General features: G+C 64.9%; 51 protein-coding genes and 1 tRNA gene (2 of these 52 cut by a window edge). 25 read left to right on the top strand and 27 right to left on the bottom strand.

What is annotated here, in order from left to right:
• Positions 1-193: 193 nt before the first annotated feature.
• The gene (locus FJV43_RS36495) at positions 194-1,069 is read right to left on the bottom strand and encodes a DMT family transporter (RefSeq protein WP_239623700.1); all 876 of its coding nucleotides are present in this window, start codon (positions 1,067-1,069) and stop codon (positions 194-196) included.
• Between the two features lie 150 nt (positions 1,070-1,219).
• On the opposite strand from FJV43_RS36495, the gene FJV43_RS36490 reads away from it, so the two are divergent.
• Entirely contained in the window at positions 1,220-1,618 is a 399-nt protein-coding gene (locus FJV43_RS36490; protein ID WP_239623699.1) for a RidA family protein, read from the top strand.
• Positions 1,619-1,668: 50 nt separating this feature from the next.
• On the opposite strand, the gene FJV43_RS36485 is transcribed toward FJV43_RS36490, so the two are convergent.
• From FJV43_RS36485 to FJV43_RS36475, 3 genes are all read right to left on the bottom strand, one after another.
• Complete coding sequence (locus FJV43_RS36485; RefSeq protein ID WP_239623698.1) at positions 1,669-2,214, bottom strand: hypothetical protein; 546 nt, start codon at positions 2,212-2,214, stop codon at positions 1,669-1,671.
• Positions 2,159-2,509, bottom strand: a complete 351-nt coding sequence (locus FJV43_RS36480; protein ID WP_239623697.1) for a hypothetical protein — start codon at positions 2,507-2,509, stop codon at positions 2,159-2,161. The genes FJV43_RS36485 and FJV43_RS36480 overlap by 56 nt, the downstream gene beginning before the upstream one ends.
• A 172-nt stretch (positions 2,510-2,681) precedes the next feature.
• Entirely contained in the window at positions 2,682-3,269 is a 588-nt protein-coding gene (locus tag FJV43_RS36475) for a formyltransferase family protein (protein WP_239623696.1), read from the bottom strand.
• Positions 3,270-3,747: 478 nt separating this feature from the next.
• Between FJV43_RS36475 and FJV43_RS36470 the strand changes: the two genes are divergently transcribed.
• Positions 3,748-3,966, top strand: coding sequence for a hypothetical protein (locus tag FJV43_RS36470; protein ID WP_028180534.1), 219 nt, complete (start codon positions 3,748-3,750; stop codon positions 3,964-3,966).
• 65 nt (positions 3,967-4,031) lie between these two features.
• Here FJV43_RS36470 and FJV43_RS36465 read toward each other — a convergent pair whose 3' ends face one another.
• On the bottom strand, positions 4,032-4,334 hold the full coding sequence (locus FJV43_RS36465; RefSeq protein WP_028136298.1) for a hypothetical protein: 303 nt from the start codon (positions 4,332-4,334) through the stop codon (positions 4,032-4,034).
• A gap of 106 nt (positions 4,335-4,440) precedes the next feature.
• Positions 4,441-4,668 (bottom strand): hypothetical protein, encoded by a 228-nt coding sequence (locus FJV43_RS36460; RefSeq protein ID WP_239623695.1) that lies wholly within the window; start codon positions 4,666-4,668, stop codon positions 4,441-4,443.
• A 276-nt stretch (positions 4,669-4,944) separates the two neighbouring features.
• On the opposite strand from FJV43_RS36460, the gene FJV43_RS36455 reads away from it, so the two are divergent.
• Positions 4,945-6,030, top strand: a complete 1,086-nt coding sequence (locus FJV43_RS36455) for an AI-2E family transporter (RefSeq protein WP_239623694.1) — start codon at positions 4,945-4,947, stop codon at positions 6,028-6,030.
• Between the two features lie 160 nt (positions 6,031-6,190).
• Positions 6,191-6,583, top strand: coding sequence for an NUDIX hydrolase (locus FJV43_RS36450; protein WP_028182320.1), 393 nt, complete (start codon positions 6,191-6,193; stop codon positions 6,581-6,583).
• An 82-nt stretch (positions 6,584-6,665) separates the two neighbouring features.
• Here FJV43_RS36450 and FJV43_RS36445 read toward each other — a convergent pair whose 3' ends face one another.
• Entirely contained in the window at positions 6,666-6,902 is a 237-nt protein-coding gene (locus tag FJV43_RS36445) for a hypothetical protein (protein WP_061881737.1), read from the bottom strand.
• Between the two features lie 729 nt (positions 6,903-7,631).
• Here FJV43_RS36445 and FJV43_RS36440 point away from each other — a divergent pair.
• Both FJV43_RS36440 and FJV43_RS36435 read left to right on the top strand, forming a co-directional pair.
• A complete protein-coding gene (locus tag FJV43_RS36440; protein WP_239629777.1) occupies positions 7,632-10,739 on the top strand; it encodes a DEAD/DEAH box helicase in 3,108 nt (1,035 codons plus the stop codon).
• Between the two features lie 369 nt (positions 10,740-11,108).
• Positions 11,109-11,771: a hypothetical protein gene (locus FJV43_RS36435; protein WP_239623693.1), complete on the top strand. Its 663-nt coding sequence runs from the start codon at positions 11,109-11,111 to the stop codon at positions 11,769-11,771.
• A gap of 328 nt (positions 11,772-12,099) precedes the next feature.
• Here the strand turns inward: FJV43_RS36435 and FJV43_RS36430 are convergent, their stop codons facing one another.
• The 8 genes from FJV43_RS36430 to FJV43_RS36395 all read right to left on the bottom strand — a co-directional run bounded on the left by FJV43_RS36430 (position 12,100) and on the right by FJV43_RS36395 (position 22,162).
• Positions 12,100-12,342 carry a hypothetical protein gene (locus FJV43_RS36430; RefSeq protein WP_239623692.1) on the bottom strand — a complete coding sequence of 81 codons (243 nt, stop codon included), beginning with the start codon at positions 12,340-12,342 and terminating at the stop codon, positions 12,100-12,102.
• Positions 12,343-12,801: 459 nt separating this feature from the next.
• Positions 12,802-12,972 (bottom strand): hypothetical protein, encoded by a 171-nt coding sequence (locus tag FJV43_RS36425; protein ID WP_239623691.1) that lies wholly within the window; start codon positions 12,970-12,972, stop codon positions 12,802-12,804.
• Positions 12,973-13,762: 790 nt separating this feature from the next.
• A complete protein-coding gene (locus tag FJV43_RS36420; protein ID WP_239623690.1) occupies positions 13,763-14,845 on the bottom strand; it encodes an acyltransferase in 1,083 nt (360 codons plus the stop codon).
• 752 nt (positions 14,846-15,597) lie between these two features.
• Complete coding sequence (locus FJV43_RS36415; RefSeq protein WP_239620704.1) at positions 15,598-16,566, bottom strand: IS110 family transposase; 969 nt, start codon at positions 16,564-16,566, stop codon at positions 15,598-15,600.
• A gap of 366 nt (positions 16,567-16,932) precedes the next feature.
• Positions 16,933-17,997 (bottom strand): acyltransferase, encoded by a 1,065-nt coding sequence (locus FJV43_RS36410; protein WP_239623689.1) that lies wholly within the window; start codon positions 17,995-17,997, stop codon positions 16,933-16,935.
• A 324-nt stretch (positions 17,998-18,321) separates the two neighbouring features.
• A tRNA-Lys gene (locus FJV43_RS36405) sits at positions 18,322-18,397 on the bottom strand.
• Positions 18,398-18,692: 295 nt separating this feature from the next.
• On the bottom strand, positions 18,693-21,359 hold the full coding sequence (locus FJV43_RS36400) for a glycosyltransferase (RefSeq protein WP_239623688.1): 2,667 nt from the start codon (positions 21,357-21,359) through the stop codon (positions 18,693-18,695).
• Positions 21,360-21,571: 212 nt separating this feature from the next.
• Positions 21,572-22,162: a beta-1-3, beta-1-6-glucan biosynthesis protein gene (locus tag FJV43_RS36395; protein WP_239623687.1), complete on the bottom strand. Its 591-nt coding sequence runs from the start codon at positions 22,160-22,162 to the stop codon at positions 21,572-21,574.
• Between the two features lie 312 nt (positions 22,163-22,474).
• On the opposite strand from FJV43_RS36395, the gene FJV43_RS36390 reads away from it, so the two are divergent.
• Positions 22,475-24,052: a beta-(1-6) glucans synthase gene (locus FJV43_RS36390; protein ID WP_239623686.1), complete on the top strand. Its 1,578-nt coding sequence runs from the start codon at positions 22,475-22,477 to the stop codon at positions 24,050-24,052.
• Here the strand turns inward: FJV43_RS36390 and FJV43_RS36385 are convergent.
• The 3 genes from FJV43_RS36385 to FJV43_RS36375 all read right to left on the bottom strand — a co-directional run bounded on the left by FJV43_RS36385 (position 24,012) and on the right by FJV43_RS36375 (position 26,445).
• Entirely contained in the window at positions 24,012-24,392 is a 381-nt protein-coding gene (locus FJV43_RS36385; protein WP_124158252.1) for a hypothetical protein, read from the bottom strand. The two genes, FJV43_RS36390 and FJV43_RS36385, sit on opposite strands and share 41 nt — an antisense overlap.
• 95 nt (positions 24,393-24,487) lie before the next feature.
• Positions 24,488-24,928: an MgtC/SapB family protein gene (locus FJV43_RS36380; protein WP_028178747.1), complete on the bottom strand. Its 441-nt coding sequence runs from the start codon at positions 24,926-24,928 to the stop codon at positions 24,488-24,490.
• A 134-nt stretch (positions 24,929-25,062) separates the two neighbouring features.
• Positions 25,063-26,445: a hypothetical protein gene (locus FJV43_RS36375; RefSeq protein WP_239623685.1), complete on the bottom strand. Its 1,383-nt coding sequence runs from the start codon at positions 26,443-26,445 to the stop codon at positions 25,063-25,065.
• Between the two features lie 176 nt (positions 26,446-26,621).
• On the opposite strand from FJV43_RS36375, the gene glmU reads away from it, so the two are divergent.
• The gene (glmU, locus tag FJV43_RS36370) at positions 26,622-27,977 is read left to right on the top strand and encodes a bifunctional UDP-N-acetylglucosamine diphosphorylase/glucosamine-1-phosphate N-acetyltransferase GlmU (protein ID WP_239623684.1); all 1,356 of its coding nucleotides are present in this window, start codon (positions 26,622-26,624) and stop codon (positions 27,975-27,977) included.
• A 6-nt stretch (positions 27,978-27,983) separates the two neighbouring features.
• Here glmU and FJV43_RS36365 read toward each other — a convergent pair whose 3' ends face one another.
• Positions 27,984-28,202: a hypothetical protein gene (locus FJV43_RS36365; RefSeq protein WP_061881722.1), complete on the bottom strand. Its 219-nt coding sequence runs from the start codon at positions 28,200-28,202 to the stop codon at positions 27,984-27,986.
• Positions 28,203-28,422: 220 nt separating this feature from the next.
• Between FJV43_RS36365 and glmS the strand changes: the two genes are divergently transcribed.
• The 4 genes from glmS (at position 28,423) to panE (ending at position 33,216) form a co-directional block, all read left to right on the top strand.
• On the top strand, positions 28,423-30,249 hold the full coding sequence (gene glmS, locus FJV43_RS36360; RefSeq protein WP_239623683.1) for a glutamine--fructose-6-phosphate transaminase (isomerizing): 1,827 nt from the start codon (positions 28,423-28,425) through the stop codon (positions 30,247-30,249).
• 89 nt (positions 30,250-30,338) lie between these two features.
• Complete coding sequence (locus tag FJV43_RS36355; RefSeq protein ID WP_239623682.1) at positions 30,339-31,109, top strand: DUF502 domain-containing protein; 771 nt, start codon at positions 30,339-30,341, stop codon at positions 31,107-31,109.
• Between the two features lie 114 nt (positions 31,110-31,223).
• On the top strand, positions 31,224-32,084 hold the full coding sequence (locus FJV43_RS36350) for an NAD(P)-dependent oxidoreductase (protein WP_239629775.1): 861 nt from the start codon (positions 31,224-31,226) through the stop codon (positions 32,082-32,084).
• A 202-nt stretch (positions 32,085-32,286) separates the two neighbouring features.
• Positions 32,287-33,216 (top strand): 2-dehydropantoate 2-reductase, encoded by a 930-nt coding sequence (gene panE / locus FJV43_RS36345; protein ID WP_239623681.1) that lies wholly within the window; start codon positions 32,287-32,289, stop codon positions 33,214-33,216.
• Here panE and recG read toward each other — a convergent pair.
• Complete coding sequence (recG, locus tag FJV43_RS36340; RefSeq protein WP_239623680.1) at positions 33,213-35,321, bottom strand: ATP-dependent DNA helicase RecG; 2,109 nt, start codon at positions 35,319-35,321, stop codon at positions 33,213-33,215. The genes panE and recG overlap by 4 nt on opposite strands.
• 215 nt (positions 35,322-35,536) lie before the next feature.
• On the opposite strand from recG, the gene FJV43_RS36335 reads away from it, so the two are divergent.
• From FJV43_RS36335 to FJV43_RS36315, 5 genes are all read left to right on the top strand, one after another.
• Positions 35,537-35,827 (top strand): succinate dehydrogenase assembly factor 2, encoded by a 291-nt coding sequence (locus tag FJV43_RS36335; protein ID WP_239623679.1) that lies wholly within the window; start codon positions 35,537-35,539, stop codon positions 35,825-35,827.
• Positions 35,824-39,342, top strand: a complete 3,519-nt coding sequence (gene mfd, locus FJV43_RS36330) for a transcription-repair coupling factor (protein ID WP_239623678.1) — start codon at positions 35,824-35,826, stop codon at positions 39,340-39,342. The genes FJV43_RS36335 and mfd overlap by 4 nt, the downstream gene beginning before the upstream one ends.
• Before the next feature lie 238 nt (positions 39,343-39,580).
• Positions 39,581-39,790: a cold-shock protein gene (locus FJV43_RS36325; RefSeq protein WP_028178759.1), complete on the top strand. Its 210-nt coding sequence runs from the start codon at positions 39,581-39,583 to the stop codon at positions 39,788-39,790.
• Positions 39,791-39,935: 145 nt separating this feature from the next.
• Complete coding sequence (locus tag FJV43_RS36320) at positions 39,936-41,102, top strand: acyl-CoA desaturase (protein WP_239623677.1); 1,167 nt, start codon at positions 39,936-39,938, stop codon at positions 41,100-41,102.
• Positions 41,103-41,332: 230 nt separating this feature from the next.
• Positions 41,333-41,575 (top strand): hypothetical protein, encoded by a 243-nt coding sequence (locus FJV43_RS36315; protein WP_239623676.1) that lies wholly within the window; start codon positions 41,333-41,335, stop codon positions 41,573-41,575.
• A gap of 12 nt (positions 41,576-41,587) precedes the next feature.
• On the opposite strand, the gene FJV43_RS36310 is transcribed toward FJV43_RS36315, so the two are convergent.
• From FJV43_RS36310 to FJV43_RS36300, 3 genes are all read right to left on the bottom strand, one after another.
• The gene (locus tag FJV43_RS36310) at positions 41,588-42,811 is read right to left on the bottom strand and encodes a GGDEF domain-containing protein (protein WP_239623675.1); all 1,224 of its coding nucleotides are present in this window, start codon (positions 42,809-42,811) and stop codon (positions 41,588-41,590) included.
• A gap of 85 nt (positions 42,812-42,896) precedes the next feature.
• A complete protein-coding gene (locus FJV43_RS36305; RefSeq protein WP_239623674.1) occupies positions 42,897-44,399 on the bottom strand; it encodes a class I adenylate-forming enzyme family protein in 1,503 nt (500 codons plus the stop codon).
• Positions 44,400-44,403: 4 nt separating this feature from the next.
• The gene (locus FJV43_RS36300) at positions 44,404-46,248 is read right to left on the bottom strand and encodes an extracellular solute-binding protein (RefSeq protein WP_239629773.1); all 1,845 of its coding nucleotides are present in this window, start codon (positions 46,246-46,248) and stop codon (positions 44,404-44,406) included.
• 259 nt (positions 46,249-46,507) lie between these two features.
• Here FJV43_RS36300 and FJV43_RS36295 point away from each other — a divergent pair, with 259 nt between their 5' ends.
• Complete coding sequence (locus tag FJV43_RS36295; RefSeq protein ID WP_239623673.1) at positions 46,508-47,326, top strand: invasion associated locus B family protein; 819 nt, start codon at positions 46,508-46,510, stop codon at positions 47,324-47,326.
• A 72-nt stretch (positions 47,327-47,398) separates the two neighbouring features.
• On the opposite strand, the gene hspQ is transcribed toward FJV43_RS36295, so the two are convergent.
• Positions 47,399-47,731, bottom strand: coding sequence for a heat shock protein HspQ (hspQ, locus tag FJV43_RS36290; RefSeq protein WP_061881708.1), 333 nt, complete (start codon positions 47,729-47,731; stop codon positions 47,399-47,401).
• Between the two features lie 106 nt (positions 47,732-47,837).
• Between hspQ and FJV43_RS36285 the strand changes: the two genes are divergently transcribed.
• A complete protein-coding gene (locus tag FJV43_RS36285; protein WP_239623672.1) occupies positions 47,838-48,791 on the top strand; it encodes an AEC family transporter in 954 nt (317 codons plus the stop codon).
• Positions 48,792-48,797: 6 nt separating this feature from the next.
• Here the strand turns inward: FJV43_RS36285 and FJV43_RS36280 are convergent, their stop codons facing one another.
• Positions 48,798-49,982 carry a UbiH/UbiF family hydroxylase gene (locus FJV43_RS36280; RefSeq protein WP_239623671.1) on the bottom strand — a complete coding sequence of 395 codons (1,185 nt, stop codon included), beginning with the start codon at positions 49,980-49,982 and terminating at the stop codon, positions 48,798-48,800.
• An 87-nt stretch (positions 49,983-50,069) separates the two neighbouring features.
• Here FJV43_RS36280 and pcsA point away from each other — a divergent pair, with 87 nt between their 5' ends.
• The 3 genes from pcsA (at position 50,070) to FJV43_RS36265 (ending at position 52,618) form a co-directional block, all read left to right on the top strand.
• Positions 50,070-50,837, top strand: coding sequence for a phosphatidylcholine synthase (gene pcsA / locus FJV43_RS36275; protein ID WP_239623670.1), 768 nt, complete (start codon positions 50,070-50,072; stop codon positions 50,835-50,837).
• Positions 50,834-51,568: a TerC family protein gene (locus FJV43_RS36270; protein ID WP_239623669.1), complete on the top strand. Its 735-nt coding sequence runs from the start codon at positions 50,834-50,836 to the stop codon at positions 51,566-51,568. The genes pcsA and FJV43_RS36270 overlap by 4 nt, the downstream gene beginning before the upstream one ends.
• A 75-nt stretch (positions 51,569-51,643) precedes the next feature.
• Entirely contained in the window at positions 51,644-52,618 is a 975-nt protein-coding gene (locus FJV43_RS36265) for a quinone oxidoreductase (RefSeq protein WP_028178771.1), read from the top strand.
• A gap of 165 nt (positions 52,619-52,783) precedes the next feature.
• On the opposite strand, the gene FJV43_RS36260 is transcribed toward FJV43_RS36265, so the two are convergent.
• Together FJV43_RS36260 and FJV43_RS36255 are read right to left on the bottom strand one after the other, a co-directional pair.
• Positions 52,784-53,974, bottom strand: a complete 1,191-nt coding sequence (locus FJV43_RS36260) for an acetylornithine transaminase (RefSeq protein ID WP_239623668.1) — start codon at positions 53,972-53,974, stop codon at positions 52,784-52,786.
• A 268-nt stretch (positions 53,975-54,242) separates the two neighbouring features.
• Positions 54,243-54,881 (bottom strand): hypothetical protein, encoded by a 639-nt coding sequence (locus FJV43_RS36255; protein WP_239623667.1) that lies wholly within the window; start codon positions 54,879-54,881, stop codon positions 54,243-54,245.
• 334 nt (positions 54,882-55,215) lie between these two features.
• Between FJV43_RS36255 and FJV43_RS36250 the strand changes: the two genes are divergently transcribed.
• The gene (locus FJV43_RS36250) at positions 55,216-56,157 is read left to right on the top strand and encodes a hypothetical protein (RefSeq protein ID WP_239623666.1); all 942 of its coding nucleotides are present in this window, start codon (positions 55,216-55,218) and stop codon (positions 56,155-56,157) included.
• Positions 56,158-56,591: 434 nt separating this feature from the next.
• Positions 56,592-56,994 carry the 5' portion of a MerR family transcriptional regulator gene (locus tag FJV43_RS36245; RefSeq protein ID WP_239623665.1) on the top strand. 29 nt of this gene lie beyond the right edge of the window, so only the first 403 of its 432 coding nucleotides appear in the window; it begins with the start codon at positions 56,592-56,594; its stop codon lies off the right edge, out of view.
• A protein-coding gene (locus FJV43_RS36240; RefSeq protein WP_239629771.1) for a carboxymuconolactone decarboxylase family protein crosses the window boundary here: on the top strand, positions 56,956-56,994 show its 5' end (the start). The gene runs 381 nt beyond the window's last position; 39 of the gene's 420 nt are visible here — the first part of the coding sequence; its start codon is at positions 56,956-56,958; the stop codon falls past the right edge of the window. Before FJV43_RS36245 ends, FJV43_RS36240 begins: the two co-directional genes overlap by 68 nt.

Here is a 56,994-nt window from a genome sequence, read left to right as displayed (position 1 = left end):
CCCCAGAATCGAATTGCAGGCAGCAACAAATTGGCAACGAACCTACACGAAGTGCCAGACGTCGCGCCACCAAAACGGCCGGTTCGTTGCGTCAACCCGCTGCTGTGTGGCCGAATGTGCACGATGGAGTGCCCCTCCAACGTGATCCAGATCACACGGCCACTTCGTTTTGTCGCGCGAGGCGGCGCGAGGTTCACTGCGCGCGCGCGGCAACGGGCGAAGCGGGCTTCAAATTCAGCAGATTACCGCCCAGGATCAGCACCGCGCCGAGGACGGTCCAGGCGTCGAGCCGCTCGGAATACAGGAGCCAGCCGGCGGTCGCGGTCAGGGGGACCCGCAGGAAGTCCATAGGAACCACGATCGTCGCGTCGGCGTAGCGCATCGCGCTGGCGAGGCAATAGTGTGAAAATGTGCCGCAGACGGCGATCACGCCGACCCAGGCCCAGACATAGACCGATGGCCAGGTCCAGACGAACAGTGCCGGAACGAAGCCTGCGGCCGATTGCACCACCAGCATCCAGAACAGGATCGAGAGCGCGCTTTCGGTGCGGGTCAACGATTTGACCAGCGCCATCGACACGCCAAATCCCATGGCGGCCCCGAGCGCGATGAGCTGGCCTGGATTGATCTCCCCGGTCGCGGGTCTGACGATGACGATCACCCCGACGAGTCCGAGCACGATGGCGGCGATCTTCCATGGCGTCATCCGCTCGGACAGGAAGCTTGCCGCGAGGATCGCCGTCCAGATCGGCATTGTGAACTCGATCGCCACCACTTGGCCGATCGGAATTAGCGTCAGCGCGAAGAACCAGCCGAGCTGGGCGACATAGTGCACCAGGTTGCGCCCGACATGCTCCGGCAGGCGCGATGTCTTGAGCACCTTCAAGCCGCCGGCGCGGTAGATGATCGGCGAGAGCAACACGAAGCCGACCAGCGACCTCACTTCCATGATCTGAAAAACATTGAGTTCGCGCGTCGTCTCGCGCCCGGCGACCGCCATGACCAGCATCAGCGACAGCCAGCCGGCCATCCATAGTGCAGCCATCGTTCTGGATGGTGTCGCGCTCATTGGGGCAGGATGCCGGAGGAAGGAAACCCGAAGGGACGGCCGGTATCGGCGACATCACCGGCGTTTGCAACGGCCAAATCTGCGGATGCAGCGATGCAGGGTGCGTGCTAGGCATCTCTGGACAACGAGAAGATCGGGAGAGCGTCGCTCATGCATATCTTGCAGCCGGCCGAGTGGAAAAAACCGCGCGGCTTTTCCCATGGCGTAGTGGTCGAGGGGCCGGGGCGCTGGGTGGTTCTGGCCGGCCAGACCGGCGGCGACGAGGCCGGTAATTACGCGCCCGAATTGGCAGCGCAAATCGCCACTGCGCTGAAACGGATCATCAAGCTCCTGGGCGAGGCCGGCGCCGGCCCCGAGCACATCGTCCGCCTGACCTGGTACCTGACCAGCCGCAACGAGTATGAAGCGGCCGGTGCTGGCATCGGTGCGGCCTGGAAGGAAACGCTCGGACGAAATTTCCCGCCCTCGACGCTGCTCTATATCGGTGGCCTCGTGGACGACCGGGCCAAGGTCGAGATCGAGGTCACGGCGTTCGTGCCGGCCGCGTAAAAAAAAGGCCCGGCGAAGTCGCCGGGCCGATTGTCAATATGTCGTCCGCCTTAGCGCGACATCGAGATGTTGGCGCCGCGGAACTGGCTGTCCGCGCGCATCGTGACGGTCTGCTTGTTGCCGTGCGTCCTCAGCGCGATGTTGGCGTTGAAGCCGGCGGCAGAGGCGACCACTTCGAAGTTTCCGCCGCCACCGCGGCCCTGGAGCGAGCCGGAGATGTTGCGGCTGGCCTCGCTCCAGCTTCCCGTAATGGCATTTCCCGCCGACTGAACGTTGGCGGAGAGGATGAACTTGTAGGCGTCGCTGGCGCAGGTCAGCGTCATTTCCATTGTGGGGCCGACGGGGGCGTATTTGGCCCGGCAACGGATGCGTTCCGTCGATCCGTCCTCGAGGCTGACCGTGCCGGCGCCGTTCCAGCTTCCCGCCATCGGAGCGAATGGACCGGATTGCGCCTTGCTTTCGGAATTGGCGGCTGCGGCCGCAAACAAGACGGCGGCCGCGATCAACAGCCGCCGATTCCGGGCACGAACCTGCGTTGGTTTATAGGCGCGATGCTTCCCAGCGCCCGCTGCAAGGTATGCCTGCTGATGCTCCATTCCACTTCCCCGATCCGGCGTTGCCGTTGAGTTGACCGTTGGCATATGCACCATTGATCGAAACTTTCACAAGTCCCTCGCGGCCGATGGTGCCGGAAACGTTAGCGCCGGGCGCGGTGATCTTGCCATCGGCAACCGTCAGCATGGAACTCGCGGTCGGCTCGCACGAGCCGCTCTTGGTCACGATCGTGACCTGCCAATTGCCGTCATAGGGGCTCTGGGCGAAAGCGGGGGCGGCGAGGGTGCCGGCGAAAACTGAAGCGGCACAGAACACCGCAATGCGATCAAAACGCATAAATTCCATCCTTGAATTTGTCTGATATGCTGACGCTTATTCGGACGAAATGTGACGGAAATTTGTTGCGACGCCAAATCGAAAATTGTTCCTGTTGGTACAATGGTTTATTTGAGATTCTGACTCCGATTTTCGAAGCAGAATCAACGCGGGCTCACATTAAGGGTAAACGTCAGGAGAGACTCGGCGCGGAGGTCGCGAACTGTTCGTCCTGGGCTTTGGCAGGCAGCGCCTTGTGGACCTTGGCGTAGTCGATCACATCGGCCAGCAGCTTGAGCCCGAGCGGCGCCAGCGCGCGCTCCCAAAGCTCCCGTGCGGTCTCGCCCTTCTTGACGAAGCACCAGTCCTGGGCGGCGATGGCGCCAGCGTCCATACGGTCGGCGAGATGATAGATCGTGCCGCCGGCGATCGGATCGCCTTCCTTGATGGTCCATTCCACGGCGGCCTTGCCGCGATGGCGCGGCAGCAGCGAGGGGTGATATCCGATCCCGCCGAGCTTGGCGGCGGCGAGCGCGTCCTTGCCGATCCGGGCGTGGCTGTGGGCCGTGATGATCAGATCGGTGTCGGGGGCAATCTCGGAAGCCACCACGAGCTTCGGATTGGCCTGGACCACGACCTCGATTCCGGCGGCTCTCGCGGTCGCGGCGAGGCGATCCTCGGCATCGGCTACCACGACCCGGACGACCGAGACGCTATGCTCTCGGAGCATGTTCAGGGTGGTCACGCCGAAATGGCGGGAGCCGACGAGGGTAATGCGCATGGGGGTCCGATCCGTTTCGCAACTGCGTCATCCCCCGATAACACGTCCGGACGCCCTGTCACCACCCGCGCAGCGTTTGCGTGGGTTATCAACAATGCGCCGGGCGCCAGCCGCCGGTGAACCTATTTCTGCGTCACGGACGATCGTTGCTGCGCCGCCACGGTCGGACGATAAGCGACCGCCAAGGGGTTCCTGTGTCTCGTTTTTAACAGAGATGCCGCCGATTGGCTGGTAACGTGCGCCGACCGGGGCTGGCGACATTTCAACCCGCATCCATTTTCGAACCCGGCTTTGGCCGCTGGCGTGATCGCCGGCGGCCTTTTATCGTGCCACCCATCACGAATTCGTCCGACGGTAACACGATCTCAACCAGCTTGGCGTATCGACGAAGCCGTCGCGGATTTGTATTGCGTACCGCGACACCGAAAACGTCCGCCAGCGTGGGCGCGCCGCCGGGCCTTTTCACGGGACAGATTTCATGCCGAGCGCAATCGAGCAGATCGTCGACGCCTATGTGCGTCTGAAGAACCGCCGCGGACTCGACGAGCTGATGATGCACAGGCAGCGGCTCGCGGTCGATCTGAAGAGCAGGTCTGGCTATGATTTCAGCCTGCCGATCGGCCAGATCGACGAGGAGATCGCGATCATCGAGGCGGGGCTCAGCCGGCTCAAGGCGGAGAACTCTACGGCGACCTAGAGGTCTGCTGCGCGCGCCCGGCATGTCTGCGCGCTGGCCGATGGCGGGTCTAGAATGTCTGTCGCTCAGTCGCGACGGCCGCCGTCGATGACCGTGAACAACGGCCGCGCCGGGGTCGGCTCGACCAGCAGCTCCTCCACCAGCGCGGTTGCCGCATCGACATATTTGCGCGTCGGCTTGTCGAGCGGGCGCCTGGCCTCGTCATCGAGCGCGACCTTCGCGGCCTCGACCAGCTTGCGCATGCGTGCCGCATGGTCGTCGCCGGCCGTCAGCGTCGCGCGTGCCAGCGAGCGCAGCACGAACAGCTCGCCTTCGAGGCGGAGCAGACGGTCGTTGAGCCTGGTCAGGACGGCGTTGAGGTCGGCCATGATTGGGGTTTGGCGCGGAGGATCCTTGCTGATCTAGCGCCGACCGGTGAACGGAGTGCAAACGGCGGCGGTGCAATTGGGCGGATCCTGCGACGCTGCGGACGGCTTACCACCCGACGCCCGCCCAGCGCCTCCCGAACACCGGCGGTCTCGTCTTCACGGCCTGCCAGCCGAAAAAATGATGCTTGCCGGACCAGGCGTGCACGACGCCGCTACAGATGCCGCACTTGAAACTGCCGGTATGGGCCTCGCTGTGCTCCTCCCTGGTCGCGGTGTAGTTCATGCCGCAACCCGCACAGGTGAACTCTTCGATCGTCCAGATGCTATTGGCCATTGCACAGAATGCGTTTCGGTGACCTCGATCCACCATAGCCGCCAGCGTTTGCAGCGGCGTAAACCGGCGCGGGGAAATCCGGTTAACGGGCGTTAGCCAAGCCGGGCTGGGGCGCACGCCGGGATGGTGCGTCATCGTCGCGCAATGCCGGATGGCCCGATGGGGGCCTGATCGAGGCGCGGTCGGTTCCGGTCGTCTTGACGCCGGATGCGTTGCTGGCAATAACGGCCAGGCCGTGCAAGCGCCGGAAGTTGCGTTCATGCCGCAAGGAAAGCCGTGCCCGTGAAAAGTCTCCGTCAGCTCCTGACGGGAGAGGACGTCATCCAGCTCGTGATCCGGCTTGGCCTGCTCGCCCTGCTGATCATCTGGACCTTCCTGATCATCCGCCCGTTCGTGCCGATCCTGGCCTGGAGCGGCGTGCTCGCGGTCGCGTTCTATCCGGCGTTCAGCTGGGTCGCCAAGATCCTGGGCGGCCGGCCCAAGACTGCAGCAGCGATCCTGACCCTGATCACGCTCGGCATCGTCATTGGTCCGGCGACCTGGCTCGGCATCAGCGCGGTGGACGGCGTGCGCGAGCTGGCGAACCAGCTCGGCACCGGCGACCTTGCGCTCCAGTCGGCGCCGGAGCAGCTCAAATCGTGGCCGCTCGTCGGGCCCTGGCTCTACGAGCTCTGGGACCAGGCCTACAACAACGTCCGGGCGGTGGTGCGCGAGGTGGCGCCGTATCTCCAGCCGCTGGCAGGCCCGCTGCTCTCGCTCGCCGGAGACGCCGGTGTCGGCACCCTCCAGTTTCTGGTCTCGGTGTTCGTGGCCGGATTCCTGTTTCCGCACGGGCCGAGGCTGGTCGCGGCCGGCCGCGGCTTCCTGTTTCGCATCGTGCCCGAGCAGACCGAGCATTTCCTGGGTCTTGCGGGTGCGACCATTCGCGCCGTGGCGCAGGGCGTGATCGGCGTCGCGATCGTGCAGGCGCTGCTCGCCGGCATCGGCTTCAAGCTCGCCGAGGTGCCCAGTGCGGGCCTTCTCGCCTTCATCGTGCTGCTGCTCTCGATCGTGCAGATCGGTGCCTTCCTCGTGCTGCTGCCGGTGATCATCTGGATCTGGACCGCCAAGGACGTCACCACCGCTTTGCTGCTCACCGTGTTTCTCGTCCTCGTCGGCTTCATCGACACCATGCTGAAGCCGCTCGTCATGGGGCGGGGCCTGACCACTCCGACCATCGTGATCTTCGTCGGCGTGATCGGCGGCACGCTGGCCCACGGCATCGTCGGACTGTTCATCGGGCCGATCATTTTGTCCGTGGCCTGGGAGATCATGATGGCCTGGATCAGGACCGAGGATCAGGCGGAGGCGGGCGAGGGCTGATCTCGCGCCCCCGAGGTGCGGTCTTCCGGCCGTGCCGCGCCAGGACCCGATGGCTCGTGGCCTGTGATCAAAGTGGCCTGTGATCAAAGCGCGCCGCGAACTTGTCTGTTCGACTAGACAAGTTACGATCGGGTCGATTCTGTTTTTGATGACGGCAGCAATGGCGAAATCTTCCAAGCTGGTTGCCGCCAGGCGCGGCAAGGTATTGCTGGTCAGGCGCCGGTCGGATGGCCTCTGGATGTTTCCGGGCGGCCGCAAGCGTCCGCGCGAGTCGGAGAAGGACTGCCTGCGGCGGGAGATCAAGGAGGAGCTTCCAAAGCTGAAGCTCGGCAGGATCACCCTCTGGAAAGAAGTGAAGACGAGGAACAAGCGCTCCGGCCGCAAGATGAATGACGCGATCTTCATCGCCAAGTCCGCCAAGGGCAGGCTGGCGATCGGCGACAAGAAGGAGATCGACCGCGCCGCCTGGCAGAAGCCCCGCGGCATCCGCCTGACGCCGACCTCGCGCTACATCCGCGACCGCCTGTTTCCGCGAAAGCGGCGGCGGAGCTGAACTTGGTCCTCTCGCACCGCCCGGCAAATGACCGCGGACCATGCGCGCATTGCGCCAAGGCGCCGGTTGGAACGGTCAGCCGTTATTGCTTGGCCGCCATCGCTTCCAGGCAATGGTTGAGAAAGGCGGTGCGATCCCTGGGCAGCACCTTCTCGAGATCGGCCTTCAGCGCGCATTCACGCTGGCGCAATTGCTCGGCCCGGCGCTTCTCGGCTGCCTCGCGGTATTCGGGAGCAACCTTGTTGGGATCGACCAGCGTCTGTGCGTGGGCGGCCGTCGCAAGCAGTGCGATGGCGCCGATGAAAATGAATGACCTCAAATGAGCCTCCGTAAAAAGCGGGCATCCTAACGCGCGGCGCGTGCGCACTCAAACCGGGAGATAAGGTACTCCGTTCCGGCAGGATTGGAGCGCCCCAGCAGGTTGGTCGTCGATCATTGGAACGACTCTGCGTGGCGTGCGTCGAATCCAGGCTCACGGCCCATCCCCAAGCCCCAAAGCCCCCGGGCCGCGAGAAAACCTTACCCATAAAGGTTGGCGACCTCAGAGCCTATCGCGCTGAGGTCGTTTGCTCGGGGCAGAGCGTGTGAACCAGTTCACAAGCGCACGGCGAAACCGCTGCTATGAAGACGTCATTGCTTAACCTGTTCATGTTGACCGAAACGCCCCAGTGTGGCTCCAAGCGCTGGGGCTTTTTCGTGGCTGCATACGCGCACAACGTCTTCGATCGTCGCAATGCTCGCATCGAGCGATGCTGATCTCGAGCCGCATGAGTTCCGCGCTGCAGGCCTAGCAAAACAGCCAGATTGTCGGGATCGCGGCGCCGCCTTTGAACGTTGCCACGAGGGGTGCGTTCGCGGGGCAAATCCCATATGCATGGCGGCGAGTTGCCGATTCGAGACGAGGGCGGCTCGCATTCTGTTGGCTACAATGCAAGACCAGAAACGGGTTCACGTGAGGCTTTCGAAAAAGACGAGGGTGGCCAAGAAGGCGCCGAAGAAGAGCAAAGGATCGCAGCGCGCCACGATCTCGTCTTCGTCGCCCCTCGGCATGATGGCTCTTCACCTGCTTGCACAATGGAAGCAGTCCGGACGCAGCGGGATCGTCTTCCTCGCCGAGAGCGAGAACAGGGCGGAGCGGCTGGGCAGCGTCATTCACGCGCTCGACCCGTCCTGCGAGGTGCTGGTGTTTCCGCGATTGAACACCTTGCCGTTCGACCAGCTCGAGCCGTCGCACGAGCTCGCAGGGCGCAGAGCCTCGGTGCTGAGCCGCCTCGCAAAATCCAGGAAGCCGTTGTTTCTCGTGTCGACCGCGGAAGCGGTGATGGAGCGCCTGCCGCCGCCGGCGAGCCTGTCGCGCCTGAGCCTGAGCCTGAAAGTGGGCGGCCCGTTCTCCGAGCGGGACCTCGAGACCCGGCTCCAGGCCCTCGGATACGATCTCGACGACGAGCCGGACTATCCGGGCGGCGCGCTGTTCCACGGGCAGACCTTCGAGATATTTCCCGCAGGCGCGCTGGGGCCGTTCCGGATCGAGCATTCGGAGCGTGCGATCAGGCGGATCGTGGCCTTCGACCCGAACGAGCACAGGATCATCTTCGAGACCAAAGAGCTGCTCGTCGATCCCATGTCGGAGCGGCTCGGCCTTGCCGGCAAACGCGGCAAGCGCGCGAGCCTGTTCGACTATTGCGGGGTCGCCAAATGGATCGCGGACGCCGGCGTCCCGTTGCATGCCGACGCCTGGCTGGACACGATCGAGGAGGCCGCAGGCCGATCAGAGCGGGAGCGTGAATATCTCGCACGGCGCGACTGGAAGCAGCTCTCCAAGAGCATGAAGGTGCTGCCGCGGACGGCGCCCTTCCAGCACATCCCGGAGTTTTCGAAGCTGACGTCCTCCAGGAAGGCGCTGCGCGCCTTCGTCGAGGAGACGCGCCGGGCCGGATCGCGACTGATCCTCGTCGCCGCGCACGAGGACGATCTGCGCGTGATGGAGCGGATGAGCGGCGTCAAGGCGGAGCGCTGCGACGACTGGGACGAGGCGGCGCGCGGGCGGGGCGGCGAGGCGACGTTGCTGGCCGATCTCGATGCCGGCTTCGTCGTGCCGGGGAAGAAGCCCCTGGTCGTGGTGACGGCGTCCGACGTGCTCGGCAGCCGCGCGCATCATCCGCAGCCGATGGCGCGCGCCTGGAGTGCGGCCTTCGACCATGCCGATGTGCCCGAGCAGGGCACGGTGGTCGTCCACCTCCAGCGCGGCCTTGCCGTGCTCGACGGCTTGCAGACCGTCAACACCGGCGGCGGCGCCATGCGTGAGATGATCCGCCTGAAGTTCGCAGGCGACAATGCGGTTCTGGTGCCGCCGGCAGATCTCGCCTTGATGTGGCCTTACGCCACCGAGCTCGGGAAGCTAGCGCTCGACAAGGCGGATGGCAGCACATGGTGGGCCCGCCGCGGCGAGGCCGAGCGCGAGATCCAGGCCGCGGGCAAGGTGCTGGCCAAGCACATCAGCCAGCGCCGGCGGCGGCGCGCAGAGAAGCTGGTGCCGCCGGGATCGGCCTACGAGAAGTTCGTCGCGCGCTTCCCTTACTTCACGACGATCGACCAGGCCCAGGCGATCAGCGACGTGCTGGACGATCTTGCATCCGGTCATCCCATGGACCGGGTGGTCTGCGGCGACGTCGGCTTTGGCAAGACCGAGGTGGCGCTGCGCGCGGCGGCCGCGGTGGTGCTGTCGGGCAAGCAGGTGGCGATCGCGGTGCCGACGACGGTGCTGGCAAGGCAGCACGTCGCGACGTTCCAGAAGCGCTTTGCGCCGTTCGGCATCGAGGTGGGCAACCTGTCGCGGGCAACGTCCGGCGCGCAGCTGCGGGAGACCAGGGAGGGCCTGCGCAGCGGCCGGATCAAGGTCGTGATCGGCACGCAGGCGCTCACCGGCAAGGACGTCAAATTCGACGATCTCGGCCTCGTCATCATCGACGAGGAGCAGCATTTCGGCGCGGCCGAGAAGGCCAAGCTGGCCGGCCTCGCCAAGAACGTCCACGTGCTGATGATGAGCGCGACGCCGATCCCGCGGACGCTCGCCGCCGGGCTTGCCGGCTTCCGCGACCTCAGCGTGATCGCCTCGCCGCCGGTGCACCGGCTGCCGGTCGCAACCCGGATTGCGCCGCTGTCGGATGCCGCCATCGCCAACGCGCTGCTGCGCGAGCAGCGCCGCCACGGGCAGAGTTTCCTGATCTGTCCGCGCATCCATGATCTCGATCCGATGCTGGCGCGGGTGCAGGCGGTGGCGCCGGACCTGCGCATCGTCTGTCTGCACGGCAAGCTGCCTGCCGACGAGATCGACGACCGGATGATGAGCTTCGTCGAGGGCGGTGCCGACGTCCTGCTCGCGACCAACATCGTCGAGAGCGGCCTCGACATTCCCCGCGCCAACACCATCGTGGTGTGCTGGCCGGAAAAGTTCGGCCTTGCCCAGCTGCACCAGCTGCGCGGACGCGTCGGCCGCAGCGGCATTCGCGCCTTCGCCCATCTCTTGACCGAGACGGAGTCGGGACAATCCGAGAAGCGGCTGGCCGTGCTCGAGGAGTTCAGCCGGCCGGGCGCCGGCTTTGCCATCAGCGAGCGCGACCTCGATCTCAGGGGCGCGGGCGATTTGTTCTCGGAGCAGCAGTCCGGCCATGTCCAGGTGTTCGGACCCGTGCTCTACAGCCACCTCCTGAAGATGGCCTCGGAGAAGGCCGACGAGGAGCGCGCCGCGGTGTGGGTGCCCGACCTGAACCTGCCGGTCGGGGACATGCTGCCCGAGACCTATGTGCAGTCCGAGCCCGTGCGGCTCGAGCTCTATGCGCGCGCCGCAAGATGCAATGGCGAGGACGACCTCGAAGACCTCGAGGAGGAAACCTCCCGCCGCTTCGGACCCTTGCCGAAGGTGGCGCGCGATTTCTTCGCCGCAGCCAGGCTCAGGATCGAGTGCAAGCGCAGAGGCATCATCCGCCTCGATGTCGGTCCCGAGGCGGTGGCTGCGACGTTCCTGCCGGGGCGCTTGCGCAAATCGAGAGGCAAGTCGCTGCAACGCGATGGCGATCGGGTGGTCCATCACAGTGCGATGCGCGATGCGCCGTTCGAGCGGGTGGAGGCGCTATTCGAGGTGCTCGACGAGGGGTGAGCTCTAAAAAAGCGAAAACAACCCCATGCACAGTAGCCAAGTGCTTCTGCCACAACGCCTTCTGCATCAGGCGCAAAAGGCCCGATTGACCTGTCAGGCAAAACAGCGGCATGATGCCAACTTCGGAAAATCCGTCAGGGGGAAGCCGCCGCTGCGGGCGCATGTCCGATGCTCGAGAGCGAGTGCGCAGCGCAAAGCCCCGTAATCGGCCGGGGGCGGCGAGCCCGTCGGCCGGTCAGGCCGCTAACGTGGAATTAATCCGAAAAGCCCACAATTTTAGGCAGTTGGAGATGGGTGCTGCGTACAGGAGCCGTCACGAGGACGTTCCGGCGACGGCGTCCTGTTGCTCGCTCATTGGGGTCAACGCAGATGACCACGTCCCTGGAAACGCCAAGCTTCGCCGAAGAACTCGACGCGGTGGCCCTCGCAGCCGCCGCGGCCGCGCACGATCCCGCGGCCCCGGAAGCTCCAGTGCCGCTCACGCGGCCCGGCCGAAAAACGGTGCTGCTGCTGGCGGTGTGTGCCCTGGCCATCAACGGCGCGGCGGCGATCTATACGTCGCCGTCCGGCTTGCCGTCGCTGAATGTCGGCAGCCTGGCTGAGCTGCTTCCGCGCCAGGAAGCGCCCGCGCCGAAACCGGATCCGGTCGTCGCTGCCTTGAAGGACATTCAATCCGCCCAGCAGCAACACACGGCTTCGCTGCAGGCGAACAACCACGCCCTGCAGCAGAATGCGGCTCTGCTGCAGCAGGATTCACTGGTGCTGCTGTCCCTGCGGCAGAGCATCACGGACGAACGGGTCGATGTGAAGAAGATATCTTCGCAGCTGTCCACGCTGATCGCGAAGGTCGACTCGCTGCAAAACGTGATGATGTCGGACGTCACGTCCTCGATCCGGCGCGCGAATGCTCGCTATGGACTGTCCGCAGCGATGCGCAAACGGCTGGTCCGGCCGTCGAAGTCCTTGGGCCCGGTTTCGGTGGGAGGAGCTCCGCTGAGCGTGCCGGCGACGGTTTCTGCGCCGGAAAGCTGAAGATCGGAAGATCGTTCATATCCGCGCCTGGCCTGGTTTAGGGCGTTCTGGGATGAGGCTTGATTGCTGCAACGACGGAGGTGCACTCCCTCTCCCGCTTGCAGCTATACGTTGGCGAACGGGGACACGTACCAGATACCGGCGGGTCATAATGTCTTCTGGCGTGTCCCGCCGCCCTCTTACAGGGTGTACACGCTCCTGCGTTGCGATCCGCCGTTTCAGGAACTCAGCCGGGTCCAACTGGGCGATGGCCGCTGCAACAAGTATGAGGAACGCCAGTAACTGGTGCTGGATGTGCGCCGTTGATGGCTGCTCTCACCGCGAGGCCTCACTTCAAGGCGAGATCGATCTTGTGCCCCAGATGCCCGGTGTCGTGATCGCGACGCAGCTGGCTCAGCGATGTCTCGTTCAGCTGGGCCAGGACCTCGCTGAGCTGCGCCGCATCGGGATAGCCGGCCGCAAAACCCTTTCCGTAGATCTTGCGCAATGTGCCGACCAGCGTGTTGCCGTGCTTCTTGCTGATCTGGCCATCCTTGTCCCGATGGCGGCCATCCAGGCCCGGTTCCTTCATGTGTTTCTCCCGTGCGGCGTCTGAAGCGCCTGGAGAGAGCGTGCGCCCAAACGAGGCGACTGGCAATGGCAGCGCGCGCGTGTCACCGATTGCCGGCGCCGCCGCAAGAGCCCGCGCTTCTCTCGCCTGCTTGTGAAGGCGAGGTCGATTGTGGCGAGCCGACAGGTGCAACACATGACGGAACGATTGCTCGATAGGAGCTGATGCGATGCGCTCTCTTTTTGCCGTGGGTCTCATGGGTCTGTCGCTCGTCCTGTGCACCGCCGCAGACGCAGCAACAGTGCATCACCGGCGCGCACGCCCACTTACGGTGGAGCGGCCGCGCACGAACGCGACCCCGCCGGCGCGCTTCGCGGTCCCCGGCTGGAGTGACGAAGCAACGCGGCGCTGGCTCGACAATGCCTCGTCGAACGTCGGCCGGGGCGGATAGCGGCGACAGGCGCGGGCGATCGCTCGGAACTAGGCGGCCTGCTCTTCAAACGAGGTGTAGACGCGGCCGCCGGGATCAACGACCCGAACGTCCCAGCATCCGTCCTGAACAAGCTCCTTGGCCTTCTTGAGGGCGGCGGTGAGTGACGGCCGCTTGAGCTTGACGACGCCCGCCGTGTCGAAACCGTTGATTTCAAACATGCTGTCCCTCCGGTTTTGGTGAAGCGTACACGTTTCCGGCGGGGTGTCTTCCGATTTTTGGGGTGGGAGGGCCCTCATAGCTGTCCCGGCGTGCTTTCAGGAATCTGTGTCTTGCTGATGCGATGTCCGCATCCCAACGAGGCGCGGAGTTCAACTGGTGGGGGCGAGCGCCAACGCGTTCACCGATGGTGGGCATCAGCGCAGCTTCGAGGCGCAGAGCCGTCGCTGTGCGGCTTCGATCGCATCGGGGATGAGGGATTTTCCTTTTGGGAGACGGGAGATCGGACGGGCCACCCTCATCTCGCCCGGCACTCCCGGCGCTCTGATCCGCAATTGGATCGGCAGCCGGGAGCATTTGGGGGCTGGAACCCGAGCCGTGCCACATTCGCATCCGGGCGGCAATGCGTAGAACATCGCACTCCGGTAGTTATACGGAATCCATTTTCGGAACGGGGTGTTCTATAGAAAGAACACCGGCGCGATTTAAGTACTTGGTTCTATTTCTGCCGGGAATGCCGCAGTGGGGGCTGGAACCACGCTGCGGCTTTTCCCATTGCGCTGTCGATTCATGTGGTCGGTCGCTGCGAGGTACTTCGGGGGCTTACCGTCCCAATCCGGCCAAACATCAGCGCCGCGCCGACCGCACGCTTTTGGCGATCATCCAGGCCTCGGCCATTCCGGTTCAACGGAACTCGTGAGTACTGTCCCCACGCGACGTCAGGCTTGCGCCGATTTCCCGTCCGCGTCATCGAGCCCTGATAGTTGTTGGCGCAAATCATCTACATGGCTTCTACGCTGCCGTTCGCCATAGCCCGGCAGATTGTTCGATGAATCGGATAATGCCCTTCCTCTGGCTCAGAACCTTCGACTCGACGAAAACCCAGGACATCCAAGCCAGCAAGCACACCACCGGCAGCGTCATCATGAAGTTGAACAGGGGTAAACGAAGCTCGGGAAGAAAGAAGCTGACTGTCTGTTGGATTGGATATCCGTACAGGAAAATTCCGTACGAATAGTCCGCCCCCTTCACGAGCGGCACGCGCGGAGGATTGAGCAGCCCGACATAAACGGTGACGTAGGCCGCTGGGATGACCGAGAGAAAGAGCGTCTGTGGAAAGAGGCAGAGGCCAATATACGCGATGAGCGACGCCAAGAACGCAGCCCGGCTGAAAGGCACAACCTCCCGCATTCTGTAGAGAGCAACGCCGACGAGAAATGCGACCACAAGTCCGCGGCCGGGGATTGCTCCTTCCATGGTGGGCGGCGATCTGAATACGGCATTCACCGTCAAGACAAACGCTGCGGCAACTGCGACCAATAGCAGAACCGAAGGTCGCCGCGTGACTCCCAACGCCGCAAGAATCGTGACCGCGACGTAGCATTCCAGCTCAAACGGAACCGTCCAGAGTTGCAGATTGACCCACGGCGCGGGCTGATCGGTAAACACTCCGGGGAGGAAATATTGGATGTAGCCGAACAGGTTGAGAAAATAGCGCTGAAAAAGATGGTCCTGGAAATATGCCGACAGATCAAACCTCGTGACGAGAGGTCCGATGATCAACGCTGAAACCAGCACCTCGACAGCGAGCGCTGGCGCGATCCGGATGACACGTAGGACGACAAATGCGCCGATGGAATTGCGTTCAAGGCTCCCGGCAACCAGGAAGCCGCTCAGCGCAAAGAAGGCTGGGATGATGAAGAAGGGCAGCGGCCGAAACCACTGTGTCCAAAGTGGCGCTTCGGCTTGCGGGCCGTAGCAGACCGCTATGGTGTGCCATGCAACAATTGATACCGCAAGGCTCAGTCGGAGATAATCGAATCCGGAGGGCCGGTCTTCGGCTCTCTTAAGCGCGGAACCTAACGTCTTGGTCATCAAATGGCCTGCCCGAAAGAGGCCAGTTTACATGGCGGGGGGACGTTAAGGATACAGCCATTGCGGCGACAAGGTTACCGGCGTGGTCAGGACAAGAGCGCAGTCCGCGCGTAGGATGGGTTGAGCTGTTGCGAAACCCATCGCCGGCAATTCGGTCGGCCACTCCGCGGTCCTTCGATGATTGCTCCGATAATCGATTGCGGATCGCAGCGGCGCTGATCGCAACGAGCGATGGGTTTCGCAAGAGCTCAACCCATCCTACGGGCTTGATAGAACTTGACGGATCGCAAATCGCAGGTGAACAAGCCACATACCTTATTGGTAGTCGATCTCCGGCCCAGCCCAGGCACGGGATCGGCGAGGCCCGGTGGCGCACACGCCACGACACCAATACCCAGCCACCGGGTCGCCCATAACCCTCGCAGTGACAATCAGCACGTAGGATTGGTTGGGCTCTTGCGTACCCATCGCCGGCAACGACATTACGAACGGCGACAGTGCACTTAATTGACGTCGATATCGCTCTGCATCAAGTGCACTGTCAGTGCGTAGCAACCATTAAATAGCGGCCGTGTTTTGCGCCGTCCGGATCGCCTGCGTCTGCCATGATGACGCCGTGCTCGCGTCCGTCAAGGCGTGGCCTGGCGGCAGATCGGGTGATGTTGGGGCGAGCGACGGCCATCCTTGACGGACGCTACGCGCGACGTCATGAGGAGCCGTAGGTCGGGACGAAGAAGCGCGTCTCGGTCGAACTAAGAAGCAGGGAATGATCCTACCGGAGGTTCGCCGCACCACGGCGTGCCGCGAGCCACCACTGTGTTGGCGAAGATGAGCATCTTTCTGGCACAGGCAACGAGCGCCTGCTTGTGTTCCTTTCCAGCCGCAGTCAGCCGTTGATAGAGCTTGATGAGCTGCGGGTTCCATCGAAACGATGCGGCCAGTGAAGCCGTATAAAGGGCGCGGCGCAGCCGCTTTCGTCCGCCCTCGATATGCCGAACGCCTGACCGGTCGCCGCTGTCGTCGTCATAGGGCGCAAGGCCGGCGAGAGCGACAGCTTGCTCCCGCGTGATCTGGCCGATCTCAGGCAGACGCACCAGGATGGCCACGGCGGTCGGCAGCCCGATGCCGTCAACGCTGTTGATCAGGGCAAGTCTCTTGGCAAGGTCGGGATGCTTGCGGATCGAGGCGACCAGAGCCTTGAGTGCGACCCTCACGCGCTGCTCCAGGCGAGCGATATCCTCTTGCCAGAGCTTGTTGATCGCCGCATTGCGGCAGCTTTCGATCCTGTTTTTGAGGCGTGCAATATCCTCACCGATCTGATCGATCATGGTCAGCTGCTCGGCGAACGGCAGCAACCGGGGATCGGGAGCGGTATGGATCTTCCGCACCGCGGCGGTGCAGGTTGCGATAAGAGCGGCATCGATCTTATCGTTCTTGGCCCGTTGCAAGTGGAATGTGGCATAGGCTCGGACCTGAGCCGGCTGAAACACCACAACCACAAACCCCTTGCGTCGCAGTTCGGCGACGACAGCCTGTTCGTAACCGCCGCTCGCCTCGATGCCGACGCGTTTGATGCGATGCTGTCGCAGCCACGTCAGCAAAGCCTCATGGCCTTCCGCCGTGTTCGTCACCTGCAACTGCTCGCGGCTGCCCTCGATCGCCACATCGAGCTTCCGTTTGCCGGTATCGATCCCGGCACAGATCGTGGTATGCTTGGCCATCTTCGTCGATCCCTCCCTTGTTATGCGAACCTAAAGTTCGTTCAACCATTCGGGTCCCGATGAAGTGCCGATCGCGATCTTGCTACGTCTGACAGCCCTCAAGGCTTCGGTGGGTACCGATCCGATCGAACGGCGACCCAGCTCGGGCGGCCACCCGGGCTGGGCCATTCCTCACGGAACGGCTCAATATAACCAATCGGGCTAATACAAGGATGGGTTGAGCCCTTGCGAAACCCATCGCCGGCAATTCGGTCGGCGACTCCGCGGTCCTTCGAGGATTGCTCCGATAATCGATCGCGGATCGCAGCGGCGCTGATCGCAACGGGTGATGGGTTTCGCAAGAGCTCAACCCATCCTACGGGCTAATCAAGAAGCTGGATGTGCGGCATGCCGCGACTGAAGGCAAAACTTCCCGGTGAGAAAGCGGGCAATTACCTTGTGCCTGTTCTCACCGATGGAGGCGAGGCCAATGGCGACCACATTGGAGAGCGTCACCGCGAGGAGGAACACAAGCGCCCCACGATTTGGGAACAGCAGCCAAATGCCAACCATGATTGTGTGATGAATCAGGTATAGCGAAAAAGAATAGTCGGCGAAAAAACAGATCGCTCGCTGCACCTTCTCCGAAGTGATCCGGTGGCTCCGTTGCGTCGCTTCGACGATGCCGAACACGACCGCTGTCAATAATGGATACCCAACGAAGCTGTATTCTCCGCCGGCGGGTGTGATTGCGATAAAAACAACGGTACTCACGAGAGCCAAGATGGCTGTCGCAGGGAGGCGATAAGGCAATCTTGCCAGGACATAGATTGCGGAGCCGGCAAGCCAGAGCGAGAACAGGCCACGGCCGACGCCGTCGCTTTGGAAGGCGCCGAACAGGAAGTGAAGCGGGGTTTGACCGAAGAACAATGCCACGGGTGCCAGGAGTGGGATTGTTCTCAGATTCCGACACATGAAGAACACGGACCCGGCGAACATATAGATATGCCACTCGATCGCCAGTGTCCAAAGCGGGCTGGCTGACCCGAATGCCGACCATTGCAGCGTGTCGGGATACACGCCGCGGTAGCCCTCCAGCATGAACAGATTGGCGATGAAGGTCTTCAATGTGTAGTAGCGCGCAATCGTCGGCTCGGCGGTCAGATAAAGCACGAAACCGTCAACGACGACGACGAACAGCAAGGCCGGGATGAGCCCCGAATAGATCCTGGCGAAGCGGTCAATGAAGAATTGCAGAAATCCATAACTCGGTTTTGCCGACCGTGAAACGAGTGTGTGAGTAATCAGAAATCCCGAGAGCAGGAAGAACAGGAGAACGCCGGTGTTTTGAATGTACGGGAGACGATTCGGCCAATCGCCAATGAAGAAGACATACGCGTGTCCCACACAGACCATCTGAGCGGCAACGGCGCGCAGCAAGTCGAGTGTCACGGATGTATCGTTCTTTGATCTGTCTAGGCTGAAAGTCATCCCCATGGGGCCCACATAGCACAACGCGCGCGAATGCGCCCCCGGAAGGGGATGGATTTTGTGGGTTCGCCATCGGCCGACAAGTTCGCGTCGTGTCTCAAGTCTCTTGCGGCGCTTCTCTGTACTCACCGGCCGCAAATGCAGACGAGGCCTCCAGCACCGCCGAGAAGCGGCGGAATGACATAGCGCGTGAAAATGTCGAGCCAGGTAGTTTCAGTCATTGCCCCTGCGCGCCCCGCGCACAAAACTAAAATCCGGCACTTCTTCCTAAGCTATTGATTTGGTTGGTGAGCGCGCTGGGGCTCGAACCCAGGACCCCGTGATTAAAAGTCACGTGCTCTACCGGCTGAGCTACGCGCTCCCATGGCCGCTGATGGCTTCGACAGAGATCGCCATCGTGCTCGGACATTCGAGAAGCATGTCTTGCCGCTGCGCTCTTAAGCCTGCGTCGCGGGGAAAAACCGGCTGTTTCCGGATCATGCTCTCGGCCCGCGCTGTGTAGGGGGAGTGGCTGCGGAGGTCAATAGTGCGGGTGGCTGCCGAAGATCGCGACAGGAGCCGGGATTCGCCCGTGCTATCCGCCGCTTAGGTCGGGAATCTCAACCTGATTGGCGGGAGGCCATCCACGCCGAACAGCGTGGGTGGCCTCCCGCCCGTCAGTTCGTCTCCCGCCGCACCTCGCTCGGCACGGCTTGCGGCGCGCCGACGGGGGGCAGGGCGACCGGGCGGAGGCCGATCAGCTCGGCGGTGCGGATCGCGCTGTCGCGCCAGAACTGGAAGGAGTTGATCCGGCTGAGCTCGAGGATGGCGATGGCGACGGCGGCCAGGAACGGCAGGCTCTGCAGCACCAGCACGCCGGCGAAGATGTAGATCTCGGTGATCTGCCGGAAGCTGTTGGAGGCGACCAGCACGCCGGCGCCGATCAAGAGCAGGGCGCCGATCACGGCTTCCCAGAACGCCTGGAACTCGATCGACATCCTGCTGAGGCCGCCCTTGGAGGTGCGGGCGAACGCGATGTGCTCGGTGATCAGGCCCTGCGCCACCGCGCGCGACACCGTCCACTGCACGCTCATCGCCGCGATCATCGCGCCCAGCATCTGGCCCGGCTTGATCGCGACCCGGGCGCGGTACATCGACAGGAAGTGCGCCAGCGAGACGACGAAGGCGCCGATGATCGGCAGCGTCAGGATCTTGTCGGGAATGGCGATGTCGGCGAAGGCGACGATCGGCACCCAGACGAGGTTGAGCAGCGCCACCACCACGCCGAGGCTCTCGGCGCCCAGCCAGTTCAGCCAGCCGAGGCCATATTCGCGCTTCTGGTCGGGCGTCAGCCGGCTCGCGCCAGGCAGGAAGCGGCGCCAGTGCTTCTTGACGATCTGGAGGCCGCCATAGGCCCAGCGGTGCCGCTGCTTCTTGAAGGCCTCGTAGGTGTCGGGCAGCAGGCCTGCGCCGTAGCGGGTGTTGGTGTAGTGGGTGGTCCAGCCGAGCTCCTGGATCGCAAGGCCGAGATCGCTATCCTCGCAGATCGTGTCGGACGACCATCCGCCGGCCATGTCCATCGCGGCGCGGCGGATCAGGCACATCGTGCCGTGCACGATGATGGCGTTGGCCTCGTTGCGCTGGACCATGCCGATGTCGAAGAAGCCGGCATATTCGCCGTTCATGATGTAGTGCATGATCGACAGATCGCCGTCGCGATGCTCCTGCGGCGCCTGCACGAGGCCGACGCGCGGATCGGCGAAGGCCGGCACGAGGTCCTTGAGCCAGTCGGGCTCGACGACATAGTCGGCATCGAGGATGCCGATGATCTCGGCATCGGCGGCGGTGCGGTCCATCGCGATGCGCAGCGCGCCGGCCTTGAAGCCCTGCACCTTCTCGGCGTTGATGAACTTGAAGCGTTCACCAAGCGCGCGGCAATGGTCCTGGATCGGCTGCCAGAAGGCTGGATCCGGCGTGTTGTTGATGATGACCACGCATTCGTAGTTCGGATAGTTCAGCCGCGACAGCGCATCCAGCGTCTGCTTGAGCATGTCGACGGGCTCGAAGTACGCGGGGATATGGATCGAGACCTTCGGATAATAGCTCTCCGGCGCGTTCTCGACGGGCTTGCTCCTGGTGAGAAGCCGCTGCGGCGGCCGGCCGAAGGCGACCGCGGCGATCTCGTCGATGCGCGCCATCGCAATGAGAACAAGAGGAACAAGGAGGATCATGCCGAGCGTCAGCGCGAAGGCCGAGCCGAAGATGAAGTAGTGGCTGTTCCAGAAGGCGAACACGGTCGCGGCCCAGGCACCGACGCCGTTGGCGGTCGCCGAGAGCAGGAAGGCCTGCTTCGCGGTCGCTTTCTGGATCCGTAGGATCGGCAGTGACAGCAGGACGCCGACCAGCAGCGCGATGCACATCAGCTTCCAATAGTCGGGATTCTCCACCGGGCCGGTCCAGGCGAATTTCGGCTCGCGGCTGGCGTTGAGGATGCCCCAGTACGGACCGACGCCGCCTTCGAAGAACTTCCAGGGCTGATCGATGGCTTCGACGATGTTGTATTCCATGCCGATGGCCTCGGCACGGGTGACGAAGTCGCGCAGGATCAGCGCCTGCTGGAACGGGCCCGGATCGGCGTTGCGCAGATTGTAGCCCTGGCTCGGCCAGCCGAACTCGGCGATCACGATGCGCTTGCCGGGGAACAGGTTGCGCAGCAGGTTGTAGCGGTCGACGGCCTGGTCGACCGCCTGGTCCGAGCGGAAGTTTTCCCAGTAGGGCAGCACGTGGGCGGCGATGAAATCGACGTTGGAGGCAAGGTCGGGATTGTCGCGCCAGATGTTCCAGATCTCGCCGGTGGTGACGGGCACGCGGACCGCGCCCTTCACCTTCTTGATCATGTCGATGAGGTCTTCGACCTTCTGCTCGCCGCGGTAGATCACCTCGTTGCCGACGACGACGCCGACGACGTTGCTGTTCTTGCGGGCGAGCTCGATGGCGGCCTTGATCTCGCGCTCGTTGCGATCCTTGTCCTTGTCGATCCAGGCGCCGACGGTGACCTTGAGGCCGAACTCGGCCGCGATCGGCGGCACCAGTTCCACGCCGCCCGTGGACGAATAGAGGCGGATCGCGCGCGTCATCGTCGACAGCGTCTTCAGGTCGGCGCGGATTTTCTCGACCGTCGGAATGTTGTCGATGTCGGGATGGGCCGAGCCTTCGAACGGGGCGTAGGAAACGCTGGGCAGGAGGCCCTTGAAGTCAGGCGCGGGTTCCTTGTCGCGCAAGACCCCCCAGACTCCTGCATGGAGCGCAGACACGAGCAACAGAACGGCGGCGACTACGCGCATCGCGGCTAAACCAAAAGGGGCTGAGGTGGCAGGGAAGCGGATCCGACCCCGAGATCCGACCGAGTCCGCGGCAAAGGGAGCATACCTCTGCCGCGCGGTTTCACAACTGTCATGGCCTCATGTCCTTATGAGGGCATGCCTTTTGGGATGCGTGGCAGTGCCAACCGTCTCTATCGCCGATCGTTCCTGAACGGCAGCTGAAACGATCGCGGCTATTTCGAGGGGGCCGGGGACGGGCTTGCCGCAGGCGAGGGGCTCGCCGCCGGCTGCGGTGCCGGGGAGTTGCCTGCGGCCGGCGCCGCCGGCGGGGAGGCCGCGGCCGCCTGCTGCGGTTGGGCGTTCGGGTTGATCCAGCACGCGTGCACGCGGCTGTCCAGGGTCTCTGCCACCTTCGGATCGATCTGGCCGCCGAACCGGGTCAGGCAGCGGAACGCGGCCTGGATGTGGCCGCCGGGACAGCCGAAGCGGTCGTAGAGGTCGAGATGGCGGAACGCGGTATCGAGATCGTCCCGCCACATCAGCCGCACCACGCGCCGGCCGAGCCAGACGCATTCGGGGTTGCCGGCCGGGCCGTTGATGACCTGCGCTGCTTCCGCGAACTCGTCGGTGCGGCGCTGATTCTGGGCTGCGTCCTTGGCGGCGTCGGCGGGCTGGGCAGCCGCCTTGCCCTGGTCGGGGGCCGGCGTGCCGCTCTGGGCGGAGGCGCCGCCGATACCGATCAGAACGAGCAAGGAGGAGACGGCCAAGGTGGCGGCGAACTGCCGCAGGACCGCATTTCGTAACTCGAACACCCGTTGCCGCATGAATTCCCCAATATATCCGCTGACCGTCCGCGCCGAGACCTCGCGGACGCGCTAGCTGATGGCGTCCAAATGGGTCTCCAATGCGGCGGAAAATTCCCGTCGAATCCCATGACCTGTATTTCGAATTTTGTCCAGCAAAGTCACGATACTAGCCCAAGGCCGAACAGCCGCAGCCAAATTCCGCAGGGTGAGGAGCGGGTCGGTCGCCTGTTACCCCTTGGCAGAAGGCGTGCGAGCAGGTAATCGACGGACCCTTCGCGGAGGACGGAACCGATTTCTCTTCGTACGCCACTGGCGCTTCTGCTCGTTTCATTGGGTGCGATCGCTGCCGTGTGGTGGTGGCTTGCCACGCCGATCACGCTCGCGCGCGCCCCGATCGACCCTGCCGACAAGGTCCAATGCGTCTCCTACGCGCCGTTCCGCGGCGAGCAGACGCCGCTGGAGGCGTGGACCCATATCGAGGCCGAGCAGATCGAGCAGGATCTGCGCCAGCTCAAAGAGATCGCCGACTGCGTCCGCACCTATTCGATGGAGAACGGGCTCGACCAGGTGCCGGCGGTCGCCGCCAGGGTCGGCGGGCTGAAAGTGCTCCAGGGCATCTGGCTCTCCAGCAACCGCACCAAGAACTACGAGCAGGCCGGGCTCGCCATCCGCCTCGCCAAGCAATTCCCCGACGTCATCACCACGCTCATCGTCGGCAACGAGGTGCTGCTGCGCGGCGAGATGACGACGGCGGATCTCGTCTCCATCATCCGCCTGGTGAAGACGCAGGTCAGCGTGCCCGTCACCTATGCCGACGTCTGGGAGTACTGGCTGAAGAACCGCGAGGTCTCCGACGCGGTCGACTTCGTCACGATCCACATCCTGCCGTATTGGGAGGATTTCCCGGTCAAGGCGAAGTTCGCCTCCGCCCATGTCGAGACGATCCGCGAGCGCATGGTGGTGGCGTTCCCCGGCAAGGAGATCCTGATCGGCGAGACCGGCTGGCCGAGCGAGGGGCGCATGCGCGACGCCGCGCTGCCGTCACGGACCAATCAGGCCCGCGTGGTCTCGGAAATCCTCGGCCTTGCCAAAGCGAACAAGTTCCGCGTCAATCTGATCGAGTCTTACGACCAGCCGTGGAAGCGCAAGCTGGAAGGCACCGTCGGTGGCTATTGGGGCCTGTACGACTCGGTGCGGCGAAACCTGAAATATCCGCCCGGCCAGCCGATCAGCAATTTCCCGTACTGGAAATGGTACATGGGCGCGGGCATGGGCCTCAGCGTGCTGGTGTTCGCGGTCGCGCTGATCACGCTGCGCCGGCGGCCATGGACGCCGCGCTTCTCGGCCTGGCTCGGCGTCGGCATCTCCGCGACGACGGCGGGCAGCCTGCTCGGTATCGGCATCGACAAGATGTACTACGAGAGCTACGGCATCGGCGGCTGGCTGCTGTGGGGCGCGCTGCTGCTCGCCGGCATCCTGTCGCCGATCTTCTGCGCGCAGGCGATGGTGATCGGCCGCAGCCTTCCGACCTTCCTCGATCTGCTCGGCCCGCGCGAGGGCCGGAAATGGTCGAAGCTCACCGCGGTGCTCGGCCTGACGCTGGCGGTCACGGCCGTGATCGCGGCGCAGACCGCGCTCGGCTTCGTGTTCGACCCGCGCTACAAGGATTTTCCCTACGCCGCGCTGACGATGGCGGTGGTGCCGTTTGCGCTGCTGATGCTGAACCGGCCGCAGATCGGCCAGCGTCCGATCGCCGAAGCGGTGTTCGCGGGCGTGCTGACGCTTTCGGCGGCCTATGTGCTGGTCAACGAAGGCCGCGACAATTGGCAGTCGCTGTGGACCTGCGCGATCTATCTGTTGTTCGCGCTCACGCTGTGGCGGGCGCGGGCCGAGCAAACCCAAGAATGAACAAGCCGATCGCAAGGCCCGACAGCACGACGTTGTAGAGCACGATGCCGAGGCCGGCGGCGACGATGCCGACGGTGAGCAGCACGATCGACGGCCGCATCAGGTTCAGCGTCGCCACCACCAGCGCGACGATGCCGAACACCGAATTCTTGAACAGGACGGTCGCTACCGAACGCGCCTTGCAGATCGCAGTCTGCAGGCCGGCGTCGCAGGCAAGCGCGACCGTCGAGAGCTCGATGCCGAGATAGCGCAAGTAACTGGCATAGCCGACGGAGAGGAAGCCGACGACGATCAGGAACTGCACCTGGTAGGGCGTGAGGCGAAAGGGCTTCTTTGTCATGGGCGCAATATGATCGGGATGGCGCGGTCAGGCAACAGGGCAGGCGACGTTTCTGTCGATCCGATATGGGCGGACGTGTCCTGCCGACGCCGGGATTACTTCAGCCCCAGCCGGCGCTCGACCCAGCCCAGCACGAATAGCACGAGCAACGTCACCGCGATGGCTGCTCCGACGAGCAGCCAGGCTCCCAACGCGCAGGCAATGCCGAGGCCGGCCGCGATCCAGACCGTTGCGGCCGTGGTGAGGCCGTGAACTGTCTTTGCCTTGGCGTCGTGCAGGATGACACCTGCCCCGATGAAGCCGACACCGGTCAACACGCCGGCAACGACGCCCTGAATGACCCTGGAGATCGCATCCGGGTGGTCGCGCAGGTTCTGGAACTCGATCACGGAGATCGAAACCAGCGCGGAGCCGAGAGCCACCAGCGCCAGGGTTCGCATTCCCACCGGCTTGTCGTTCATGTCGCGGTCGATGCCGATCAGCAGCCCAGTTCCGGCCGCGACGAGAAGCCTCAGGACATCATCCAGCTCGTTCATGAAAACCCACGCGCGTTTCAGGAGGGGCGACGCTCGGAGCTCGTCGGACGTGATCGCGAACTTGCTGCGAAGCGCGGCTCAGGTCCAAGCGTCCGTTGGTCGCATGCCCGCAGCCTCCGTCCGGGAGGGAGGCGTTACCGCCTGAAGAAAGACGACAGCGTCGATCCCGCAGACGTCGATGCTGCCTCCGGTTTCGCCGGCGCCGGCGCAGGCTGCGCCGCGGGAGCGGGCGCGGGCTCCTCGCGCTTGGATCGCTTCGAGGAATAGCTGCGGCGGCGCTGCGGCTTCTCGGGCTTTGCGGCCGGCGCAGCTTCGGCTTGCGGCACCGCGTCCTGATTCTTCTCCGGGCTCTTCTCTTGAACCCTGTCCTGGGTTTTCTCTTGCGCTTTTTCCTGGGCCTTTTCCTGGCCCTTCTCTTGTCCCTTTTCCTGGCCGCCACGCATCGACAGGCGCTGACCATCGAACACGGTGGTCTCGCAGTGACGGTCGTTCTCGGCGAGGCTCGCGCAGAATTTTGCGGCGACGGCGGCGTTGACCAGCGGGCCGGCCCCCAAGCGGAGCTGCATGCCGAGGCCGGTGGTGCCTTCCTTGATCATGATGATCGGCCGCAGCGCCGCGATCTCCGGATGGGACTTGGTCAGGCCGCGCCAGAGCGCGCGCAGGCCGTCGATCGAGTTGGCGCCGCCGAGATCGATCGCAAAACGCGTCTGCTGAACCGCGATCGCAGGAGATTCGTTCTCGGCTGCTTCCGGCGGCCTTGTTGCTGCCGCGACGACCTCGGTCGGGGCAGGCGCCGGCTCGGCTTTCTTCTCGGCCGCCTCGGGTTGAATCAGTTTCGATGCGGACGGATCCGGCGGCGCCATGAGCGGCTTGGACGGCACCAGCGGAATGGCCGGCAGCGCCGAGTTCATTGCCGCCGTCTGTTGCACGAGCGAGGCGGCAGCCGCGGTCTGCGGCGGTGGGCTCGGCGGCTCCTTGAGCGATTCCTTAGGAGCGTCCTTCTGAGAATCCTTGGCGGCTTCCGTGCGCGGCTTGTCGTTCGCCGGAGCTGGGGTCGAGGCGACCGGCGCGACGCTGGGAGCTGCGGGCGCTGGCTCCTGCGGTTTCGCGCCCTGTTGCAGCGTGGCGGTCTGCTTCGCAATGGCACCGGTGACGGAATCGAGCCCTTGCTCCAGCACGGTGACGCGCGAATAGAGCCGGTCGCGATCGGTGTTCAGCGTCTCGATGGCGGCGGCGAGGCGGCGGGCCTCGTTCTGGCTCTCCCTGGTCAGTATCTGGAGCCGGTCGGCCTGGCGCGCGAGATCGGCGGCGGCAGCCTGGTCGCGCCGCCAGCCGAACTGGGCCTGGTTGGCCATCACCGCGATCACGACCGCGCCCACGGCCGCTGCGCCCCACGAGCCCAGCCGCCACATCATGCGACGGTCGAACGCGCTTTCCTCCGCCAAAAGTCCGGAGAACAGCCCGCCGGTCTCCTTGGTGCCGAAGGCATCCGCCAGTCGGTCGGAATCCTTTGCCATGTACGTTAAGTGCCCAGCCCCGGTCCGGGCTTCCCCGAATCAATCAGGGAACATTAACAGGAAAAGCGCCTCGCACTTGAATTCCGGGCGTTTGCGGGGGTAGCAAGGCGATAGCCTTCCGAGGGCGCTCGCTGCCCGTCGCGCCAATTGATTCGGCTATATCTGACAGGATTCCGATGACCGCCCGTTCCAGCCTCACGATCGTGCTCGCCGCCGGTGAAGGCACGCGCATGCGATCGAGCCTGCCGAAGGTGCTGCATCCCGTAGCTTCCCAGACACTGCTCGCCCATGTGCTCGCCGCCGCACCGAAGGGAGCCGGCACCTCGCTCGCGGTCGTGATCGGCCCCGATCACCAGGCGGTCGCGGATGAGGCGAAGCGCATCCGCCCCGACGTGCTCACCTTCGTGCAGAACGAACGCCTTGGCACCGCGCACGCGGTGCTGGCGGCGCGCGAGGCGATTGCGCGCGGCGTGGATGATCTGCTCATCGCCTTCGGCGACACGCCGCTGATCTCGGCCGAGACCTTTGCGCGGATGCGCGCGCCGCTCGCCAGCGGCGCCGCGATTGCCGCGCTCGGCTTTCGCGCCGCCGATCCGACCGGCTACGGCCGCTTCATCGTCGAGGGCGACCGCCTGGTCGCGATCCGCGAACAGGCCGACGCCAGTGCGGATGAGCGCAAGATCGATCTGTGCAACGCCGGCGTGATGGCGATCGACGGCCGCCGCGCGCTCGACATCCTCGGGCAAATCGGCAATGCGAATTCCAAAAGCGAATATTATCTGACGGACGCAGTCGAGATCGTCCGCGAAAAGGGATGGGAGTCCGTCGTGATCGAGACCAGCGAGGACGAGGTGCGCGGCATCAACACCAAGGCGCAGCTCGCCGAAGCGGAAGGCGTGATCCAGGCGCGCTTGCGCAAGGCGGCGATGGAGGCCGGCGTCACACTGATCGCGCCGGAGACAGTTTATCTGTCCGCGGACACGGTGTTCGGCAAGGACGTGACCATCGAGCCGTTCGTGGTGATCGGCCCCGGCGTGTCGATCGCGGACGGCACCGTGATCCATTCCTTCTCGCACATCGTGCAGACCACGCTCGGCAAGAACGTCTCGATCGGCCCCTATGCGCGGCTTCGTCCCGGCACCTCGCTCGGCGACGGCGCGCGCATCGGCAATTTCGTGGAGACCAAGGCGGCGACGCTGGAGGCCGGCGTCAAGGTCAACCATCTCTCCTACATCGGCGATGCTACCATTGGCGCAAACTCCAACATCGGCGCCGGCACCATCACCTGCAACTACGACGGCTTCAAGAAGCACAAGACGGTGATCGGGCAGGGCGCGTTCGTCGGCACCAACTCTTCGCTGGTCGCGCCGGTGACGATCGGAAATGGCGCCTATATCGGCTCCGGCTCGGTGATCACGAAGGATGTCCCCGACGACGCGATGGCGCTGGAGCGCAGCCAGCAGATCATCAGGGAAGGCGGCGCGGCGCGCTATCGCGAGCTGAAGACGGGCGGCAAGAAGCCGGAGAAGTAAGCGGCGCTATTCGTCGTCGGCGAATTCGGAGAAGATGGCGCGGGTCAGGCGCCAGCCGCGCGGCTTGGCGCGCTTCACCGGCTCGCCTTCGGCATGCTTGACGAAGACGGGCTTGCTTTCCTTGCCGCGCATGGGCGGCGGCCAATGCGCAAGGCGAGTGCCCGTGGTCTCGCTGGCGCGGACGGACATCGATGACAGGCCTTTGCGGTCGGACGAGCCCTTCATGATCTTGGATCTCCTGGATGGAAATCGTTGGCTAAACCAGTTGACAACAAGTTAATGCGCGCGGTTTAACGCCGGCCAATTCGACGCAGGCGAAGTGCAGGGCGCCCGGTCCTGTCTCAATCGGCAATAATTATTGAGTATCTGGTTCGTCGGGAATTTCGCTAAAAACTGAGCGCGTCGTTTAGGCGATTTTTCGACGATTTGGGGGATAGTGATCCGCATGTGCGGAATTGTCGGCATTCTCGGGCGCGAGCCGGTTGCAGAGCAATTGGTGGATTCGCTCAAACGTCTTGAATATCGCGGCTATGATTCCGCGGGCGTCGCCACGCTCGAAGGCAAGCACCTGGAGCGCCGCCGCGCCGAGGGCAAGCTCAAGAACCTGGAGAAGCGGCTCGAAGCCGAGCCTCTGAAGGGCACCACCGGGATCGGCCACACGCGCTGGGCCACCCACGGCAAGCCAACCGTCAACAATGCCCATCCGCACGCGACCGAGCGCGTCGCAGTCGTTCACAACGGCATCATCGAGAATTTCCGCGAGCTGCGCGAGGAGCTCGAGAAGAACGGCACGGTGTTCCACACCGAGACCGACACCGAGATCGTGCTGCATCTCGTCGACGATTTGCTCGCACGCGGCAACAAGCCGGTCGAAGCCGTCAAGCTGACGCTGGCGCGGCTGCGCGGCGCCTTCGCGCTCGGTTTCATCTTCGCCGGCGACAACGACCTCATGATCGGGGCCCGCAACGGACCGCCGCTGGCGATCGGCTACGGCGACGGCGAGATGTATCTCGGCTCCGACGCCATCGCGCTCGGCCCGTTCACCGACACGATCAGCTATCTCGAAGACGGCGACTGGGTGGTGCTGACCCGCAAGAGCGCGACGATCTTCGACAAGGACGGCTATACCGTCCAGCGCGACAAGATCAGGCACGCCGCCTCGACCTCGCTGGTCGACAAGGCCAATTACCGCCACTTCATGGCAAAGGAGATCCACGAGCAGCCGGAAGTGGTCGGCCACACGCTGGCGCGCTACGTTGACATGGCGACCGAGCGCGTCGCGCTGCCGGTCAAGCTCCCGTTCGACTTCAAGACCATCCAGCGCATCAACATCACGGCGTGCGGCACCGCGAGCTATGCCGGCTTCGTCGCGAAGTACTGGTTCGAGCGCTTTGCGCGCGTGCCGGTCGAGGTCGATGTCGCCTCCGAATTCCGCTACCGCGAGGCGCCCTTGCGCAAGGGCGATCTCGCCATCTTCATCTCGCAGTCCGGCGAGACCGCCGACACCTTGGCCGCGCTGCGCTATGCCAAGGCGCAAGGCGTGCACACGGTCGCCGTCGTCAACGTGCCGACCTCCACGATCGCGCGCGAGAGCGAGACCGTGCTGCAAACTCTGGCGGGACCGGAGATCGGCGTCGCGTCGACCAAGGCTTTCACCTGCCAGCTCATGGTGCTGGCAAACCTTGCGATCGCGGCCGGCAAGGCGAGAGGCGAATTGTCCGACGCGGACGAGACCAAGCTGGTCCATGGCCTCGTCGAGGTCCCGCGCCTGATGGCAGACGCGCTCACCATCGAGCCCCAGATCGAAAAGCTCGCGCACCGGATCGCCAAGTCGCGCGACGTACTCTATCTCGGCCGCGGCACCAGCTTCCCGCTGGCGCTCGAAGGCGCGCTGAAGTTGAAGGAGATCTCCTACATCCACGCCGAAGGCTATGCCGCCGGCGAGCTCAAGCACGGGCCGATCGCGCTGATCGACGAGACCATGCCGGTCGTCGTCATCGCGCCCCACGACCGGGTGTTCGAAAAGACCGTCTCCAACATGCAGGAGGTCGCCGCGCGCGGCGGCAACATCATCCTGATGACCGACGCCAAGGGCGCCGCGGAGGCGACCGTCGAGTCCCTCGTCACCATCGTCATGCCCGACATGGCGGCGGCTTTCACGCCGATGGTCTACGCCGTCCCCGTGCAGCTGCTCGCCTATCACACGGCTGTCGTCATGGGCACCGACGTCGACCAGCCGCGCAACCTCGCCAAATCGGTGACCGTGGAATAGGCAAAACGGACATCGGTCGGTCGCTTCGTGGTCTTCCAAAACCTGCTAGAAGACCCTAGCTTGTTTCTAGCGACCGACCTGGAACCCGAATGACCCCCCGCGACGACGCGCCTGCGCCTCTTGATCCCGTCCCGGAACCTCATACCGGCCTGATGGGCCGCTTCCGCAATTATTTCCTGACCGGGCTCGTGGTGACCGGGCCGATCGCGATCACGCTGTATCTGGTCTGGTGGTTCGTCACCTGGGTCGACGGCGTGGTGCGGCCCTTCGTGCCGCTGGCCTACCGGCCCGAAACCTATCTGCCTTACGTCATTCCCGGCTGGGGACTGGTCGTCGCATTCTTCACGCTGACGCTGGTCGGCTTCCTGGCGGCCAATCTGATCGGCCGGACGCTGGTCGATGTCGGTGAGACCTTGCTCGGCCGGATCCCGGCGGTGCGCGCCATCTATCGCGGCCTGAAGCAGGTGTTCGAGACGCTGTTCTCGGGCAAGGGCTCGAGCTTCCGCAAAGTCGGCCTCGTCGAGTTTCCCTCGCCGGGCATGTGGTCGATCGTGCTGATCTCGCAATCGCCGAACGAGGACATCGCGCGCAGTCTGCCGGGTCAGGAGGAGCACGTCTCGGTGTTCCTGCCGTGCTCGCCGAACCCGACCACCGGCTTCTTCTTCTATGTCCCGAAGAGCAAGATCATCGAGGTCGATCTCACCGCCGAGGATGCCGCGACGCTGATCATGTCGGCCGGCGTGGTGCAGCCGGGCTCGGCCCCAGATCCGAAGAAGGCGGCGGCGCTTGCCGGCGTGGCGAATGCCGCGCGTATCGCCAATGCCTCCAAGCTCCAGCCCGAACCTGCGAAGGCGGAGTAGGGCCATTCCCCCGCGGGATGGCCGCGTTCACGCAGGCGTTCTCGTCCTCTGCTATTCTCTGGTTGAACCCGAGCCCACCGCCCGGAATTCGATCTGGAGTGCAAGATGCCCGAAATGACGTCAAAGACCATTGCGATCCTCGCCCCCGGTGCCATGGGCAGCGCCGTGGCCCGCCGTCTCAGCGAGAACGGAGCGCGCGTGCTGACGTCGCTGAAGGGACGGAGCGAGGCGACCTTGAAGCGGGCCATGGACGCCGGCATGGTCGGCGCCGAGGACGAGGCGATCGCTGAGGCCGACATCATCCTCTCGATCGTGCCGCCGGGCGAAGCTGTCGCGCTGGCCGAACGCCTAGCGTCGTTGATCGCCCGGCGCGCAAAGAAGCCTGTTGTCGTCGATTGCAACGCGGTCAATGTCGATACGGTGCAAAGGATCGAGGAGATCATCGGCTCGGCGCAGGCGCCGTTCGTCGACGCCGGCATCATCGGATTTCCGCCGCAGCCCGGCGGCAAGAGCCCGGCCTTCTACATGTCCGGCGAGCACGCCCAGGAGGTCGCGGTGCTGAAGGACCTCGGCCTCGACGTGCGGATCGTCGCAGGCCCGGTCGGCGCGGCGTCGGCGCTGAAGATGTCTTATGCCGGCATCGTCAAGGGCCTCGCCGGGATCGGCTCGGCCATGGTGATCGCGGCAACGAAGGCGGGCGCGGCCGATGCGCTGCGCGACGAGCTTGCGCTGAGCCAGCCGGCTATTTTGGCGCGGCTCGAAGTCGCGCTGCCTGACATGATTCCGAAAGCGTATCGGTGGGTTGCGGAGATGCGGGAGATTTCCGGATTCCTCGGGCCCGATCATCCCGCCAGCCAGATCTACGAGGGCTTTGCGCGCTGGTTCGAACATCTCGCGGAGGATACGAAAAGCGAGGCGGTGGATGCGGAGCTGATGAAGGCATTTGCCGCGGGGAACGCGCGGAAGAAGACCTGATGTGCCCACGTACGCCCCCGCAAGGTTTGCGGTTGCGGTGTGCGGGTCTCTATCTACCCGTCATTGCGAGCGCAGCGAATCAATCCAGAATCTTTCCGCGGAGGGACTCTGGATTGCTTCGCTGCGCTCGCAATGACGGGGAGGAGACGGTGCGGAGCACACCTGCTATTGTATTTGCGGTTCTTCTGAGACGGGAGTTCGAATGAGAGTGCTGGTGATCGGCGCTGGCGCGCTCGGCGGCTATTATGGAGCTTGCCTGGTTCGAGCAGGCCGCGACGTGACCTTCCTGGTGCGCGGGACGCGGGCGGAGCAATTGCGCCGAGACGGACTAAGTGTCGTGAGCCCGCACGGCGACTTCGTGGTGCAGCCGAAGATCCTTCTGGCCGGCGATCTCACGGAGGCCTTCGACGTCGTGCTCGTCGGCGTGAAGGCCTACTCGCTCGACGACGCGATGAGCCAGTTTGCGCCCGCCGTCGGCCCCCACACGATGACTTTGCCGATCCTGAACGGGTTGAAGCACATCGACGCTCTCACCGCCAGGTTCGGCGCGAGCTGCGTCCTCGGCGGACTTGCGAATGTCAGTGCCGGGCTCGATGCAGATGGCCGTGTCGTTCAGTTCATGGCCAATCAGACGATCGTCTTCGGCGAGATCGAGGGGGCACTGAGCGAACGCGCGCTCGCACTGGAGACGCTGCTCCAGGTCCCCGGCATCGACGTGCGCGCCAGTGAAGCCATCATGCAGGACATGTGGGAGAAATTCGTCCAGCTCTCGACGCTCGCCGGCATCACCTGCCTGATGCGCGCGAGCATCGGCGACATCCTGGCCGTGCCCGACGGTGAGCAGTCGATTTTCCGCCTGTTTGCGGAATGCTGCGCCGTCGCGACGGCTTCAGGCTTTGAGCCACGCGCGCCGTTCATCGAGTTTGACCGAAAATTGTTCACCACCCTGGATTCGCCGCTCAAGGCCTCGATGCTGCGCGACATCGAGCGCGGCTCGGTCACCGAGTCCGAGCACATCCTGGGCGACATGGCCCATCGCGCCCGTGCGCTCGGCATCGACACGCCGGTGCTGGATCTGGCGCGGGCGCATGTGGCGGCTTACGAAGTCGGGCGGCGAAGGGCGGCAGGCTAACCCGCCCCGATCAGCGGAATCGCTTCGTCTCGTTCATAGAGGTACAACAGGCACCGCAGCGCCTCGCCGCGCTCGCCCTTCAGCTTCGGATCGTCCTTCAGGATCCGCAGCGCCTCGTCACGGGCCTGGGTGATGAGCTGGCCGTGAACGTCCGAACGCGCGATGCGGTAGCCGGGCAGGCCGCTCTGGCGTACGCCGAGCACGTCGCCTTCGCCGCGCAGCTTCAGGTCTTCCTCGGCGATACGGAAGCCGTCGGTGGTCTCGCGGATCACCTTCAGCCGCGCCTTCGACATCTCGCCGAGCGGCTCACCATAGAGCAATATGCAGGTCGAGGCTTCCGAGCCGCGGCCAATGCGCCCGCGCAGCTGGTGCAGCTGGGCAAGGCCAAAGCGCTCGGCGTTCTCGATTACCATGATGGTTGCGGCCGGCACGTCGACGCCGACCTCGACCACGGTGGTCGCGACAAGAAGTCCGATCTCGTGGGCGGCGAACTGGCCCATGACGCGATCCTTCTCGGTGCCCTTCATCTGGCCGTGAACGAGGCCGACACGCTCGCCGAAACGTTTTTGCAGGCTCTCGAAACGCTTGGTCGCGTTGGTCAGGTGCTCGGTGCCCTCGGCTTCGGATTCCTCGACCAGGGGGCAGATCCAGTAGACCAGCTTGCCGGTTTCGAGCGCGCGGCCGACACCGTCCATCACTTCACCGAGCCGGCTCATGGCGACGGCGCGGGTGTCGATCGGCTGGCGGCCGGCGGGCTTTTCGCGCAGCTCGGAGATGTCCATGTCGCCGAAATAGGTCAGCACCAGCGTGCGCGGGATCGGCGTTGCGCTCAGCACCAGCACGTCGACGGCTTCGCCCTTGGACGTCAGCGCCAGCCGTTCGCGCACGCCAAAGCGGTGCTGCTCGTCGACGACGGCGAGCGCGAGATCATGGAAGATCACATCGTCCTGGATCAGCGCATGGGTGCCGACGAGAAGGTCGATCTCGCCTGCGGCGAGCCGGGCGATGATCTCGCGCCGTTCCTTGCCTTTTTCCCGGCCGGTGAGGATGGCGACGCGCATGCCGGCGCGCTCGGCGAGCGGGGCGATGGTCTTGATGTGCTGACGCGCCAGAATTTCCGTCGGCGCCATCAGCGCGGCCTGCTTGCCGACCTCGGCGACGGCGGCGGCTGCGAGCAGCGCTACGACCGTTTTGCCCGAGCCAACGTCGCCCTGGAGCAGCCGCAGCATGCGCACCGGCTGCTTCAGATCGTCGGCGATTGCCGCGGCAGCGTTGCGCTGGGATGGCGTGAGCGCGTAGGGAAGGGCGTCGATGATCTTGTTGCGCAGCTGTCCGTCGCCGGCATTGCGCACGCCGGCGGGGCGGCGCAACTGCGCGCGGATCAGCGCCAGCGCGAGCTGGCCGGCCAGCAGCTCGTCGAAGGCGAGGCGCGACCAGAACGGCTGGTCCGGCAATATGTCGGTCAGCTCGACCGGCTGGTGCACGCGATTGAGCGCTTCCGCGATCGGCGGGAAATGGCAGCGTCGCAGCACCTCGGGGCTGATCCATTCCGGCAAGGCGGGTAGCTTCTGCAGCGCCTGCGCAATCGCGCGGCGGAGCGAGCCGAGCGCGAGGCCCTCGGTCAGAGGATAGACCGGGTCGATGCCCGACAGTTTCGAGATCGCCTCCTCGTCCAGCACGCGGTCCGGATGCACGATCTGCGGGATGCCGTCGTACATCTGGAGCGTGCCGGAGACGTAACGCTTCTCGCCGACCGGCAGCAGTTTTTCGACATAGCCCGGCTTGGCGCGGAAGAACGTGAGCACGACATCGCCGGTGTCGTCGCTGGCGTAGACGAGATACGGCGCGCGCGCATTGCGCGGCGGGGGCGGGCGGTGGCGATCGACGGTGACCTCCAGCGTCACCATGGTTCCGACGGCCGCATCGCGGATCTTCGGCCGGGCCCGGCGGTCGACGACCTGGCTCGGCAGATGCAGCAGCAGGTCGACCAGCCGCGGCGTGTCGCTGCGGCTGAGCAGGTACTGCAACAGCTTGTCCTGCTTCGGACCGACGCCGGGCAGGCTGGTCACGGGAGCAAACAGCGGATTGAGCAGGCTGGGGCGCATCAGTGGAATCTAAGATTGTTCCTGGCCGTCATGCCCGGCTTTATGCCGGGCATCCACGTCTTTTTTGCAGCCCCACGCGGATGGCCGGACGAGCCCGGCCATGACGGACGGGATGAGCGACTTGTCGCAACAAAGGGCTGACACGGGCGGCTCGAATGGCTATATCACCCCGGCCCGGCACGTCCGGGCTTTCTGCGTTTGACTGGATTTGAGACATGACGGGAACGACACGATCGAGCAGCGGGCTGGACGACCGCCGCAAGCGGCTTCTGTTCCGCTGCTGGCACCGCGGCACGCGCGAGATGGACCTGATCCTCGGCCGCTTCGCGGATGCCGAGATCGGCAATCTGTCCGACGCCGAGCTCGGCGAGCTCGAGCGCCTGCTCGAGGTCAACGATCCCGATCTCTATGCCGCCATCACCGGCGACAAGGTGCTGCCGGCCGAGGTCACCGGCGCGCTGTTTGCGCGCATCAAGGCGTTTCCGGTCGCGGACGGCAACGTATGAAGCAGGGGATGAAATCGCCGGCCGAGCTGCTGACGCCCGGCCGCGCGCTGACGCTTGCCAACGTCGCCGAGGGCGCGGAAGGCCTCGTCGTCTCCGATCTCGCCCGTGCGATCGCGGCGCGGCCGAAGAAGCCGGCCGTGAGCCTCGCCGTGGTCTGCCGCGATGGCGGGCGCATGCAGCAGCTCGAGCGGGCGCTGCGCTTCTTCGCGCCCGATCTTCCGGTGCTGACCTTTCCGGCCTGGGACTGCCAGCCCTATGACCGCGTCTCGCCGCATGGCGGCATTCTCGCGCAGCGCCTGACCACGCTGGCGCGGCTGGCTTCGCTGACCGGCAGCGACAAGCCGCTGATCGTGCTGACGACCGTGAACGCCGTGGTGCAGCGCGTGCCCGGGCGCGAGCTGGTTGCGGCGCAGGCGCTGTCGGTCGCCCCCGGCAATGTCGTGCCGATGGACACCATCGTCGCCTGGCTCGAGCACAACGGCTACAACCGCTCCTCGACCGTGCGCGAGCCCGGCGAATACGCCGTGCGCGGCGGCATCCTCGACCTGTTTCCGGCCGGCCTCGACCAGCCCGTGCGGTTCGACTTCTTCGGCGACAGCCTGGAATCGATCCGCTCGTTCGATGCCGAGACCCAGCGCACACTGCTCGACATGCGCTCGCTCGATCTCGTGCCGGTGTCCGAGTTCCAGCTCGTGACCGATACCATCCGTCGTTTCCGCATGGGCTATGTCGCCGAGTTCGGCGCGCCCGAGCGCGACGATGCGTTGTACGAGGCCGTCAGCGAAGGCCGTCGCCATCCCGGCATGGAGCACTGGCTGCCGCTGTTCCAGGACCGGATGGACACGCTGTTCGATTATCTGCAAGGCGCGGCCGTTGCGATCGAGCCGCAGGCCGAGGACGCCGTGCGCGAACGCTTCAAGCAGATCCTCGACTATTACGAGGCCCGGCGCGAGGCGATGGAGCATCCCGGCGGCGGCGCGATCTACAAGCCGCTGCCGCCCGATCGGCTCTATCTGACCGACGAGGAATGGGGCAAGCGCCTCGGCGACATCCCGCTGGCGCGGCTGACGCCGTTCTCCGTGCCGACTGACGGCACTGGAGTCGTCGATGCCGGCGCGCGCAAGGGCCGCGACTTCGCGCCGGAGCGTAACGACACCGCCGTCAACGTGTTCGAATCCGTCGTCGCGCACGTGATGGCCTTGCAAGCCCAGCGCAAGAAGGTCGTGATCGCGCTGTGGACCGAAGGCTCGCGCGACCGCATGACTTCGATGCTGCGCGATCACAAGCTGACCCACACCACCAGCGTCAACAGCTGGCGCACGGTGCAGGCGACGCCGCGCAACGAGACCATGCTCGCCGTGCTCGGCCTCGAAAGCGGTTTCGAGACCGACGAGATCGCGCTCATCAGCGAGCAGGATATCCTCGGCGACCGCCTGGTGCGACCGCGCAAGGCGAGCCGCAAGCTCGACAATTTCATCTCGGAGGTGACGAGCCTCAATGCCGGCGACATCGTCGTGCATGTCGATCACGGCATCGGCCGCTTCATTGGCCTGCAGACGCTCGACGTCGCCGGCGCGCCGCATGACTGCCTCGAGCTGCATTACGCCGCCGAGACCAAGCTGTTTCTCCCCGTCGAGAACATCGAGCTGCTGTCGCGCTACGGCTCCGACCAGACCGACGTCGAGCTGGACCGTCTCGGCGGCTCGGGCTGGCAGACCCGCAAGGCGAAGCTGAAGAACCGCATCCGCGAGATCGCGGGCGAGCTGATCAAGATCGCCGCCGAGCGCATGCTGCACGAGGCGCCGAAATTGCCGGTGCAGCAGGGCCTCTATGACGAGTTCTGCGCGCGCTTCCCCTATGACGAGACCGAGGACCAGCTCGGTGCCATCGAATCCACGCTGAAGGATCTCGAAAAGGGGCGGCCCATGGACCGGCTGATCTGCGGCGACGTCGGCTTCGGCAAGACGGAAGTCGCGCTGCGCGCCGCCTTCGCGGTCGCGCTCGACGGCAAGCAGGTTGCGGTGGTGGTGCCGACCACGCTGCTCGCGCGCCAGCACCACCGGACGTTCAGCGAGCGGTTCAAGGGATTCCCGGTCAACGTGGCCCAGGCCTCGCGCCTGATCCCCACAAAACAGCTCAACGAGGTCAAGAAGGGGCTCGCGGACGGCTCCGTCGACATCGTCGTCGGCACCCATGCGCTGCTCGGCAAGGCGATCAAATTCCGCGACCTCGGCCTGCTCATCGTCGACGAGGAGCAGCATTTCGGGGTCAGCCACAAGGAGCGGCTGAAGGCGCTGCGCGCCGAGGTCCATGTGCTGACGCTGTCGGCGACGCCGATCCCGCGCACGCTGCAGCTGGCGCTGACCGGCGTGCGCGAACTCTCGATCATCGCTTCGCCCCCGGTCGATCGCCTGGCGGTCCGCACCTTCGTCGCCCCGCATGATCCCTTGATGATCCGCGAGGCGCTGCTCCGCGAGCGCTATCGCGGCGGCCAGGCTTTCTACGTCGTGCCGCGCATCGATGACCTCGCCGAGGTCAAGGACTTCCTCGACAAGAACGTGCCGGAGATGAAGGTTGCGGTCGCGCACGGCCAGATGCCGCCCGCCGTGATCGAGGACATCATGACCGCGTTCTACGACGGCAAGTTCGACATCCTGCTGTCGACCACGATCGTCGAGTCCGGCCTCGACATCCCCAACGCCAACACGCTGATCGTGCATCGCGCCGACATGTTCGGCCTCGCCCAGCTCTATCAGCTGCGCGGCCGCGTCGGCCGCTCCAAGCTGCGGGCCTATGCGCTGTTCACGCTGCCGGCGCAGCAGAAGATCACGGCGCAGGCCGAGCGCCGGCTCACCGTGCTGCAATCGCTGGAGACGCTGGGCGCGGGCTTCCAGCTCGCTTCCCACGACCTCGACATCCGCGGCGCCGGCAATCTCCTGGGCGAGGAGCAGTCCGGCCACATCAAGGAGGTCGGCTTCGAGCTCTATCAATCGATGCTGGAGGAGGCGATCGTCAACCTCAAGGCCGGCGTCTCCGAGCCCGCTGCCGACCGCTGGTCGCCACAGATCACCATCGGCATGCCCGTGCTGATTCCGGACGACTATGTCAGCGATCTCTCGGTGCGGCTGTCGCTGTACCGGCGCCTTGCCGATCTCGACACCGAGGAGGAGATCGAGAACTTTGGCGCCGAGATGCGCGATCGCTTCGGCGTGCTGCCGGACGAGGTCCGCTATCTCTTCAAGGTCGCCGCGATCAAGGCGTTCTGCCGCAGGGCCAATGTCGAGAAGATCGACGCAGGTCCCAAGGGCGCCGTGATCGTCTTCCGCGACAATTCCTTCGCCTATCCCGACCGCCTCGTGACCTTCATCCGCAGCCACGGCCAGGCCGCCAAGGTGCGGCCCGACATGAAGGTTGTGTTCCTGCAGGACTGGGAAACCCCGGAAGAGCGCCTCGCCGGCACGACGGAGATCATGCGGCAGCTGGCGCAGCTCGCCGAGAGCAAGAAGGCGGCGTAAGCGGCTATGTTCAGCCAAGTACGGCGCAGCGCACCGCACTTGGGCCCGAAGGGGCGACATATCGTCACTTGCGGAATGACCAATTAATAGCCATGTTCGAATCTTCGAGTTTCGGCCGAACGACTTGGCCTCGCCGGCATTTGCGCGCCTGACTGATGACCCTCCCTCCAGATCTCGAATTCGCTGACCGCACCTCTGTGCGGCTCTAAAGACTTATCTATCTCAAAGGACGCTCCCCATGACGACGGGAACTGTGAAGTGGTTCAACAGCCAAAAGGGTTTCGGCTTCATTCAGCCGGACCAGGGAGGCCAGGATGTTTTCGTTCATATCAGCGCGGTTGAACGTGCCGGCATGAGTTCCCTCAACGAGGGTCAGAAGGTTTCCTTCGACGTCGTTGCAGACCGCCGCACCGGCAAGTCTGCTGCGGACAATCTGCGCGCCGCATAAGCTGCCGCAGCCGGCGCCTGTCGCTTTGACCATGGATGTATTGGCAGAGCTTCAGGTCTTGCGACCCGCGACTGGTTTACCGGCCGCGGTTTTTTTTGCACTGCATGCGCGGTGGTCCGCCCACCGCAACAGCTGAGGTTCGAGCGTGTCTGCGAATATCGAGTCAGATGAGGAACATGACGACGTCATGTATCCGCAGGTTCTGCCGTTCTTGTTGATCCACATCGGATGTGTCGCGGCGATCTGGTCGGGTGTTTCGTGGCAGGCTGCCGGGCTTTGCTTCGCGCTGTATTGGCTGCGCATGTTTGCGATCACGGCCGGATATCACCGGTACTTCTCGCATCGGGCCTACGCGACAAGCCGGGTGTTCCAGTTCGTCCTTGCCTTCCTTGCCCAGAGCAGCGCCCAGAAGAGCGTGCTGTGGTGGGCCGCCAAGCACCGCCATCATCACCTTCACTCGGACACCGCGCAGGATGTGCATTCGCCCCGGCACAAGGGCTTCCTCTACAGCCATGTCGGCTGGATCTTCTACCGTCGGCACGATGCGACCGACCTCGTCAAAGTGGCTGATCTCGCGTCGTATCCCGAACTGATGTGGCTGCACAGGCTGGAGCTACTGCCGGCAGTTGTGCTGGCGGGTCTGTGCTTTATCCTTGCCGGCTGGTCCGGACTCGTGGTCGGCTTCCTGTGGAGCACCGTGCTGCTGTATCACGCCACGTTCTGCATCAACTCGCTGGCGCATGTTCACGGACGCAAGCGGTATGTGACCGGTGACGACTCCCGCAACAACTGGCTGCTGGCCCTGCTGACGATGGGTGAGGGGTGGCACAACAACCATCACGCCTATCAGGCCAGCGCCCGACAGGGATTCTACTGGTATGAGATCGATCTGACCTATTACGTCCTGGTGGTCCTGTCCTGGTTCGGAATCGTCCGGGACCTGAAGATGCCTCCCGCTCAGGTTCTGCGCAATCAGCAGCGGTTGGGATCACGCGTGGTCAGGCAGGCGGCAGAACAGCTCGCCGCCCGTTTCGATTCCGAGCGCATCGCGCTCGCGATCCGGACGTCGATCCATGAGACCGAATTGTCGGTCCGTGATGCTCTCGCTCTGTTGCAGCAGCGTGCCGGCGAGCGTCTGTCCAGTATGCCGACGCGCGACCAGCTGCTGGCTGAAGCGCAGCGCATGTTCGTCAAGACCATATCGCTGGACGACATTGTCGACCGTGCCTACGAGCTCTTGAACGATTCCGTCGGCTTACTCCTGGCGGCTCCCGCTCTGTCGACCCAGGCGAAAGCGGAGGGTGGCGTTTAGCCCGGGCGATACCCATATAGGGGTATGACACATTGGCAGAAGTCCAGTCCGCGACAAGCACCCAGATCCAAGGCCGAACTCCGCGAGATGCTGACCGAAGCGGTCCGCAACACGCGCCCCGTCCTTGACCGAAACCAGGCGAAGGCGCCGACGAGCGCCGAAGGCCCGTCTGTTTCCAATCAGGCGTTCAAGGTCCTTCCGGCGGTTCGCTGACCGGGAGCAGGTGCTGCATGCGCAAGTTTCCCGATCCTACCGAACAGGAGCTGAGCGAGGGACCGCAAGCCGTGGCCTTCCAAATCGCGAATGGGAATATGCGGCAGAACTGCATCCTGCAGACGAACTTGCCGACCAAGGTGCAGGCGCAGCGATATCTTCTCGCGAACTGGCCGGTCGTCGAGAAGATGGCCCGCGACGCTCTCGCGCTGGGAAAGGTCGAGAACGGCGAGATCAGGCTCGCGATTCCGTCGACGTAATCGCATCGCGCTTCAGGATGCCGCCCGCGACGCATCCGCCGATAGTCGCGCCAGCAGCGACCGCGCCGTATCCGACGGGGACAGCGAATCCACGCTGACCACGGGATCGCTGCGCATCTCGTGCTTGCCATTGGAGGTGTGCCGCATCACCGCCGACAGGCGGCGGGCGATCATGTGCGCCGTGCGGAAGTCGGTCTCCGCGAACACGACGATCACTGAACCGTCCTTCTGCGCCGCGCCGAAATCCATCTGCCGCATCAGGCGGCTGAGGATCCGCGCGGCATCGAGCTGAGCACGGGAATTGCCGGGATCGAAAGCGAAGCGCGCGACCGAAAGACCTCCGCCGCGGGCGAGCGCCTGCTCGACCGCCTTGGCAAAATCACGGGCAAAGGCCTCGACCGTGAGCAGGCCGCTGCGCGGATCGAGCCAGCCGCCCGCATCGATCGAGCGCAGCGTGCGGCTCAGCTGCGCTTCCATCGCGTGCTGGCGGATCAAGGGCAGCGCATTGGCGGCGACCTTCGCAGGCTCGCCGGCAATCAGTTCGAGATTGGGTAGATCATAAGTCTGCGTCAGCTGATGCGCGGTGAGGACCACCGGCAGGCTGCGGAAGCGGGTGTCCTCCGCGAGCACCGTGAGGAAGGCATCGGTCACCCTCGGGGTGAAACCTTCGGCGAGCACGACGCCGTCGAGGTCGCGGGTGTTGAGGTGCTTGGCGGCGGCCTCGATCGAGAGCGCGCCGACCACGCCGAAGCGCTCACCAAGCGCGACGGAGAGCGCGGGATAGGCTGCGCCGCGACCGATCAGGAGCACGGTGGCATCGCGTGCGGGATCGCCCTCCGGCAGCGCGAGCTTCGCTTCCGGCAGCCGGCGCAGAACCGTTGCATGCAGTGTGCGCACGCGTAGCGCGGCACGGAGCCGCGCGATCAGGCGCTCGGGATTGCCGCCGTGCGAGGAGAAGGGCAGCGCGTTGTGCGGCAGCCTGCCCGCCGCATCCAGGGTCACGAAAGGAACGTAAGGCGATTGGTCGGCGATCTTCTTTGCGAGCGCCGTCACAGGCGGCTCGTATTCGGCATGCATCGCAGCGAGAACCGCGGCCGGCTGCACCTGGTCGACCGCGCGCGCCGCGCTGGCCCAATCGGTATCGACGACGGGAAAGAGCCGGGCCTCGTCCAGCGCTGCCACGAAGGCGGGGCGCTGGGCATCGGACACAAACAGGATCGGGCCCGCCTGGGACATCGACAAACTCTGATCACGCGACAGATGCCGCGCAGCCTAGTTCGGCCGCCTTAATGCAGCGTCAACGGAACGGGCAAAACAATGCCTAGACCGACCCGGAGCGGTCGCGAAAGGCCTCGACCATCAGGGGGTTAAGCCCGAGCTCGCTGAGCGCCTCGCGGGCGCGGGCATTGTCCTGGGCGCGTCCGGCCAGCCGGTGACCCGAGAGGCGGTCGGGCAGCGCCGTGAGCAGGGCGCCCTGGCCGAGCCGGCGCGCCCATTCCTGGAGATCGTTGGAGAGGAAGCGATAGCCGCCGACGGCCATGATTCCCGAAGGCGGTGCAGTGATGCAGATCGCGCCGCTCGGTCGATCGAGCCGCGCGGCGTAGCCGGTGTCGACATAGTCGCGCGGCGGCTGCGCGGTCAGCGTCTCGCCGACCGGCTGCGGCGGGGCGTAGGCCGCGATCGGCACCATCGCGCCGCGCAGGCCGAGCGTGCCCTTCGGCGTCAGCAGAATTTCGCCGGCAATGGAGGAGCCCGACTGCTCGCGCGGGGCGCCGTGCGGCCCGGGCATGACCGGCACCGGCATGCCGTCCTCGCCGCGGCGGGTGCCGAACAGTCCGGCCTCGCCGAACAGATAGACGTCGGTCAGCGGCGCATGCGGCGCGATCCAGGCATCGCTCGCCGCGACCTGCTCGGGCGCGCGCCACAGGCCGATGACGTTGCGCACGGTCGGCAGCCGTGCCGCGAGGTCGGCATCACCGAGCCGCAGCGCGAGCTGCGCCGGCGCAATCAGCACCTCGCATTCGTGCTCGTTGATCTGCTGCTCCAGCACCTCGTTCTCGAAGGGGTGATGCAGCGCCAGCGTACCGCCCGAGAGCAGCCATACCGCGAGCGAGGAGGCGAGGCCCGCGAACGACATCGGGGCGAACGCCGCCATCACGGTCGCTCCCTGCCGGATGTCGGCTTCCAGCGACATGGCGAGCCCCCCGGCGATCAGGCTGAAATGCGGCCGCGGCACCGGACGAAAGCCTTCGGCGGTGACGTCGAAGGAGATCATCGCCGCCTTGCGGCCGTCCTGGATCACGGCGCGCGTCAGGCCGGGCGGGCGGGCAAGGACGTCACCGAGCGACGCCATGCCTTCGGGCAGGTCGCCTCCGAAGCCGCAGACGTGACGGATGGAGAAGGCTTCGGCGGCCGCATGCATCGCGAGGTCGGCATAGCTGACGCCGTCGACCGTGCTCATGGTGACGATGGCGCGCGCCGCGGTACGGTTGAGCGCGGCGGTCAGTTCCGCATGCCGCCAGAGCAGCGGCAGCACCGCGACGACGAGGCCGGCGCGATGGGCCGCCAGCACGGTGAGCACGAACTCGACGGTAGCAGGCAGCTGGATCGCGATGACGGAATTGGCCGGCAGGCCCGATTCGACGAAATGCGCCGACAGCGCCTCGATGGCCGTGTCAGCCTCGGCATAGGTCATCCGCCGCGGCAGGTGCCCGGTCACGCGCGCCTTGTTGAGGGGATCGAGCAGAGCGAGCGCGTGCGGCTGCCGCATCAGCGTGCGCTGAAACAGCGTGTCGAGCGTCGGCGATATTGCTGGCTGGTTCACGGCGTCACTTTGCCTGATGAGCTTGCGGCTGCCCCTTCGCCCACCAAGTCTCCGGCAAATAGCCCGAGAGCGAAATGGCCTTGGGCCGTTCTATCCGATTCCAGCGCGCGATCCATTGCTCCGATACGTTAAACAGCGGGATTGTGTAGAAGCCCGCGATCAGAGCGCGGTCGAGCGCCCGCACCGCCGGGACGAAATCCGTATGTTCACGGGCCTCCAGCAGGGCGGCGATCATGGCATCCACCGCGGGATCCCTGGCGCCCATGTAATTGCGCGTGCCGGGATTGTCCGCGGCAACACTGCCCCAATAGAAATATTGCTCGTTGCCGGGCGAGAGCGACTGGTCCCAGCGGTTCTGGATCATGTCGAACTCGTAAGCGAGCCGGCGCTGGTCGAACTGCACGGGATCGACCGAGCGAACGGTCGGCTCGATGCCGGCGCGCTTGAGGTCGCGCTGGAAGGCGAGCGCGATGCGCTCCTGGTCGCGGGTCGTGACCATGATCTCGAAGGTGAGAGGCGCCTTGGTCGCGCGATTGCGCAGCACGGTGCCGTCGAGATCATAGCCGGCGTCCGACAACAGCTTCAGCGCGGCGCGCAGCGTCGTGCGGTCGCGGCCCGATCCGTCGGTGACCGGCAGGCGATAACTGCCATCCATGACGTCGGGCGGAATTCGTGCGGCGAACGGCTTGAGCAGCTCGCGTTCGCGTGCATCCGCCGGGCGGCCATAGGCCGACAGGTCCGAGCCGGCGAAATAGCCGGCAGCGCGCGAATAGAGCCCGAAGAAGTAATTGCGGTTGACCAGCTCGAAATCGAACAGCAGCGTCAGGGCCTGGCGCACCCGGATGTCGGCGAAGATCGGACGGCGGGTGTTGAACACCAGGAATTCGGAAGGCTGCGGCACGCCGGGCTTGGCGGTGTCGCGGATCACTTCGCCGCTCCGTGCGGCCGGAAAATCGTAGCCGTCGTGCCAGCGCAGCGGCTCGTGCTCGATGCGAAAATCGTAGAGCCCGCGCTTGAAGGCTTCGAACTGGCCGTTGGCCTCGCGAAAATAATCGAGCCGGATCTCGTCGAAATTGTAGAGCCCGCGATTGACGGGCAGGTCGCGGCCCCAATAGTCGGGATTGCGGGCGAGCGTCACGCTGGCTCCGGGCTTCACGGCCGCGACCCGATAAGGGCCCGAGCCGACCGGCGCCGTCAGCGTCGTCTCCTCGAAGGCCGCGACGTCGACTGCGTGCTTCGGCAGGACCGGCATCAGGCCGAGAATCAACGGCAGCTCGCGGTCGTTGGCGCCCGCGAGATCGAAGCGGACGGTGAGGGGATCGGGCGCCGCGGCCTTGGCAACTTTGGCGTAGTACTGCCGGAGGTTGGGGCGGCCGTGGTCGCGCAGCAGCTGCCAGGAGAACAGCACGTCCTCGGCCGCTACCGGCTTGCCGTCGGAGAAGCGGGCGCGCGGATCGAGGCGGAAGGTGACGAAGCTCCGCTCGTCGTCGGTTTCGACCGTCCTGGCGAGCAGGCCATAGAGCGTGAACGGCTCGTCATTGCCGCGTGCGAGCAGGCTCTCGACCACGTAGCTCCGCATCTGCTGCACGGCCAATCCTCTCACGATGAAGGGATTGAGGCTGTCGAACGTTCCGAGAATACCCCAGGTCAAGCGGCCGCCCTTGGGGGCGTCGGCGTTGGCGTAGGGCATGTGGGTGAAGTCGGCCGGCATCGCCGGCTTGCCGTGCATGGCGATGGCATGAGCCTCCTCGGCCCGGGCGCCGCCTGCCGGAAGTCCGGTGACCACAGCGAGGGCGAGGACGCAGAGGCGGACGCCGAAGCCTTCGAGAAGGCGCTGGAACATGAACATCGGCACACGGTGATTCGACGACCGGCGGGCCTGAATCCTATCACAGGGAATTTGGTGGGGCGTTGGCGCCAAGCCGGCCAAAGGCGGTTGTCGGCATTGATCTTTTCGTCGGCCACGTTAAAAGGCGGGCAATCGCGCAAGAGCGTCGAGCCCGTCACCTATCCGCCTCAATTGACGGGGAGAGAGCCGCGCCCAAGGCGGCCAGGTTCGGCGCTTCGGAGCGGTTCGGGCACTTCCCGTTCAGAAAGGGTTTTCCGCAATGAATTTCCGTTACTTGGCCGCGTCCGTCCGGCCGCGCGGGCGACTTCTCGCCCTGTTGACGGCGACGGCGTTGGCCATTCCGTTTGCCGCCGAGGCCCAGACCCCTGCGCCAGCCCCGGGCGCACCCAAGGCGACTCCGGCCCCGAAAGCGGCTCCCAAGGCTGCCCCCAAGGCTCCGGCACCGGCAGCGTCTCCGCAGGCCCAGCAGGCTCCCGCCCAGGGCGCTCCCGGGCAGCAGGGCGCGGCCCAGCCCGCTGACCAGCAGATCCAGCTGATCTACGCCCCCTGGACCAAGTTCTGCCTCAAGGGCCAGGATGCCAACGCCAAGCAAGTCTGCTTCACCGGCAAGGACGGCCGCATCGAGTCGGGACAGCCGGTCATCGCGGCCGTCATCATCGAGCCGGAAGGCGAGCCCAAGAAGATCCTGCGCGTGACGCTGCCGCTCGGCATGCAGCTCGTGCACGGCACCCGCATCATCGTGGACAACAACCCACCGCTGCAGCAGCCCTATGTGATCTGCTTCCAGAACGGCTGCATGTCGGATTACGAGGCCACGCCCGAGCTCATCAACAACATGAAGAAGGGTCAGAATCTCGTTGTCCAGGCGATCAATGCCAACGGCGCGCCGCTGACCCTGCCGCTGCCGCTCGCCGGCGAATTCCAGAAGGCCTATGACGGTCCGCCGACCGATCCGAAGGTGTTCGAGGAAACCCAGAAGAAGCTTCAGGAAGAGCTTCAGAAGAAGGCCGACGAGCAGCGCAAGAAGCTCGAGCAGCAGGGCGGCGCCCCTGGCGCGGCTCCGACCGGCCAGAAGTAGTCAGGCCAGATTCCGATATGAAAAAGGCGCTCGTTTCGAGCGCCTTTTTTGCTGGCCGCCAACCGGCGACGATCAGTTCAGTGATGAGTTGCGGGGGCGATAGCCGCCGGCCTTGTCCTTGATGAAGATCTCGGCGACCTGGGAATGCCGGACCGGCTCGCCGGAATCGTCCGGCAACAGGTTCTGCTCCGAGACATAGGCGACGTATTCCGATTCCGCGTTCTCCGCGAGCAGGTGATAGAACGGCTGATCCTTGTTGGGCCGCACCTCCTCGGGGATCGACAGCCACCACTCCTCGGTGTTGTTGAATTCCGGATCGATGTCGAAGATCACCCCCCGGAACGAGAAGATCCGGTGGCGAACGACCTGTCCGATCTGGAATTTCGCGGTCCGCGCTTTAATCATTCCCCGTCGATAGACCAGGATTGTGGCCGATGCTAGTGCCCTCGTCTGGAATTAACCCTCGTTTCCGGGGCGGATAGCCCCCAAGCCTTCAGAAAACACTTCATCAATGGTCGATATCCTCAATCTGGCGCTGCCTTATTTTGGCTTGATCTTCGTCGGCTTCGCCTGCGGCAAGGTCAAATCCCTCCCGGAATCGGGCCTCGCCTGGATGAACTTCTTCCTGCTCTACGTGTCGCTGCCGGCGCTGCTGTTCGCGATCATGTCGAAGACGCCGTTTTCGGAATTGAATAACCCGCCATTCCTGGTCGCGACCACGCTGTCGACGGTTGCCGCGTTCACGCTGGCGCTGGTCGTCGGCAAGGTCTTGGGCCGGCTGACGCTGCGCGAGGCGACGCTCGCAGGTCTCTCCGGTGGCTACGGCAATATCGGCTACATGGGGCCGGGTCTGGCGCTCGCGGTGCTCGGGCCGAAGGCGTCGGCGCCGACCGCGCTGATCTTCTGCTGCGACAGCATCTTCCTGTTCACGGTCGTGCCGCTCTTGATCGAGCTCTCCGACCGCGACCATCCCTCGCTCGTGCACGCCTTCGGCGTCGTGCTGAAGCAGATCGTGCTCAACCCGCTGATCATGTCGGCGTGCTTCGGCGCGGCTGTGGCTGCGCTGCATATCGAGCTGCCGGTCGCGCTCGACCGCACCATCACCTTCCTCCAGAACGCAGCCGCTCCGACCGCGCTGTTCGTGCTCGGTGTGACCGTGGCGCTGCGCCCGTTCGATCGGGTGCCGTGGGAAGTGCCGGGCGTGATCGCGGTCAAGCTCCTGATTCATCCGCTCGCAGCGTTCGGCCTGATGCTGGCGTTCGGTCCGTTCGCGCAGCCCTGGGCGGCCACCGCCGTGCTGATGGCCTCGCTGCCGCCGGCGCTGAACGTGTTCGTGATCGCCCGGCAGAACGATGCCTGGATCGAATCCGCCTCCGTGGCAGTGCTGCTCGGCACCTTCGCCTCGGTGGTCACGCTGACCAGCGTGATGTGGGCGATCCAGAGCGGGCGGCTGGCGTTTCCGTGAGGAGGCTTATCGCCGCCAGGTCGGCGTCAAGCCTTCGCGCATTGCAAATCGCCTGAGCGGGCCGATGGCGCCAAGCAGGTGCATGCCGACGGCGCGGACCGGCTGGAGCGGCAGGAAATCGTTGAGCAAGGAGCGGTTGGCGATGTCGATCGCAAACGTGCGGCTCAAAATGTCCGGCCGCCGCGCGCGGTCGTAGCGCTTGAGGATCTCCTCCGCGCCGGGATCCTGCCCCGAGGCGATGGCATCGTTCGCGAGCCGTGCAATGTCGGCGGCATCGCGCAGGCCGAGATTGAGGCCCTGGGCGCCGATCGGCGGAACCACATGGGCGGCTTCGCCGACCAGCGCGATGCGGTCGCGACCGAAGGATCTTGGACGTTCGATCGCGAGCGGGAACAGGTTGCGCCCGGGCTCCACCGTCATGCGGCCGAGGATCGAATGCGACTGCTTCTCGATCGCGCCGGACAGCTCCTCGTCGCTCAGGCTGCGAAGGCGCTCGGCCTCCGCGGGCGCCGAAACCCAGACGACGCTGGAGCGGTCGCCGGGCAGGGGCACGAACACGCAAGGCCCGTGCGGCGTGTGGAACTCGGTCGAGACGTTGCGGTGCGGCCGTGCGTGGCTGACGTTGAAGGTCAGTGCGGTCTGGTTCAGCTCGCGCCGCGTCACCTCGATGCCGGCGGCCTCGCGGCACAGCGAGTGCCGGCCGTCGGCGCCGACCACCAGGCGGGCCGAGAGAAATTGTCCGGAGGCCGTGCGCACTGCGACGTCGTCGGCTTCGATGACGACGCTCTCGGCCTCGTCGTCGAAGCGGACGAGGTTGGGCAGCTCGCCTGCGCGCCCTTCCAGCGCCAGCATCAGCGAGCGATTGTCGATGTTGTAGCCGAACGCGTCGAGTCCGATTTCGTGACAGGAGAATCGCACCTCCGGCGCGCGGAACAGCCGGCCGGTGTCGTCGACGAGGCGCATGACCTCGAGCGCGGCCGCCTTGTCCTTGCAGCGCGGCCAGACGTCGAGGCCTTCCAGGAGATCGACGGAGGCACCCAGCAGCGCAGTGGTGCGATTGTCCGCGTAGGGCACGCGCCGTGCCACCAGCGCGGTCCGGGCACCCGCCTGCGCTAGTGCGATGGCCGCCGCAAGTCCCGCGGGTCCGCCGCCGATCACGGCTGTGTCATGGAGTGTCGATGCGTCTGTCATGGAACGACATTGGACACGGCCGGCGGCGAATTCAAGCCCGCTGATTTTTGCCTGATTTTATGACGAATTGTGCGACGGAGCGCCGCAATGGCGGATGTGCAAACCGGTCCCATTCTGATAGCAGAAGCCATGGATAGCCAGCAGGATTCCCTGAAACCGAGACCGGCGATCCGCGCCGCGGCGCTCTCGGTGCACATCTTCACCGCGTTCGGCGCGGCGATCGCGCTGTTGGCGATGCTGGAGGCCGTGCGCGAGCACTGGTCCGCGATGTTTCAGTGGCTCGGCGTCGCCCTCATCATCGATGCGATCGACGGGCCGATCGCGCGCCGGCTCGACGTCAAGAACGTGCAGCCGAACTGGTCGGGCGACGTGCTCGACCTCGTGGTCGACTTCGTCACCTATGTCTTCGTGCCGGCCTACGCGATCGTGGCGAGCGGGCTGTTGCTGCCGGTCGCGGCTCCCTTGCTCGGCGTCGCCATCATCGTCACCAGCGCACTATATTTCGCCGATCTGCGCATGAAGGCCGACGACAATCATTTCCGCGGCTTCCCGGCGCTGTGGAACGCGGCGGCGTTCTACCTGTTCCTGCTGCACTGGCCGCCGCTCTGGTCGACGCTGCTGGTAGCCGCGCTCGTCGTGCTGACCTTCGTGCCCTTCCACGTGCTGCATCCGGTCCGCGTCGTGCGGCTGCGCTGGCTGACGATGTCGCTGATCGCGATCTGGGCGGTGCTGGGCGTCTACACGCTGGCGATGGATTTCCGCGTCGGCGCCGGCGTGACCATCGTGCTCTGCGCCATCGCGCTCTGGATCAGCTTCAGCGACGCCTTGATCCGCCTGGCGAGATCCTTCGCGTGATGCACCTGTTGACCAGCCCGGAAGCCTGGGCCGCGCTTCTCACCTTGACGGCGCTCGAGATCGTGCTCGGCATCGACAACGTCATCTTCATCTCGGTGATCGTCTCGCGCATCCCGGAGCAGCAGGCGTACCGCGCCCGCCAGATCGGGCTCGCGCTGGCGCTGGTGTTCCGCATCCTCCTGCTCAGCGTGCTGGTCTGGCTGATCGGCCTGACTGCGCCGGTGTTCTCGTTTGCAAGTTACGACTTCTCCTGGCGCGACCTCATCCTGATCGGCGGCGGCCTGTTCCTGATCGCCAAGGCGACGCACGAGATTCACGCTGAGGTCGAGGCCGATGAAGGCGAGGGCGACCACAAGTCCGGCCGGAACGCCTTCTTCTGGGTGATCGTCCAGATCATCGTCATCGATATCGTGTTCTCGCTGGACTCGATCATCACCGCGATCGGCATGGCGCAGGACATCGAGATCATGGTCGCGGCCGTCGTGATCGCATGCCTGATCATGTACATTTCGTCCGGCCCGGTGTCGCGATTCGTCGCGGAGCATCCGACGACGAAGATGCTGGCGCTGGCCTTCCTGGTGCTGATCGGCGTCGCGCTGGTCGCGGACGGATTGGCGTTTCATATTCCACGCGGCTACATCTATTTCGCGATTGCGTTTTCGGCGGCGGTGGAATTCTTCAACGTGCTGGCCAAGCGCAACCGCAGGAAGGCCGGCAAGTCGTCTGCTTGATCGTTGCGGCCGGCCCCGAGTTGACAAGGCTGGCGCGATGGCTTTCGCTCAGTCGCGAGAAGAGGAGGTCAAATGATGACCAAAGCCATCCGCGTGCACAAGGTCGGAGGCCCCGAGGCCCTGGTCTATGAGAGCGTCGACGTGCCGGCGCCTGGGCCGGGCGAGGTGCGCATCCGCCAGCATGCGGTCGGCCTCAACTTCATCGACGTCTATTACCGCACCGGCCTCTACAAGGCGCCGGGGCTGCCCTTCATCGCGGGCAACGAGGCCTCGGGCGAGGTCGTCGCGGTCGGGCCTGGCGTCACGAATTTTCATCCCGGCGATCGCGTCGCCTATTATCACAATCTGGGCGCCTATACCGGCGAGCGCAACATCCCCTGGGAGAAGCTGGTCAAGCTGCCCGACCACATCACCTACGAGCAGGGCGCCGTGCTGATGCTGAAGGGGCTGACGGTCTGGTATCTCCTGCACAAGACGTTCAAGGTCGAGCCGCATCACCGCGTGCTGATTCATGCAGCCGCCGGCGGCATCGGCTTGCTGGCCTGCCAATGGGCGAGGGCGCTCGGCGCCCATGTCATCGGCACGGTCGGCTCGCGCGAGAAGGCCGAGCTTGCGGAGGCCAATGGCTGCGATCACGTCATCCTCTACAACGAGGAGGATTTCGTCGCCCGCGTGAAGCAGATCAGCCGCAACGAGGGCTGCGACGTCGTCTATGACGGCGTCGGCAAGGCCACCTTTCCGGGGTCGCTGTCCTGCCTGAAGCCGCGCGGCATGTTCGTTTCCTTCGGCAATGCCTCAGGTCCGGTGCCGCCATTCTCGATCGCCGAGCTGAACAATCACGGCTCGCTGTTCGCGACGCGGCCCAAGCTCAACGACTATGTCGGCACGCGCAAGGAGCTGCTGGAGGGCGCCGACACGCTGTTCGCCGCCGTCATCAACGGCAAGCTGCACGTTCCGATCAACCACGCCTACGCGCTCAAGGACGCCGCCAAGGCGCATATCGATCTCGAAAGCCGCAAGACCACGGGGGCTTCGATCCTGAAGCCGTAGGACTTCCGTCGTCATCCGCATCTGTGTCCCGGACAAGCTGCAACGCGCACGCGTTGCGGCGCAGAGCCGGGACCCAGAAGCACCGCACGATGCGCAGAGATGGGCCCCGGCTCTGCAGCGCACCGCCGAAGTGGCGCTGCGCTGCGTCCGGGGCACGAGACAGCCTTACGCCACCCGCCGTGCCGCGCCGGCCTTGGTCAGGATGCCGTCGAGGCAATCGATCATCTCGGCGATCTCTGCCTTCGTGACGTTGAGCGCCGGCATGAAGCGCAGCGTGTCGAGTTGCGGCGCGTTCAGGAGCACGCCGGCCTCGAACGCCTGCGCGACGATGCCCGGCGCGATCGGCAGCTTGAGATCGAGCGCGAGCAGGAGCCCACGTCCGCGGACGCCGCCGAGCCCGTGCCGTGCCGAGACTTTCTGCAACTCGCTTTCGAGCAGGAGGCCTGTCTCGGTGACCGCCTTCAGGAAGTCCGGCTTGCTGACCTCCTCGAGCACCGCGAGGCCCGCCGCGCACATGATCGGGTTGCCGTTGAACGTGCCGCCCTGGTCGCCATGCTCGAAGCAGGAGGCGCGCTCGGTCGCCAGCAGCGCGGCGAGGGGCACGCCACCGCCGATGCCCTTGCCGAGCGTCATGATGTCGGGCGCAATCCCGGTGTGCTCATAGTGGAAGAGCTTGCCGGTCCGGCCCATGCCGGTCTGGATCTCGTCGAAGATCAGCAGCAGGCCGTGCGCCTCGGTGAGCGCGCGCAATTGCTGCAGGAACTGGTCGGTCGCGGGCCACACGCCGGATTCCCCCTGGATCGGCTCCAGCATCACGGCGACGGTGTTGTCGTTAATCAGCTTCTCGACCGAGGCGATGTCGTTGAGCCTTGCCTTCTTGAAGCCTGCGACCTTCGGCTCGAACAGCGGCTCGAACGCCTTCTTGCCCGAGGCCGACATCGTCGCCAGCGTCCGGCCGTGGAAGCCGCCTTCGAAGCTGATGATCTCGAACGCGCCGCCCTTGTGCACGCTGCCGAATTTGCGCGCGAGCTTGATCGCGCCTTCATTGGCCTCCGCGCCGGAGTTGGCAAAGAACACCTGGTCGAAAGCACTGTTCTCGACGAGTGCCTGCGCAAGCTTGAGGCTCGGTTCATTGTAGAAAGCCGGGCTCGGCGTCAGCAGCCGCTTGGCTTGCGCGCCAAGCGCGTCAGCGACCGCGGGTGGGGAGTGGCCGAGGCAGTTCACGGCCCAGCCCTGCACGAAATCGAGATAGCGCTTGCGGCTGTCGTCCCAGAGGTAGGAGCCGGCGCCGCGGACGAACACGGCCTTGGGCCGTGCGGTGATGTCCATCAGCGCGTCGTACGGATGCGTAGTCATGTCGAACTCCTCTGGAGGCGGGTGGAAAAAGGGCGCAAAAAGCAGAAAGGCCGCACCTTGCGGGTGCGGCCTTCTCGAAAACTTGAGCTGAATTCTAGTGGTTCAGCGGCGTCGTCGGACATGGCGCACCCTCTCATCGTCGCGGGAGCGACGACGGAGCATTGCGGTGCGCTGGTTGGTCCGGTTGATCATGGGGCGCGGCAATACATGCGAATGCCGGGGCTTGTCAAGCGGGCGTTTTGCCGAACACCCGCCTGGCGTGCATCGGTCAGGTCAGGTGAGCGGCTTCCTCGGCGTCTTCGTCGCCCCAATCCGCGTCCGCAATCGCGGTGTCGATGAGCTCGCCGCGCATCAGCTTGAGCGGCGAATTCCAGTACAGCGCGATGTTGTGGAACGGGTCGGTCAGCACCTTGAACGCCCATACCAGGCCGGTCGTGAGGTCGCGCGTGACGAAGAGCTGGAGCATGCGCGCCAGTCCGCCGCCGATGCCGATCGCGAGCCAGAGCGTGCCGACATGCCGGATGAAGTCGAGACGCCCGGCCGGCGGATCGAAAAGTCCGAACAGCGTCGGATGGAAATACAGCGCGACCGGCGCGCTGCCCCAGACGAGCAGCAGAACGATCTTGCGGGTCTGGTTGTAGCCGACCTTGATCGCTTCCTTGTACTCGTTGCTGACGTCGTTGACGGCGTCATAGCCGTTCGGCTCGAAGAAGAAATGCCCGGTCTGCCGCGTCAGCATCGCAAGCCAGCCGACGATGCCGGCGAGCGCGGGGTCTACGAACAGCAGCGCGTAGCAGAACAGGAAGATCACGGCGCTGAAGAGATGCAGCGTCTGGTTGACGGTGCTCTGGTGGTAGAAGCGGTAATCGTCGAAGCGCTGTGTGCGCAGCATACCCGAGAGGCTCATCCTCGTTCCTCGCTCGCGTTGAAAAGCGCGGGCAGAGTTAGGCCGAGTCCGTGACCTCTGCGTGAATGCACTATAGTGTCACAATACGCTCCGCTGGCTGTCTCGCGCGTAGCGCTGCGGCAGCCGAGACGACGAAGCGTGCGAATGAGGCCGACGCGGTTACCGGCGCGCGCATAGTCCGCTCCGGATACCGCTGGTTTCCCGCCATTTCATTGTCGCCCCGCAGAAACCATCGCGGCGCTGGCGCGTTTGTGATCGAGGTACGCCAATTGGTTCGAACCGGACGCACGGCGGCTCAGACCAAGAGGGCGGGACCAACGAGACAGTTTCAGCCTTGTCCGACACGCCTTATCCGATCGACCTCGACAGCATTCGCGGCGCATTTCCGCCGGGGATCGAGACGCCGCGGCTGCTGGTCGACTTTGCCGGCTGGCTCGAGGGGCGCCCCTGGGGCAGCGTCGGCTGCTTCGCGCTGCAAGGCCAGTTCGCAGATCATGCGCCGATCGTCGACGGCAGTCCGCTGCGCGACAGGTTCTCGCTGTTCATGCGCCTGCCGGACGGCTCGGCCGTGGGTGGCTGGTATGGCGCCGGTCTCGACCGGGACAATCCGCCGATCGTGGGGCTGGGATCGGAGGGTGACTACGAACTGCTCGCACCGAGCCTCGACGGGCTGCTCGCAAAATTGACGTCGCAGCAATTCGACAACGCCTGGAGCGATCTGAAGCCACACGACGAGGTCGAGGCCCAGACGGGTGAGCTCGCGCAATGGCTCGCCGGACGGCCGCATGGCGAAGCCGCGGTGCCCGATGAGGCATCGTCGGAGCTGCCCGACTTCCGCGGCTTCGTCGAAAAGTGGAGCCGGGATCGCGAGGACTATTGGGCCAATCATCGGCTGATGGCCGAGCTCGGTTGGCGGCTGGCGGCGCATCTGCCGAAGGGCAAGAAGCCCTGGGACCAGACCCGCTTCGAGATCGCGATCATCGGCGCGCAATACCAGGCGCGCGTGCTTTCGCGCGGGCCGCAGCCGTTCGAAGAGGCCGCATCGATCGAGTCCCTGCTGCGCGACCTGCGCGAGGAGATGCGCCGCGCGCAGCCCGCGCTCGGGCTGTGGTACACGATGCATTTCGGGCTCCATGCCGATGGCAGGATCATGCCGAATTTCGAATACGATGTGCGGCCGACAATCGACGGCGAGCCGGCGCTGCTCTCCGAGGCAAAGGCCGATCTCGCCCGCGCTCCGCGCCCGGAGCGCTGGGTGCCGAAATGGCTGGCCTAACTGCATCCACATCGTCGTTTTGAGTGTAGCGAACCCGCATGTCGCCCCGTCATCCTGAGGTGCGAGGCTTGCGATGCCGACGCATCGCAAGCGGAGCCTCGAAGGATGAGCGGCCGGGATGCAGCCGGGCCGTCGTCCTTCGAGGCTCGCTCTACGGCGCGGTTGCGCCGCAGAACGAGCGACTCAGGATGACGGTGATGGAGTGGTAGTCGCCGCGCAAGTGCGCCAGAACCCCGCGACGCTGCCGTGCAGATCGTACGCATCCGCGCGCTCGATCTTGGCGGTGACGATCTCGCCGACGCGCAAGGGGCGGCGGCTCGTGAGGTACACCGCGCTGTAGCTCTTGCTTGACCTCGCGGCACCTTCGATCCCTCTTGACTTAGAGCGCGCTCGAAGGGGTATCTGTACGTGCGTCAGTACGAGAACGGGCACAAATGAAGATCGGCGACCTTGCAAAACGAACCGGCTTGTCGACCCACACGCTGCGCTACTATGAGCGCATCGGGCTGCTTCCATACGCTGACCGGGATCGCTCCGGTCAACGTGATTTTGACGCATCAATCCTGACATGGATCGCATTCCTCGGTCGGCTCAAGACCACCGGAATGCCAATCCGGGACATGTTGCGTTACGCGGCGCTTCGTGACGACGGCGACGCCACCGGGCCAGCCCGGCGGCAGATGCTGGAAATCCATCGAGAACAGGTTCGCACGCAGATTGCCGAACTCCAGGAATGCCTGCTCGTCCTTGATACCAAGATTGCCGGCTACGCCGGCGACGAACAGAGGACGAAGGAAAATGACGCACGCCCAAACACAAGCCGAAAGCCGCTTCGAT

The sequence above is a fragment of the Bradyrhizobium sp. I71 genome, assembly GCF_022354745.1.
GTDB lineage: Bacteria > Pseudomonadota > Alphaproteobacteria > Rhizobiales > Xanthobacteraceae > Bradyrhizobium > Bradyrhizobium liaoningense.
The sequence above is the reverse complement of the archived record's forward strand: the minus strand, read 5'-3'. Positions and strand labels throughout refer to the sequence as shown.

Excerpts from the sequence above, each read along its gene's own strand:
- FJV43_RS36495 (WP_239623700.1), bottom strand. The coding sequence starts at position 1,069 with ATGAGCGCGACACCATCCAGAACGATGGCTGCACTATGGATGGCCGGC.
- FJV43_RS36490 (WP_239623699.1), top strand. The coding sequence starts at position 1,220 with ATGCATATCTTGCAGCCGGCCGAGTGGAAAAAACCGCGCGGCTTTTCC.
- FJV43_RS36485 (WP_239623698.1), bottom strand. The coding sequence starts at position 2,214 with ATGGAGCATCAGCAGGCATACCTTGCAGCGGGCGCTGGGAAGCATCGC.
- FJV43_RS36480 (WP_239623697.1), bottom strand. The coding sequence starts at position 2,509 with ATGCGTTTTGATCGCATTGCGGTGTTCTGTGCCGCTTCAGTTTTCGCC.
- FJV43_RS36475 (WP_239623696.1), bottom strand. The coding sequence starts at position 3,269 with ATGCGCATTACCCTCGTCGGCTCCCGCCATTTCGGCGTGACCACCCTG.
- FJV43_RS36470 (WP_028180534.1), top strand. The coding sequence starts at position 3,748 with ATGCCGAGCGCAATCGAGCAGATCGTCGACGCCTATGTGCGTCTGAAG.
- FJV43_RS36465 (WP_028136298.1), bottom strand. The coding sequence starts at position 4,334 with ATGGCCGACCTCAACGCCGTCCTGACCAGGCTCAACGACCGTCTGCTC.
- FJV43_RS36460 (WP_239623695.1), bottom strand. The coding sequence starts at position 4,668 with ATGGCCAATAGCATCTGGACGATCGAAGAGTTCACCTGTGCGGGTTGC.
- FJV43_RS36450 (WP_028182320.1), top strand. The coding sequence starts at position 6,191 with ATGGCGAAATCTTCCAAGCTGGTTGCCGCCAGGCGCGGCAAGGTATTG.
- FJV43_RS36440 (WP_239629777.1), top strand. The coding sequence starts at position 7,632 with ATGATGGCTCTTCACCTGCTTGCACAATGGAAGCAGTCCGGACGCAGC.
- FJV43_RS36435 (WP_239623693.1), top strand. The coding sequence starts at position 11,109 with ATGACCACGTCCCTGGAAACGCCAAGCTTCGCCGAAGAACTCGACGCG.
- FJV43_RS36430 (WP_239623692.1), bottom strand. The coding sequence starts at position 12,342 with ATGAAGGAACCGGGCCTGGATGGCCGCCATCGGGACAAGGATGGCCAG.
- FJV43_RS36425 (WP_239623691.1), bottom strand. The coding sequence starts at position 12,972 with ATGTTTGAAATCAACGGTTTCGACACGGCGGGCGTCGTCAAGCTCAAG.
- FJV43_RS36420 (WP_239623690.1), bottom strand. The coding sequence starts at position 14,845 with ATGACCAAGACGTTAGGTTCCGCGCTTAAGAGAGCCGAAGACCGGCCC.
- FJV43_RS36415 (WP_239620704.1), bottom strand. The coding sequence starts at position 16,566 with ATGGCCAAGCATACCACGATCTGTGCCGGGATCGATACCGGCAAACGG.
- FJV43_RS36400 (WP_239623688.1), bottom strand. The coding sequence starts at position 21,359 with ATGCGCGTAGTCGCCGCCGTTCTGTTGCTCGTGTCTGCGCTCCATGCA.
- FJV43_RS36395 (WP_239623687.1), bottom strand. The coding sequence starts at position 22,162 with ATGCGGCAACGGGTGTTCGAGTTACGAAATGCGGTCCTGCGGCAGTTC.
- FJV43_RS36385 (WP_124158252.1), bottom strand. The coding sequence starts at position 24,392 with ATGACAAAGAAGCCCTTTCGCCTCACGCCCTACCAGGTGCAGTTCCTG.
- FJV43_RS36380 (WP_028178747.1), bottom strand. The coding sequence starts at position 24,928 with ATGAACGAGCTGGATGATGTCCTGAGGCTTCTCGTCGCGGCCGGAACT.
- FJV43_RS36375 (WP_239623685.1), bottom strand. The coding sequence starts at position 26,445 with ATGGCAAAGGATTCCGACCGACTGGCGGATGCCTTCGGCACCAAGGAG.
- glmU (WP_239623684.1), top strand. The coding sequence starts at position 26,622 with ATGACCGCCCGTTCCAGCCTCACGATCGTGCTCGCCGCCGGTGAAGGC.
- FJV43_RS36365 (WP_061881722.1), bottom strand. The coding sequence starts at position 28,202 with ATGAAGGGCTCGTCCGACCGCAAAGGCCTGTCATCGATGTCCGTCCGC.
- glmS (WP_239623683.1), top strand. The coding sequence starts at position 28,423 with ATGTGCGGAATTGTCGGCATTCTCGGGCGCGAGCCGGTTGCAGAGCAA.
- FJV43_RS36355 (WP_239623682.1), top strand. The coding sequence starts at position 30,339 with ATGACCCCCCGCGACGACGCGCCTGCGCCTCTTGATCCCGTCCCGGAA.
- FJV43_RS36350 (WP_239629775.1), top strand. The coding sequence starts at position 31,224 with ATGACGTCAAAGACCATTGCGATCCTCGCCCCCGGTGCCATGGGCAGC.
- panE (WP_239623681.1), top strand. The coding sequence starts at position 32,287 with ATGAGAGTGCTGGTGATCGGCGCTGGCGCGCTCGGCGGCTATTATGGA.
- recG (WP_239623680.1), bottom strand. The coding sequence starts at position 35,321 with ATGCGCCCCAGCCTGCTCAATCCGCTGTTTGCTCCCGTGACCAGCCTG.
- FJV43_RS36335 (WP_239623679.1), top strand. The coding sequence starts at position 35,537 with ATGACGGGAACGACACGATCGAGCAGCGGGCTGGACGACCGCCGCAAG.
- mfd (WP_239623678.1), top strand. The coding sequence starts at position 35,824 with ATGAAGCAGGGGATGAAATCGCCGGCCGAGCTGCTGACGCCCGGCCGC.
- FJV43_RS36325 (WP_028178759.1), top strand. The coding sequence starts at position 39,581 with ATGACGACGGGAACTGTGAAGTGGTTCAACAGCCAAAAGGGTTTCGGC.
- FJV43_RS36315 (WP_239623676.1), top strand. The coding sequence starts at position 41,333 with ATGCGCAAGTTTCCCGATCCTACCGAACAGGAGCTGAGCGAGGGACCG.
- FJV43_RS36310 (WP_239623675.1), bottom strand. The coding sequence starts at position 42,811 with ATGTCCCAGGCGGGCCCGATCCTGTTTGTGTCCGATGCCCAGCGCCCC.
- FJV43_RS36300 (WP_239629773.1), bottom strand. The coding sequence starts at position 46,248 with ATGTTCATGTTCCAGCGCCTTCTCGAAGGCTTCGGCGTCCGCCTCTGC.
- FJV43_RS36295 (WP_239623673.1), top strand. The coding sequence starts at position 46,508 with ATGAATTTCCGTTACTTGGCCGCGTCCGTCCGGCCGCGCGGGCGACTT.
- hspQ (WP_061881708.1), bottom strand. The coding sequence starts at position 47,731 with ATGATTAAAGCGCGGACCGCGAAATTCCAGATCGGACAGGTCGTTCGC.
- FJV43_RS36285 (WP_239623672.1), top strand. The coding sequence starts at position 47,838 with ATGGTCGATATCCTCAATCTGGCGCTGCCTTATTTTGGCTTGATCTTC.
- FJV43_RS36280 (WP_239623671.1), bottom strand. The coding sequence starts at position 49,982 with ATGACAGACGCATCGACACTCCATGACACAGCCGTGATCGGCGGCGGA.
- pcsA (WP_239623670.1), top strand. The coding sequence starts at position 50,070 with ATGGCGGATGTGCAAACCGGTCCCATTCTGATAGCAGAAGCCATGGAT.
- FJV43_RS36265 (WP_028178771.1), top strand. The coding sequence starts at position 51,644 with ATGACCAAAGCCATCCGCGTGCACAAGGTCGGAGGCCCCGAGGCCCTG.
- FJV43_RS36260 (WP_239623668.1), bottom strand. The coding sequence starts at position 53,974 with ATGACTACGCATCCGTACGACGCGCTGATGGACATCACCGCACGGCCC.
- FJV43_RS36255 (WP_239623667.1), bottom strand. The coding sequence starts at position 54,881 with ATGAGCCTCTCGGGTATGCTGCGCACACAGCGCTTCGACGATTACCGC.